21 protein-coding genes and 2 pseudogenes are annotated in these 42,042 nt (G+C 73.0%); 10 read left to right on the forward strand and 13 right to left on the reverse strand.

Annotated features, from left to right (window positions below; all coding sequences use genetic code 11):
• Positions 1 to 14,683 (reverse strand): amino acid adenylation domain-containing protein (locus ACFWVE_RS24885; protein WP_384017955.1); only part of this gene is annotated, 14,683 nt, incomplete at its 3' end.
• Between the two features lie 543 nt (positions 14,684 to 15,226).
• Between ACFWVE_RS24885 and ACFWVE_RS24890 the strand changes: the two genes are divergently transcribed.
• Together ACFWVE_RS24890 and ACFWVE_RS24895 are read left to right on the forward strand one after the other, a co-directional pair.
• Complete coding sequence (locus ACFWVE_RS24890; RefSeq protein WP_384017958.1) at positions 15,227 to 16,876, forward strand: MFS transporter; 1,650 nt, start codon at positions 15,227 to 15,229, stop codon at positions 16,874 to 16,876.
• Between the two features lie 134 nt (positions 16,877 to 17,010).
• On the forward strand, positions 17,011 to 17,433 hold the full coding sequence (locus ACFWVE_RS24895; RefSeq protein ID WP_384017961.1) for a transposase: 423 nt from the start codon (positions 17,011 to 17,013) through the stop codon (positions 17,431 to 17,433).
• 543 nt (positions 17,434 to 17,976) lie between these two features.
• Here the strand turns inward: ACFWVE_RS24895 and ACFWVE_RS24900 are convergent.
• Positions 17,977 to 18,858, reverse strand: coding sequence for a DUF6183 family protein (locus ACFWVE_RS24900; protein ID WP_384017964.1), 882 nt, complete (start codon positions 18,856 to 18,858; stop codon positions 17,977 to 17,979).
• 82 nt (positions 18,859 to 18,940) lie between these two features.
• Between ACFWVE_RS24900 and ACFWVE_RS24905 the strand changes: the two genes are divergently transcribed.
• Positions 18,941 to 23,497, forward strand: a complete 4,557-nt coding sequence (locus ACFWVE_RS24905) for a DUF6531 domain-containing protein (protein WP_384017967.1) — start codon at positions 18,941 to 18,943, stop codon at positions 23,495 to 23,497.
• Between the two features lie 23 nt (positions 23,498 to 23,520).
• Complete coding sequence (locus ACFWVE_RS24910; protein ID WP_384017969.1) at positions 23,521 to 23,994, forward strand: hypothetical protein; 474 nt, start codon at positions 23,521 to 23,523, stop codon at positions 23,992 to 23,994.
• A 99-nt stretch (positions 23,995 to 24,093) separates the two neighbouring features.
• On the opposite strand, the pseudogene ACFWVE_RS24915 reads toward ACFWVE_RS24910, so the two are convergent.
• The 4 genes and pseudogenes from ACFWVE_RS24915 to ACFWVE_RS24930 form a co-directional block, all read right to left on the reverse strand.
• Positions 24,094 to 24,455 (reverse strand): annotated as a pseudogene (locus tag ACFWVE_RS24915) (cupin domain-containing protein); the annotation flags it as partial.
• A 358-nt stretch (positions 24,456 to 24,813) separates the two neighbouring features.
• Positions 24,814 to 25,242 (reverse strand): hypothetical protein, encoded by a 429-nt coding sequence (locus ACFWVE_RS24920; RefSeq protein WP_384017972.1) that lies wholly within the window; start codon positions 25,240 to 25,242, stop codon positions 24,814 to 24,816.
• 51 nt (positions 25,243 to 25,293) lie between these two features.
• Positions 25,294 to 25,854, reverse strand: a complete 561-nt coding sequence (locus ACFWVE_RS24925; protein ID WP_384017975.1) for an ISAs1 family transposase — start codon at positions 25,852 to 25,854, stop codon at positions 25,294 to 25,296.
• Between the two features lie 197 nt (positions 25,855 to 26,051).
• Positions 26,052 to 26,180 (reverse strand): annotated as a pseudogene (locus ACFWVE_RS24930) (IS630 family transposase); the annotation flags it as partial.
• 392 nt (positions 26,181 to 26,572) lie between these two features.
• On the opposite strand from ACFWVE_RS24930, the gene ACFWVE_RS24935 reads away from it, so the two are divergent.
• On the forward strand, positions 26,573 to 27,979 hold the full coding sequence (locus ACFWVE_RS24935) for an MFS transporter (RefSeq protein ID WP_384017978.1): 1,407 nt from the start codon (positions 26,573 to 26,575) through the stop codon (positions 27,977 to 27,979).
• A gap of 96 nt (positions 27,980 to 28,075) precedes the next feature.
• Here the strand turns inward: ACFWVE_RS24935 and ACFWVE_RS24940 are convergent, their stop codons facing one another.
• The 4 genes from ACFWVE_RS24940 to lnt form a co-directional block, all read right to left on the reverse strand.
• A complete protein-coding gene (locus ACFWVE_RS24940; RefSeq protein ID WP_384017981.1) occupies positions 28,076 to 30,112 on the reverse strand; it encodes a helix-turn-helix domain-containing protein in 2,037 nt (678 codons plus the stop codon).
• 213 nt (positions 30,113 to 30,325) lie between these two features.
• Positions 30,326 to 31,126 carry a 3-hydroxybutyrate dehydrogenase gene (locus ACFWVE_RS24945; protein WP_384017984.1) on the reverse strand — a complete coding sequence of 267 codons (801 nt, stop codon included), beginning with the start codon at positions 31,124 to 31,126 and terminating at the stop codon, positions 30,326 to 30,328.
• A gap of 54 nt (positions 31,127 to 31,180) precedes the next feature.
• Positions 31,181 to 31,660 carry an NUDIX domain-containing protein gene (locus ACFWVE_RS24950; protein ID WP_384017987.1) on the reverse strand — a complete coding sequence of 160 codons (480 nt, stop codon included), beginning with the start codon at positions 31,658 to 31,660 and terminating at the stop codon, positions 31,181 to 31,183.
• 75 nt (positions 31,661 to 31,735) lie between these two features.
• Complete coding sequence (gene lnt / locus ACFWVE_RS24955) at positions 31,736 to 33,340, reverse strand: apolipoprotein N-acyltransferase (protein ID WP_384017990.1); 1,605 nt, start codon at positions 33,338 to 33,340, stop codon at positions 31,736 to 31,738.
• 367 nt (positions 33,341 to 33,707) lie between these two features.
• Here lnt and ACFWVE_RS24960 point away from each other — a divergent pair, with 367 nt between their 5' ends.
• A complete protein-coding gene (locus ACFWVE_RS24960) occupies positions 33,708 to 33,899 on the forward strand; it encodes a hypothetical protein (protein WP_384017993.1) in 192 nt (63 codons plus the stop codon).
• 19 nt (positions 33,900 to 33,918) lie between these two features.
• Here the strand turns inward: ACFWVE_RS24960 and ACFWVE_RS24965 are convergent, their stop codons facing one another.
• Positions 33,919 to 34,464 (reverse strand): hypothetical protein, encoded by a 546-nt coding sequence (locus ACFWVE_RS24965; protein WP_384017996.1) that lies wholly within the window; start codon positions 34,462 to 34,464, stop codon positions 33,919 to 33,921.
• Between the two features lie 101 nt (positions 34,465 to 34,565).
• Positions 34,566 to 35,351: a glutamate racemase gene (locus tag ACFWVE_RS24970; protein WP_384017999.1), complete on the reverse strand. Its 786-nt coding sequence runs from the start codon at positions 35,349 to 35,351 to the stop codon at positions 34,566 to 34,568.
• 57 nt (positions 35,352 to 35,408) lie between these two features.
• On the opposite strand from ACFWVE_RS24970, the gene ACFWVE_RS24975 reads away from it, so the two are divergent.
• Positions 35,409 to 36,590: a glycosyltransferase gene (locus ACFWVE_RS24975; RefSeq protein ID WP_384018002.1), complete on the forward strand. Its 1,182-nt coding sequence runs from the start codon at positions 35,409 to 35,411 to the stop codon at positions 36,588 to 36,590.
• Positions 36,591 to 36,679: 89 nt separating this feature from the next.
• Here ACFWVE_RS24975 and ACFWVE_RS24980 read toward each other — a convergent pair whose 3' ends face one another.
• Positions 36,680 to 37,933: a TerD family protein gene (locus ACFWVE_RS24980; protein WP_384018014.1), complete on the reverse strand. Its 1,254-nt coding sequence runs from the start codon at positions 37,931 to 37,933 to the stop codon at positions 36,680 to 36,682.
• A gap of 291 nt (positions 37,934 to 38,224) precedes the next feature.
• Here ACFWVE_RS24980 and ACFWVE_RS24985 point away from each other — a divergent pair, with 291 nt between their 5' ends.
• From ACFWVE_RS24985 to ACFWVE_RS24995, 3 genes are all read left to right on the forward strand, one after another.
• Entirely contained in the window at positions 38,225 to 38,656 is a 432-nt protein-coding gene (locus ACFWVE_RS24985; protein ID WP_384018005.1) for a DUF6643 family protein, read from the forward strand.
• Positions 38,657 to 38,781: 125 nt separating this feature from the next.
• Positions 38,782 to 39,612, forward strand: a complete 831-nt coding sequence (locus ACFWVE_RS24990) for an MOSC domain-containing protein (RefSeq protein WP_384018008.1) — start codon at positions 38,782 to 38,784, stop codon at positions 39,610 to 39,612.
• 773 nt (positions 39,613 to 40,385) lie between these two features.
• On the forward strand, positions 40,386 to 41,984 hold the full coding sequence (locus ACFWVE_RS24995; protein ID WP_384018011.1) for a right-handed parallel beta-helix repeat-containing protein: 1,599 nt from the start codon (positions 40,386 to 40,388) through the stop codon (positions 41,982 to 41,984).
• Positions 41,985 to 42,042 lie beyond the last annotated feature (58 nt).

The raw sequence follows: 42,042 nt of genomic DNA on the forward strand, positions 1-42,042 counted from the left end.
CCCCCACCACATCGGCACCGACGTCGGACGACGACACCCGGCGCACGCACCGGGCAGCATCCACCGAACCCCGCTCACCCACCTCCAACGCCCAGACCAGTCCGCCCGCCGTCCGGGTCAGCCGCAGCCGCAGGGCGTCGTGGTGGTCCAGCAGCGCCTGCACCGCCGATGTCAGCCGCTCCTGCCCCAGCCCGCCCGGGACCTGGAGCAGCACCGACTGGTGGAAGGCGTCGACGGGGCCGCGACGCTCGCGCAACCGGTGGACGATCGGGGTGAGTTCGACGGGTCCGGTCCCGTCGTCCTCGGCGCGGACGGCCGGCCGGTCGTCCGCGCGTCTGCTGACCCGCGCGAGTTCGGCCACCGTCTGGTGGGTGAAGACGTCGCGCGGGGTGAGAACGAGACCGGCCCGCCGCGCCCGGCTGACCAGCTGGATCGACATGATGCTGTCCCCGCCCAGCGCGAAGAACCCGTCGTCCACGCCCACGCTCCCGACACCGGCGCCGAGCAGTTCGGCGAAGATGCGGCAGAGGGTCTCCTCGGCCGGGGTGCGCGGGGCGCGTCCTTTGTCCGCCGTGCCGGTGGGGTCGGGCACGGGCAGGGCCGCGCGGTCCAGCTTGCCGTTGGGGGTGACGGGGAGGGCGTCGAGCACCATGATCTCGGCGGGGACCAGGTACTCGGGCAGGGTGTCGGCGACCCGGCGACGCACCTGTCCGCCGTCCAGGGTGCGGCCCCGCTCGGGCACGACGTAGCCGACCAGGCGCCGGCCGCCGGAGGGAGCCTCGTGGGCCACGACCACGGCGGCGCTCACGCCCTCCTGCTCGCCGAGCGCGGCTGCGGCCTCGCCCGGCTCGACGCGTACGCCACCGATCTTGACTTGGTCGTCGACGCGGCCCAGGTACTCCAGTTCGCCGTTCTCCGTCCAGCGGGCGAGGTCGCCGCTGCGGTACATCCGGGCGCCGGGCGGTCCGAAGGGGTCGGCGACGAAGCTCTCCGCCGTGGTGCCGGGGCGGCCCAGATAGCCGCGGGCCAGCTGGGCACCGGCGATCCACAGCTCGCCGGAGGCGCCCGGCGGTACCGGCTCCAGGGCCGCGTCGAGGACATACAGGCGGGTGTTGGCGACCGGGTGGCCGAGCGGCGGCGGGCCCTCGGGGTCGGCGGGGCAGCGCCACCAGGTGACGTCGATGGTGGCCTCGGTGGGACCGTACTGGTTGAACAGAGCCACACCTGAGGCGCCGAGCACGTCGTGGAAACGCCGTACGAGGTCGGCGGGCAGGGCCTCGCCGCCCGAGAACACCCGGCGCAGCCCGGTGCAGCCGGCGGCGGCCGACTGCTCCAGGAAGGCGCGCAGGACGGTCGGCACGAAGTGCGCGGTGGTGACGGACCGGTCCCTTATCAGCTCGGCGAGCCGGGCGGGGTCGCGGTGCGCCTCGGGCTCGGCGACGACCACGGCGGCACCGGCGAGCACCGGCCACAACAGCTCCCACACGGAGACGTCGAAGCCGGCGGAGGCCTTGTGCAGCACCCGGTCGTCGGACTGGAGACCGTACTGCTCCTGCATGCCCCACAGACGGTTGACGACGGCCCGGTGCGGGACGGCGACGCCCTTGGGGCGCCCCGTCGAGCCGGAGGTGTGGATGACGTAGGCGGTGCTGTCGCGGTGCGGCGCCGCGAACCCGGCGGTGGGCCCTGAGGCGTCCTGTGGTCCGGGCGTCCCGTCGAGCGGTAGGACCGGGGCCCGCACGGCGGAGGGCAGCAGGCGGCGCGCCTCCTCCGTGGTCACCACGCACACCGGGTCGGTGTCGGCGAGCAGCAGGGCGATGCGCTCGGCCGGGAGGTCGGGGTCCACGGGCACGTACGCGGCACCGGTCCGCAGGACCGCGTGCAGGGCCACGGGCAGGCCGGTCGAGCGCGGGACGAGCACCGCGACGCGGCGCTCCGATCGGGCCCCGAGCGCGCGCAGGCGGCGGGCGAGGGCGTCGACGCGGGTGTCCAGCTGTGCGTAGGTGAGCCGGTCGGCGCCGCAGACGACGGCCTCGGCGTGCGGGGTGCGCGCGACGCGGCCGGCGAGGAGTTCGGGCACGGTGGCGGACGGGACGTCCATGGCGGTGTCGTTCCAGTCGGTGAGTACCCGCCGGCGTTCGTCGTCGGCGGTGGTGGCGGCCCGGGACACGGTGAGGTCCGGGTCGTCGGCGAAGGACTCCAGGAGCCGGGTCCAGCGCCGGGTGAGAAGCCGTACCGCCGCGGAGGTGAAGCGGTCCGCGCGGTATTCGACACGGCCGTCGATCCCGTCCGGAGCGCCCTCGGGGGTGCGGTGTTCGGCCATGTTGAAGGAGAGGTCGAAGCGGGCGGTGGCGGCGCCGATGCGGATCGGCTCGGCGGTGAGGCCGGGGAGTTCGACGGTGTCGCGGGTGAGCTCGGGCTGGGCGGCCAGCATCACCTGGAACAGCGGGTTGCGGTCCAGGGAGCGGGGCACGCCCAGGTGGTCGACGAGACGCTCGAAGGGCACGTCCTGGTGGGCGTAGGCAGTGAGGTCGGTCTCCCGCACCCGCCGCAGCAGCTCGCGGAAGTCCGGGTCGCCGCTGGTGTCGGTGCGCAGGACGAGCGTGTTGACGAAACATCCGACGAGGTCCTCCAGCACCTCGTCACCGCGCCCGGCCACGGCCGTGCCGAGCGGGATGTCCGTACCGGAGCCGAGGCGGGTCAGCAGCGTGGCGAGGGCGGCCTGGAGCGTCATGAAGACGGTGGCGGAGTGCTCGCGGGCCAGTCCCGCCAGGCGGGCGTGGAGCGGTGCCGGGATGTGGAAGAGGTACGAGCCGCCGGGTGCGGTGCCGGTGGAGTCACCTGATGCGACGGTGGTGGTGTCACCGGACGCGGCGGCGGTGAGGTCCATGGGCAGGTCGATGCGGTCCGGCAGGTCCGCGAGCCGCTGCCGCCAGTGCGCGAGCTGACGGCCCGTCACCCCGTCCGCGCCGTCGTCGGCGAGCAGGTCGTGCTGCCACAGGCTGTAGTCGGCGTACTGGACCGGCAGCGGGGCCCAGTCGGGCGCCTGCCCCCGCGTACGGCTGCGGTAGGCGGTGGACAGGTCGGCCGCCAGCGGTCCGAACGACCAGCCGTCGGCGGCGATGTGGTGCAGCACCAGTGCCAGGACGTGGTCGTCCTCCCCCAGCTCGAACAGGGCCGCCCGCAGCGGGATCTCGGCAGCCAGGTCGAAGGGCCGGCGGACGGTCCGCTCCAGCTCGGTGGTCAGGTCCGTCTCCGCGACGTGGACCGCCTCCAGTTCCGGGCTGGCCCGCTCGGCATCGGCGTCCAGGATCTCCTGGCGGGGGCGGCCGTCGACGTCGGGGAAGACGGTGCGCAGCGCCTCGTGGCGGGTGGTCAGGTCGGCAAGCGCGACGCGCAGCGCGGGGAGGTCGAGGGGACCGCGCAGCCGCAGCACCACCCGCATGTGGTAGCCGTCCGTGGCGCCCTCGGCGAACTGGTGCAGGAACCACAGGCGGCGCTGGGCAAAGGACAGCGGGATGTCGTCGGGCCTGGTGCCGGCGGCGGGACGGGGACGGGGCGGGACGCCGGCAGCGGCGGCGACGCGTTCGGCGAGTTCCGCGATCGTGGGGGCCTCGAAGACGGCGCGGACCGGCAGGTCGGCGCCGAGCGCGTTGCGTATGTGGGTGACGAGGCGGGTGGCGAGCAGCGAGTGCCCGCCCAGGTCGAAGAAGCTGTCGTCGATGCCGATCCGGCCGACGCCGAGGAGCCGCGCGTACAGGCCGCACAGCACTTCCTCGAGCGGCGTGCGCGCCTCGCGGCCACCGTCCGCCGCGGAGCCGTCCGCGGCGCCGGGGTCGGGCAGGGCGCGGCGGTCGACCTTGCCGTTGGGGGTGAGCGGCAGCCGGTCCAGGACGACGAACGCGGAAGGCACCATGTAGCCGGGCAGGCCGGCCGCGGCGTGGCGGCGCAACTCGGCCGGAGCCGGGATGCTCCCGAGCCCGGCCCCGGTTCCAGTCTCCGGGACGACGTAGGCGACCAGTCGAAGGTCGCCCTCGGGCGTGTCCCGGCGTACGTCCGCGACGGCGCGGGCGACCGCCTCGTGGCTCTCCAGGACCGCCTCGATCTCGCCGAGTTCGACACGGTGGCCGCGCACCTTGACCTGATGGTCGGCGCGGCCGAGGTGGTCCAGGCGGCCGTCCGCGGTCCAGCGGGCCAGGTCGCCGGTGCGGTACATGCGGGTGCCGGGCCCGCCGTACGGGTCGGCGAGGAAGCGCTCGGCGGACGGACCGGGGCGGCCCGCGTAACCCCGGGTGACGCCGGGACCGGCCAGGTAGAGCTCGCCGGGCGTTCCGGCGGGGACCATGCGCAGCCGGTGGTCCAGGACGTAGGCACGGACGCCCGGGCGGGGACGGCCGATCAGGAAGCGCCCGTCGGACCGCCGTGCCCCGGGCTCGCCCACCGCCTGGAAGGTGCTGCTCATGGTCGCCTCGGTGGGCCCGTACTGGTTGACGACCAGCGGGTTCCCGAGGGCGGTCGTCTGCCGGAGATGGCTTTCGGTGAGCACTTCGCCGCAGGTCATCACCAACCGCGGGGAGGGGCGTTCGCCGACGGGCAGCTGTGCCGCCTCCTCGTTCAGGGCGGCCAGCAGGGACGGTACGACGGAGAGCAGCACGGTGACCCGGTGGTGGCGCATGACGCGGACGAGGGCGCGTGCGTCGTTGGCCTCGTCGGACGGCACCATGACGACACGCCCGCCGGCGGCCAGGGTGCCGAGGATGTCGCGCACCGAGGGGTCGAAGGAGACGGACGCCAGGTTGAGCACGACGTCGTCGGGGCCGAGCCGGGCGATCCCGGAAGTCAGGTACGAGAAGTAGGCGGCGACTCCCTGGTGCGGCACCACGACCGCCTTGGGCCGCCCGGTGGAACCCGAGGTGTGGATGACGTAGGCCGGGTGGCCTGGCGTCAGCGGTGCGGTGCGCTCGTCGTCGGTGGGGTCGCCGTCCGGCAGGGCGCGCAGCGCGCGTCCGGTGTCCGGATCGTCGAGCCGTACGGCGCCGGAGCGGACGTCCTCGGGGAGCGACGCGGCTGCCTCGGTGGTGGTCAGCACCGTCACCGGCCCGGCGTCGCCGAGCATGTACGCGATGCGGTCCGCCGGGTAACCGGGGTCCACCGGGAGATACGCCGCGCCGGCCTTGAGGACCGCCAGCAGGGCCACCACCAGTTCCGGGGAGCGGGGCACCGCGACGGCGACGGTTCGTTCGGGCCCGGCGCCCCGGGCGATGAGCAGGCGGGCGAGGCGGTTGGCGCGGGCGCGCAGTTCGCGGTGGGTGAGCCGCTCGTCCCCGAAGAGAACCGCTGGGGTGTCGGGGGTGGTGGCCGTCCGGTCCTCGGGGATGCCGGTGACGATGCCGGCTGCCGTGGTCCCGTCCTGTGCTCCCTGCCAGGCGGTCAGCAGGTGGCCGCGTTCGCGCGGGGTGAGGACTCCGGCGCGGCCGGCGGGCCGGTCCAGGCCGTCGCCGAGCTCCTCGAAGAGGCGCACCAGCCGGTCCATGAGTGCTTCGGCGGCGGCCCGGTCGTAGGCGGAGGTGTGGTAGCCGAGGGCGAGGTGCATCCGCTCGCCGGGGGTGGCGAGCAGCCGCAGCGGGTAGCTCGTGGCCACTCCACCGTCGACGGCGGAGACACGGATGCCGTCCGCCGGCCGGAACACGGCCGGGTCCAGCGGGAAGTTGAGGAACACCACCATCGTGTCGGCGAGCGCTCCGGCACTGGTCTGCCGCTGGATCTCCGGCAGTCCGAGGTGCTGGTGGGCGGCGAGACGGGACTGCTCGTCCTGCAGCCGGCGCAGAACGGCGGCCATCGGCCGCACCGGGTCGAGACGCACCCGCACCGGAACGGTGCTGATGAACAGACCGATGACGGACTCCACGTCCTCGACGTCGGCCGGGCGGCCCGCGTTCGGAGCGTCGAGGACGACGTCGTCGCGACCCGTCAGCGCGCCGATCAGGGTGGCCCACGCACCCTGCACCAGGGTGGCCGGTGTCAGGCCGTGGCGGCGGCAGTGCGCGGTCAGGCGGGACGTCAGGTCCGTGGGCAGCAGGCGCTCCACGACCCCGTGCCCGGGGTCGTACGCCGTACTGCCGGTGGCGTGGTCCGTCCGGCTGCCGGTCACCGGCACCACGAGGGTCGGTTCGGCGCCGTCGAGCGCCTGCCGCCACGCCTGCCGTGCCGCGTCCTTGTCCTGCCGGGCGAGCCAGGACAGGTACCGCTCGAACTGGGGCGCCGGGGAGAGGGAGTCCGGCTCGGCGTAGGCGGTCAGCAGTTCGTTCAGCAGCAGCGGCTGCGACCAGCCGTCGAGCAGGATGTGGTGGTAGGTCACGATCATCGTGTGCCGGTGCGGGGTCAGCCGTGCCAGCGCCACGCGCAGCAGCGGCGGCCGAGCCGGGTCGAACGGGGTCTCCCGCTCCGCGGTCCGCAGTTCGGCGAGCCGCGACTCCCGTTCCGGTTCGGAGGTCGTGGACAGGTTCGTCTCCCGCCAGGGCGGTTCCACCTCGCCGGAGACGATCTGCACCGGGCCCGCGTCCGCGTCGTGCACGAAGGCGGCCCGCAGGCTGCCGTGCCGGGCCAGCAGCCGGGCCCAGGCGGTGCGCAGCCGTGCCGGGTCGAGGGGGCCGTCCAGCGTGAGCGACAGCTGGACGGTGTAGTCGTCCACCCGGGCCCGGCCGTCCTCCCCGGCCTGCGCGGCGGCCAGGGACTCGAAGAGCAGACCCTCCTGCAACGGTGTCAGCGGGAGGATCGGCATGTCCGTCGGGCCCGGGTACGGGGCGGTCAGCCGCTCCCGCACCGGCGCCGGTACCGGCAGCGGGGGCTCCTCGCGTGCCGCTTCCGGCGATTCGGTGACGTCGGTGTCCTCGGCCTCCCGCGCCACGGAGGCGAGAACCGCGACGGTGGGGTGCGCGAAGACGTCACGGACGACCAGGCCGATCCCCGCCCGGCGCGCGGCGCCCACCAGCCGCATGGCCAGCACGCTGTCGCCGCCCAACGCGAAGAAACTGTCGTCGATCCCCACGTGCGGGATACCCAGCAACTGGGCGAAGATGGCGCACAAGGCCTGCTCGGTCGCGTCGCGCGGCGCCCGGCTGTCCGGTGCGGCCGCGAAGTCCGGTGCCGGAAGGGCAGCGCGGTCCAGCTTGCCGTTCGCGGTGAGCGGCAGCTCCGCCAGCACCACGAAGGCGGCGGGCACGAGGGCCTCCGGCAGGGTGCGTTCGGCAAGGGTCCGCAGTTCGGCCGGGAGCACGGCGAGCCTGCGGGCGAGGCCCGGCTCGTTGGTGCGCCGTGCCGGGGCCGGGACGGATTCCGTCGCGGACCGGTAGGCGCACAGCACTTCACCGGTCACGGCGTCCGGGGTGACCTCACCGGCCAGGGGGTCCGAGGTGTCCGTGCGCCGGAAGACGGCGTCCACCGCGCCGGGGCCGGTCACCGACGGCGCCACGGCTACGCGGTAGCCCAGTTCCTCGGCGAGGGCGTACAGGTCCTCGGGGTCCACCGCGCCGGGCACCGGGACGTCGTCCGCGAGGACGCGCGCGGCACGGGCGGGTTCGGCCCCCTCGTCCAGCCGCCCGGCCGCCAGAACCTGCCGCGCGGTGCGCTCGTCGGGGAGCCCCGACACGCGCAGTTGGGCCGGGCGAGTCGTGGACAGGGTGTGCCGCAGCCCGTCCAGGCGTGTTCCGTCGCCGGCGTCGTGGCTGTCGGCCGGCGACGCCGCCACGGCTGCCGGGGCCGTGTGCAGGACGACGTCATAGCGGTAGCGGCTCAGTTCGTTGCGGTACCTGCCCCGTTTCACCTGGACGTCCGCGGCGGTGAAGGGACTGCCGGGACCGGTCCGTCCGGTGAACCAGGCGGGGGCGACGAGGAGTTCGTTCTCGTTCAGCAGGGCCCGGCCTATGGACCGGCGCAGCGCCGCGGGGCCGGTGTGTCGGCCCGGAGGGAGGCGGACGAGGTGCTTCTCCGTCTCGAAGACGCGGGCGGCCCGCAGGTCCCGTACGTCACCGACGAAGATCCGCCCGCCGGGTGCCAGCAGCGGCGCGACGGCGCGGATCACCCGGTCCAGGTAGCCGGCGTCCGGGAAGTACTGGATCACCGAGTTCAGTACGACGGTGTCGAAGAACCCGGTGGGCAGGCCCTCGGTGTCGTCCGCCGTCTGGCACCGCAGGGTGACGCGGCCGGCGAGGCGGCCGGGCAGCCGGTCGCGCAGCGTGCCGATCACCGCGGCGGAGAAGTCGGTCGCCCAGTAGGTCTCGGTGTCCCCGGCGAGCCGCGACAGCAGCAGGCCCGCACCGACGCCGATCTCCAGCAGGCGTACGGGACGCAGGGCGCGGATCCGCTCCACGGTCGCGTCGCGCCAGCGGCTCATCTCCCGGTACGGGAGGGGCCGGCCGTCGTAGCTGCTGTCCCAGCTGGAGAAGTCGTCGCCGAAGGCGGGGAGTTCGCCGGCCGGAAGCTCTCCGGCGGCGCTCGGTGCGGACGGTGTCCGGGCGGCGGGCGCGTAGACCGACTCCCAGACGGCGTTCCACTCCTGTACCTGTACCTGTGCCTGTGCCTGCTCGGACCCGGACACGTCCGTGTCACGCCCGTGGAGGGCCGGCACCACGTAGGCGGTGAGCTGCCGTCGGCCCGGCTCGTCCTCCCGGACGATCACCGCGGCCCGGCTCACCGCCGGGTGCCCGGCGAGTGCGGCCTCGATCTCGGCGGGCTCGGCGCGCACCCCTCGGATCTTGATCTGGTGGTCGGTCCGGCCCAGGTACTCCAGTGTGCCGTCGCCGCGCCACCGCGCCAGGTCGCCGGTGCGGTACATGCGGCTCCCCGCAGGGCCGAAGGGGTCGGCCACAAAGCGGAGCGCGGTCGTCCCGGGCAGGGCCGGGTAACCGCGGGCGAGCTGGCGTCCCGCCAGGTACAACTCACCCGCGACGCCCGGGGCGACCGGCCGGAGCGCCGCGTCAAGCACGTACACCCGGGTGTTGTCCACCGGACCGCCGAGGGGGACCGTGCCCGTCCCGGCAGGCCCCGTGGTGCCCGTCCCGGCGGGGACGCAACTCCACCGGGTGACGTCGATGGCCGCCTCGGTCGGCCCGTACAGATTGAACAACGGAACGCCGAGGAGGCCGAGGCAGGTGTCGGCGAGTTCGGCCAAAAGCGCCTCGCCGCTGCAGATCACGCGCCGCAGCCCGGCCCTCGCCGCGGCTGCGGCGGGCTCGTCGAGGAAGTCGAGGAACATCCGGAGCATCGACGGGACGAAGTGCACCGTCGTCACCCGGTGGGTCTCGATGGCCGCCGCCAGGTACTCCGGGTCGCGGTGCCCGCCGGGGCGTGCTACGACCACCGTGGCGCCCGTGGTCAGCGGCCACAGCAGCTCCCACACGGACACGTCGAATCCGACGGGCGTCTTGTGCAGCACCCGGTCGTCGGCGGTCAGGGCGAACTCCCGCTGCATGCCCAGCACCCGGTTGACGATGGCCTCGTGGGAGACGACGACGCCCTTCGGGCGGCCGGTCGAGCCCGAGGTGAAGATCATGTAAGCGGCCGAGCCGGGCGCCACGGGGACCGGCGAGGACAGGGCTCCACCGTCACCGGCGGGCGCGCCGTCCCCGAGGAGGATCGTGTCCGGGCCGCTGAGGCGGGGGATCCGCTCGACGAGGCCGCGCGTGGTGAGGACGCAGGCCGGGGCCGCGTCGTCCAGCAGCAGCCCGATCCGCTCCGCCGGCAGGTCCGGGTCCACCGGCACGTACACCGCGCCCGCGCGCAGCACGGCGTGGACGGCGACGAGCAGGTTCGCCGAACGCGGCACGGCGACGGCCACGCGGGTCTCGGGCACGGCCCCACGCCCGCGCAGCAGCGCCGCGAGCGCCGCCACCCGGGCGTCGAACTCGGCGTACGTCAGCTCCTCGGTACCGCCCCCGCCGTCCCCGTACACCACGGCGGTCGCGTCGGGCGTGGCCGCCGCCCGTGCCGCGACCAGTCCGGGCACGGTGACGGGCGGCACCGGCACGGCGGTGTCGTTCCACTCCGCCAGCACCTGCCGCCGCTCCTTCGGGAGGAGCACGTCGACGGTGCCGACGGTCCGGGTGGGGTCGACGACCGGCCCCTCCAGCAACCGCACCAGCCGTTCACCGACGAGGGCGATGTCCTCCGGCGAGAAGACGCCGATCCGGTAGCCGAACCGCAGGCTGAGCCCGGCGGTTTCCGGCACCACCAGCAGGGTCAACGCATAGTGGGTACCCGCGTGGACGTGCGGATCGGTGATGCCGAGGCCGGGGCCCGGCCGGAAGGTGGCCGGGTCGACGGGAAAGTTTTCGAAGGTCAGGACGGTGTCGAAGAGCCGGTCGAGCCCGGTCGGGCGGGTGATGTCCGGCAGGCCCAGGTGCGCGGCGGCCGTGAGGCGCGACTGTTGGCGCTGCATCCCGCGCAGGACACCGGGCAGGTCGTCCGCCGGACGCAGCCGTACGCGCACGGGGACGGTGTCGACGAACAGCCCGACCATGGACTCGGCCCCGTCGATCTCGGCGGGACGGCTGGCGACCGTGGTGCCGAACACGACGTCGTCGCGCCCGGTCAGCCCGGCCAGGAGGAGGGCCCAGGCGCCCTGGACGACGGTGTTGAGGGTGAGGCCGTGCGCGGCGGCCAGGTCCCGCAGGGCGTCGGTGGTACGGGCCGGCAGGTCGACGGTGTACCGTCCCTGCGCCGGCTCCGCCGCTTCGGCGGCGTCCGGCACGAGGAGCGTCGGTGCGTCGAGCCCGCCGAGCGCGGCACTCCACTCGGCGCGGGCCGCGTCACGGTCCTGCCGTCCGAGCCAGGACAGGTACGCGCGTGGCGGGCTCGCCGGCGGCAGGGGCTCGTCGTGGTACAGCGCGAACAGCTCACGGCCCAGCAGGGGCAGCGACCAGCCGTCGAGCAGCATGTGGTGGTGGGTGAAGAGCACGGCGTGCCGCTCGGGGGCGAGCCGCACCAGGGCGATCCGCAGCAGCGGGGGGCGTGCCAGGTCGAAGCGTCCGGCCCGCTCCTCGGCGGCGATCTGCCGCAGTCGCCGGTCCCGCTCCTGGGCGTCGGTGTCCGTGGGCGGCTCCGTGAGGTCCACGTCGCGCCAGGGCAGCTCGACGTCGTCGAGCACCACCTGCGCCGGTACGTCGGCGGCGTCGGCGACGAACGCGGAGCGCAGGACGGGGTGCCGGCTCAGCAGGGCGTGCCAGGCCGCACGCAGCCGGTGCCCGTCCAGCGGGCCCTCGACCGTGAAGCCGAGCTGCACGGTGTAGTCGTCGTCCCCGGCGGCCTGCGCGTCGTGCAGGGACTGGAACAGCAGGCCCTGTTGTACGGGAGTCAGGGGCAGGGCGTCCGAGAGCCGCGGATAGCGGGCGCGCAGGCGCCGGATTTCTGTCTCGGCGAACAGGGCGGCGTCCGAGGGCTCCGGTACCGGGGAGGCGTCGTCCGTGGCGTCCTCCTGCGGGACCGCGCGGGCGGCGAGGTCCACCACGGTCGGGTGCTCGAACACGTCGCGCAGGGCGATGGTCAGTCCCTCGCGGCGTGCGGCGGCGACCATGCGCATCGCCGAGACGCTGTCGCCGCCGAGGGCGAAGAAGTCGTCGTCGATGCTCACACCCGGTGTGTCGAGCAGGTCGGCGCAGAGCCGGCAGAGGGTCTCCTCGACCGGGTTCCGTGGCGTCCGGCCGCCGCCGGGGACGGCCGCCGCCGGCGCGGGCAGCGCGGCCCGGTCGAGCTTGCCGTTCGCCGTCAGGGGCAGTTCCGGGAGGGTCATGAAGGCGGCGGGCACCATGTACGGGGGGAGGCGCCGCGCCAGCGCCGCGGCCAGCTCGTGTTCGCCTGCCACCGGCTCCGTGCCCGGGACGAGGTACGCCGTCAGCTGCCGCCGGCCCGGCGTGTCCTCGCGGAGCACGACCGCGGCACGGTCCACGCCCGGCTGCTGCACGAGCACGGCCTCGATCTCGCCCGGCTCGATACGGTGTCCGCGCACCTTGACCTGCTGGTCCGCCCGGCCCACGTAGGCGAGCCGGCCGTCCCGCGTCCACCGTACGAGGTCGCCGGTCCGGTACATGCGTGTGCCGGGGGCGCCGAAGGGGTCGGCCACGAAGCGCTCGGCCGTCAGGCCGGGCCGTCCCGCGTACCCGCGCGCCAGTCCGGCGCCGGCGATGTACAGCTCGCCCACCACGCCGGGCGGCACGGGGCGTGCCGCCCCGTCCAGCACGTACACCGCGGTACCGGCGATCGGCCGTCCGATGGTGACCGTCGCCGCTTCGGCGTCCTCGGCCGACAGGTCCGCCGCGGTCGACCAGACCGTCGTCTCCGTGGGTCCGTAGACGTTGGTCACCGACGCGGCGGACGCGACGAGTTCACGCGCGAGTGCGGCCGGCAGCGCCTCACCGCCGACGAGGACCCGGACGCCGCCGAGGACGGGGGCGACCTCCGCGGACACCGCCTGCCACAGGCTCGGCGTCGCCTGCATCACCGAGACATCCTCGGTCAGCAGCAGTCGCCGCAGCCGTGCCGGGTCGCGTGTCTCGTCAGGTCCGGCCACCACCACCGCGGCACCGGCCACCAGGGGCGCGAGCAGCTCCAGGTTGGCGATGTCGAAGCCCAGCGTGGTCACGGCGAGCAGGCGGTCGCCGCCGCCGAGGCCGGCCCGCCCGGCCATGTCCAGCAGCAGATTGGCGAGGCTCGACCGGGGGACGACCACGCCCTTGGGCCGTCCTGTCGACCCCGAGGTGAAGATGACGTACGCCGCGGCCGCACCGTGCACCGTGGCGGGCGGCGCTGCGACGCCGGCCTCCGCGGGGGCATGAGCATGGGTGTGGGCGTCGGCGGGGGCGACGTCCCACGGCCCGTCGGTCAGCACGCGTCGTGGGCCCCGCGGCACCCGCTCGGCCAGTTCGTCCGTCGTCAGGACCACGGCCGGCCGTGCCTCGGCCACCATGAGTTCCAGCCGCTCCGCCGGGTGCGACAGGTCCAGCGGCAGATAGGCGGCGCCGGAACGCAGGCAGGCCAGCACGCCGGCCACCAGGTCCACCGAGCGTGGCAGCGCCAGCGCCACGCGGTCCTCCGGCCCCACTCCGTGACCGGTCAGGACGCCGGCCAGCCGGGCCACCCGACCGACCAGTTCGCCGTACGTCAGGGACGCTCCCCCGGCGGTCACCGCGACGGCGTCCGGAGTCCGGGCCGCCTGCGCCGCGACCAGCCGCCACGGGTCGCTCTCCGAGGTCCTCCCCGGGGCGCTCCCCGGGGCGTTTTCCGCGTCGCTCTCCCCGGCGGGGGCGACATTGCCGGCGGCTCCGGCGCCACCGGACCAACCGCCCAGCACGCACCGGCGCTCGTCCTCGTCGAGCAGGTCGCCGTGGCCGATCGGCCGCGCGGCGGCGTCGTCCCCCGCGGTGAGCCTCTCCAGCATCCGCAGGAACCGCTCGTGGTGTCCGGCCAGTTCACCGGCCGAGTACAGCTCGGGGTTCCCGTCGACGACGGCCTTGATCGCGTCGCGCTGTCCCGGGCGCCCGCCGTAGCAGGCGACCGACAGGTCGGCCACCGGCCCCACGGCCAGACTGTGCAGGGTGCCGTGGAGGCCGCCGAAGGTGAAGTTCTGGCCGAACGGCATGACGTTGACGACCGGCCCGTAGAGCCGGCCCCCCGCGAAGAGACCGAGGTCGCGGGCGAGGTCCGCCTCCGGATAGCGCTGGTGCCGCACCGCGTTCTTCATCTCGGCCGCGACCCGGGCGGTCAGCTCGCCGTACGTCAGGCCGGGGTCCACCCTCAGCCGCAGCGGGACGACGTTGGACACCATGCCGGGGGCGGCCTCCGCGACGGAACCGACGCGCGCGGTGACCGGGAAGCCCAGCACCAGGTCGTCCGCCCCGGTCATCCGGTGCAGATAGGCGGTGACGCCCGCGACGAAGGCGGCCGGCCAGCTCGACCGGCCGCTCCGCGCGACCTTCCGCATCCCCGACTCGGTCTCGGGGCTCAGCCATGAGGTCCGCCGGTGCACCGGGGCGGAAGGCGGCGCGGCCTGCTCCACCAGCCCGGCCGGTGCGGGCCGGCCGGCCATCCGTTCCAGCCAGTACGCCCGGTCGGCGCGGAAGTCGTCCGAGGCCCGGTAGGCCGCCTGCTCGTCCAGCAGTTCCCGGACCGGCCGCAGGGCGCCCTCCGCCGGGTCGCGCCCCTCGGAGAGCGCGGTGTAGACGGCCGCCGCGCGCCGTACGGCGATCCCGGCGCCGAACCCGTCGCTGATCAGATGGTGGATGCCCGAGTACCACCAGTGGCGCTGCTCGGCGACGCGGATCACCACGCTCGTGAGGTTCGGCAGGTGCCCCAGGAGGCGCGGACGCGCCATGTCTGCCTTCATCCAGGCGTGTGCCGCGGCCTCGGGGTCGGCCTCGGCCGACACGTCGACGAAGAGCTGCTCCCACGCACCGGTCGGCTCGACCCACTGACGCAGTTCACCCTCGTGCTCCCCGATCCGGACGCGGAACCCGTCGGCCTCGTCGAGGAAGCGGCGCGTCGCCTCGGCCAGCAGCGCGAGGTCGAGCGGACCGGCGATGTCGACGTAGATGCCGAGGTTGTAGGCGCGGCTCTCCGGTGCCAGCTGCTGGCCGAACCAGATGCCCGACTGTCCCGGGGTCAGCGGCAGGCCACAAGGGTGGTCGTCTAGCACGTACGTAACTCCCAGGCATACGGATGAGCGGTGAGCGTGGCGCGGCCTCGGTACCGGACCGGAAAGCCCTGGTGACCACGGCACTCACCGCGTCGACCGACCTCGGTCCGTGATGATTGACTGTCACCTCGGTGTCTAGCACGGCGAGTTGACCGGCCGGGGTACCCGCTCGCAGAAAATGATCTTCAGGTGAACTGTCCCGCACCGCGCGGGGCCTCCGCGGCGGTCGGCACCGGGTCGGAAACCGCGTATTCCGCCTGTGGCGCACGCCCGGCATTCACCCCGGCATCACTTGCGGGGACCTCTTGTTCACCTGGTTGAATCTCCCCCCAACTGCGGCGATATGTACGGTCCGGGGCGGCATCCGCCGTCCGCGGCCGGATGCCATCATCGAGCCGTCACGGCGCCTCTTCGGTTCCGCGTCCCGGGCCCTCCGCCGGCACTCACCGCGCCCCGCCCCTCCCGACCCCTTTCCCATCCCTTCCCGATGCTTTCCCGACCCTTCCCGCCGCGCCGTGCGGCAACGACCCCCCGAGGACCCTCATGGCGCAGCTCGGCACCCCTCCGATGAGCCCCGCCGAAACCCGCCGCGCGTTCCGCGCCCTGCTGCTCGGCCTCTTTGCCGGCCTGCTGTCCAGCACCGTGGTCGTCTCCGCGCTGCCCCGCGTCGTCGCCGACCTGGGTGGCAGTCAGGCCGCCTTCACCTGGGTCGTCGCGGCCACGATGGTCTCCTCCACGCTGAGTCTGCCGCTCTGGGGGAAGCTCGCCGACCTCACGGACCGCAAGACGCTGATCCAGTGCTCGCTCGGCCTGTTCGCCCTCGGGTCGGCGTGGTGCGCGCTGGCCGGTGATGTCGGGCAGCTCATCGCGGGCCGGGCCGTGCAGGGGCTGGGAGTCGGCGGGGTGAACGCGCTGGCCCAGGTCATCATGGCCGCGCTGGTCCCGCCACGAGAGCGTGGCCGGTACAACGGCCGCATCACGCTGGTCATCACGGCCGGAACGGTCGCCGGCCCCCCGCTCGGCGGCCTCCTCACCGACACCCCCGGGGTGGGCTGGCACGGCTGCTTCCATCTGGGCGTGCTCCTCGCGGCCGGCGCCGGACTCATCCTCCACCGGACACTGCGGCTGCCCGCGCCCGGGGCCGGTTCCGGGCGTGCGACGCGCGGATCCCGCCCCGATCTCTGGGGCGCGGCCCTGCTCACCGCGGCGGTCGGTACGCTCCTCCTCGCCGTCACCCGGGCCGGTGACGGCGTCCCGTGGGTGTCCTGGCCGACCGCGGGAGCGGCCTGCGCCGTGCTCGTCCTGGTCGTGCTGTTCGTCCGTCGCGAGTCACGGGCCGCCGATCCGCTGGTGCCGCTGCGCCTGTTGCGCGACCGTACCGTCGCCCTGTCGGCGCTCGCCGGTTTCGCGGTCGGACCGGCGCTGTTCGCCGCTCCCGCCCTGCTGGGTCAGTACTTCCAGACCGCCCGGGCGCAGTCGCCGGCCGTGTCGGGCCTGCTGACCCTGCCGATGATCGCGGGTCTGCTGGTGGCCTCCAGCGTCGCCGGCCGTCTGATCGCCGCGCGAGGCCGCTGGAAACGCCTCCTGACCGTCGGAGGCCTGCTGCTCGTCCTCGGCTTCTCGCTCATGGGCACCGTGGGGGCGGACACCCCACTGCCGCTGGTGAGCGCCGCCCTGTTCGCGGGAGGCGCGGGCGTCGGCATCGTCTCGCAGAACCTCGTGCTGATCGCCCAGAACGCGGCGCCGCCGGACGGCCTGGGCGCCACCACCACTTTGGTGGTCCTTTCCCGCAGCCTCGGCGGTGCACTCGGGCTCGCCGCACTCGGCTCCCTGCTGACCGCCCGCGTGGACGCCCTGTCCTCCGCACACGCCGCGGCCGGGACCGGGCTCGACGGCGGCCTGCCGGACCTGGGCGTGCTGCCGCCCTCGGCCGCGGAGAGCGTCCGGGCGGTGTACGGGCAGGCTTTCGGCGACGTGTTCGCCACCGCCGTGCCCTTCGCCCTGCTCGCGCTGACCGCCGTCCTGCTGATGCGGGAGACGCCCCTGCGCACCGCGCACGGGGAATTTGACCAGGGGCCGGGCCCCGACCCGGAACAGGAACCGGACTCCGCCCGGTATCAGGATGCCAACCCGCGCAAGGACTTGGACCAGGACCAGGACCTGGATTCCGACCTGCGCCTGCCCCGGGCTTGACTCTGCCGGGGATCTTGGAGTTTCCCTGTGTGGCAGCCTGATCAGGAGACATGCCCGGGTCGTTTCGATGACCGATGCATCTGTCGAGGTGCCCGTTGTCTCTCTGCCCCCGTTCCGGTGAGCGAGTACCGTCTTTGACCGCGCAGATCGCACGGGCGAGCAATCCGGGCGGCACGACGGCGATGTGGGTGAGGGACCGGCTGGACAGGCTGTGGTGCGACGAGGACTTCGCCGACTGGTACCCGCGCGACGGCAGGCCCTGGCTCTCGCCCGCACAGCCGGCCACCGTCTGTGTTCCGCAGTTCCTGCCCGGCCTGTCGGACCGTCAGGCGGCCGAGGTGGTGCGCTGCCGCATCGACTTCACATACGCGCCGGCCATGGAGCTGGACGATTCCGGCTTCCACCACAGCGTGCTGGCCGACTTCCGCGACCGTCTCACCCGGGGTGACCGCGCCGACCGGGCTTCGCCCTGTTATGCAGACCTTGGCACCGCCTCCATGGTGGGCGCACGCACTCCCGCGCCCAGAACTATGGTGCCCCACCACATATGCCTCTGACCTGCTCGTTCCTACGGTGTGGCGACACGCAAACGTCCCCGTCACACCCCAGGAAGTGGTGCCGATGTCGTCGCCCGCAGCCGCTCCACCAGCCCCGTCGAACCTCAAGCGCATCGTCGCCGCGTCCCTCATCGGCACCACCATCGAGTGGTACGACAACTCATTCGATCAAAGCTAGGACCTGCTGTTTTCCCGCCACCAACCCACCGGAGTCAGCACCAAACCAGCACCGGAGATTCTCGTGCTGGATGAGAGAGCGGGAAAGTACGCTCAGGCCGGCTCGGGACTCGGCCACGGACCCCGAAGGATGTCACTCACCGTAACAAGCTCACCCGATCGGACGCCGAACCGTGCCTAGACGACAACATGGAGCAGGCTCCACTCAGCGGCCAGGCTCGGGCCCGCCGTCCATCCGTGGCCCACCTGCCCCGAGCCACGGAAGCGCATATGCCCTTGACATAATTCGCGCATGTCGAGCCGTGACACCATCCAGTACGCCCCTGACGTGTGACTCCTCATGATCCCCGGCGATCCGGCGAAGGACTACTCCCCGGGATTCGCGGTCTTCGACGACTCCGCCCCCACCCTGCGCGCGTTCATTCTGGATCGTGGCGATGGCGTCAGCCTCGTCAGCGGGAGCGGTGTGGTCGGACATACCGGCGCAGCCCAACGCGAGAGGAGCGACCTGCGGGCCACCGGTTCCAAGGGTTCGAGTGTGCATGGATCCAGTGCGGCCTCGCCCATGGGCTCGTCCGGGCCGACGGCCCCGCGGCCGGCGACCGCACCGCTGCCGGTCGGGGGAACCTCCGGAAGACGCGACCGAAGCTGCTGCGGGGTTCTGACCGGCCCCAACCCCCGCACGCGGACCACGAACCGGTGCTCGACGTCCAGTCGCGTCCTGGGCAGCCGGGCCAGCGGGTGTCCCAGCTCCCGCAGTCTTTCGGCGTACGCGTCCAGACACCTCCGGCCGGTCCCCGAGCCGATCAGCGCGAGTTCCCCGAGGAGACAGGCCCGCGTCTCGGCCGCCGGATCGTGAAGGTCGTCCGGCAGCTCCCCGAACAAGGGCTCGAGGTCCCGCAGACGTTGCGCCTTCACCAGTCTCGCGGCCACCGAACGCCTCAGTCGGTCGCCTTCCTCACGGGCCTCGGTCCCCAGGGGCAGAAGCCGGCCGACGACGTCCACGGCATACACGGCGCAGTCCCGCGAGCACGTGTCGGCGAGGGTCTCGGCGATCCGCCCGACGGCCCTCGCCGCCGAGGTTCCGCCGAATCGTCCGCCGGACGCCCCGCGGCACAACCGCTCCGCCGCTTCGTACAGCTCCTGCGGCCGCTGCTCGGCCAGCCGCGTCAGCTCCACCGGACCGAACTCCTCCCACCGTCGTCGATCGGAGGCGTCGTCACCAGGTGTCGCTCGGCCGTGACTCACCTCACGAGTCTACGGGCACGGGATCAAGTAATTTTGCCCAGGCACACGTTCCATGGGTGAAGCGTCACAACGGGGGAAGATCATGGGATACCGGCCGAGTGATTGGCATGTCCTTGACCTGGACAAGGACCCGACCCCCGGCGACCCGCAACGGGTGCGCACCCTGGCCAAGGTCCTGCACGGCTTCGCCGACGACGTCTCCGAGGCGCTGCGCCTGGTGAAGGGGATGGCCGGTGAGGGCACGCTGGCGGAGTGGGCGGGCAAGTCCGCCGACGTGTTCAAGGAGGAGTTCTCCGGCGTCCCGAAGAACCTGCGGAAGCTGGAGAAGTCGTACGGGATGTGCGGTGACGCGCTCGCGGACTACTGGCCGAAGCTGGAGCGCGCCCAGGCCCTGGCCGACAAGGCGCTGGCGAAGGCGCGCGAGGCGCGTGCCGATCTGTCCTCGGCGCAGTCGAAGCTCACTTCGGCGGAGTCCTGGGTCGGGCGGGCGACGAGGGAGGCCGACAAGTACAAAGACGATCCCACTGGATCGAGGTCGGACGCGGACAAGCCCGACGAGGCGAAGGTGCGGGCCGCGACCCGGGACGTGCGGAGCGCCAAATCCGCCCAGGACAAGGCGCAGTCGGACGTGTCCGCGGCGCAGGACGCGCTCGCGGCGGCGAAGAAGATGGCCGAGGACGCGCGGAAGATGCGCGAGGAGGCCGCGCGGGACGCCAAGTCGAAGATCGACGAGGCGTCGGACGCGGGGATCCAGAACCGGTCGTGGTGGGAGGAGGTCGGCGACTGGTTCCTCGACAACTGGGACACCATCATCGCCGCCTGCAAGATCGTCGTCGCGGTCGTCGGCATCGTCGCCATGATCATCGGCGGGCCGATCCTGGCCGCGATCGTGCTGGTCGCAGCGCTCGCCCTGCTCGCCGACACGCTCTACAAATACTCAAAGGGACAGGCGTCCCTGTGGGACGTGGGGTTCGCGGTGCTGGAATGCATCCCCGGCATGAAGGGCCTGACAACCCTCGGCGCCCTGGCCAAGGGCGCCAAAACCTTGGCCGCGGGAGGGTTGAAAGCCATGGCCAAGGGGCTCGGAAAGGGCCTGCGCCGAGAAGCCGACGACGCCGCGGCGAAGTCCAAGCCGTCCAAGGGCCGCTGCAAGAACGGCGATCCGATCGACATGGTCTCCGGCGAAATGCTCATGGAGGCGACCGATGTCGAACTTCCCGGCCTGCTCCCGCTGGTACTGCGCCGCACCCACCTGTCCACGTACCAGTGGGGCCGTTGCTTCGGTCCGTCCTGGGCCTCCACCCTGGACGAACGCCTCGAACTGGACGACGAGGGAGCCGTTTTCGCCACCGAGGACGGCATGCTGCTCTTCTACTCGGTGCCCCGGCCGGGCAGCTCCGTCATGCCACTGGAGGGCCCGCGTTGGCCACTGGACTGGGACGGCACACCGGGCACCCCTCTTCGCATCACCGACCCCACCACGGGGATCACTCGTCACTTCGCACCCCGGTCGAGCCCGGCCGCGGCGGACGAGGCCTTCACGCTGCCCCTGGCCGCGATCACCGACCGCAACGGGGCTCGTGTCGACTTCGATCGTGACGCCGACGGCACCCCTGTCGCGGTACGCGACTCGGGCGGCAGGCACCTGCACGTCGACACGACGGACGGACGTGTCACCCGGCTCCGCCTGCGCACCGTGGAGGACGGCCCCAAGAGCACGGTTCTCAGGAGCTTCGGCTACAGCCCCGAAGGAAACCTCACCGAGATCCACGACTCGAGCGGCCGGCCGCTGAAGCTCACGTACGACGAGCGTGCCCGCATCACGTCATGGACCGACCGCAACGACTACTGGTACCGCTTCACCTACGACGCCCTGGACCGCTGCATCGCCGGCGAGGGCGCCGACGGCAGCCTTTCCTGCACCATCGAGTACGACACCGAAGACCGCCGGACGTACTACACGGACGCGCTCGGCAACACGACGACGTACCAGTACGACGAGCTGTACCGGCTCGCCACCGTGACCGACCCCCTCGGCCACAGCGTGCACACCGAGTGGGACCGGTTCGGGCGGCTGCTCTCCCGTACCGATGAGCTGGGCAACACGACCCGCTTCACGCTGGACGCGCACGGTCAGCCGGTACGGATGGACAGGCCGGACGGGACCGGCGTCCAGGTGGAGTACGACGGCTTCCTGCCCGTCGCCGTCACGGAGTCCGACGGTGCGCGGTGGGAGTGCACCTACGACGACCGGGACAACCTCCTCACCAGTACCGATCCGCTGGGCGCGGTGAGTTCGTACACCTATGACGAGCGGGGACACCGGATCGCGCAGACCGACGCGCTCGGCAACACGTTCCGCTTCGAAACGGATGCCGCCGGGCTCCGGGTGAGGGCCGTGGACCCGCGTGGCAGCGTCGTCACCGTGCGACGGAACGCGTTCGGGCGTGTCGTGCGCATCGAGGACCCGGTCGGCGGAACCGTCCGGCAGGAGTGGGACCCGGACGGCCGGCTGCTGTGGCGGGAGCGGGCCGACGGCGGCCGCGAGACCTGGTCGTACGACGCCGAGGGCAACCTCACGTCGCACCGTGACGCCGGTGGCTTCGTCACCGCCTTCGAGTACGGCGCGTTCGACCTGCCGAGTGCCCGGACCGACCCGGACGGCACCCGCTACCGCTTCACCCACGACGCGGAGCTGCGGCTCGTCGGCGTGACCAACCCGCGCGGCGACGAATGGAGTTACCGGTACGACACGGCGGGCCGCCTGACCGGCGAAACGGACTTCAACGGCCGCAGGCTCGGGTACGTCCTCGACGCCGCCGGCCATCAGGTGGAGCGGACCGACGGCACCGGGCAGACGGTTCGCCTCACCCGCGACGCCGCCGGGCGGGTGGTGACGGCACGGACGGACGACGGTGACGTCACCACCCTGCGCTACGACACGGCCGGCCGGCTGATCGAGGCCGTGAGCCCCGGCAGCAGGGTCACCTACGGCTACGACGCCCTGGGCAGGATCCTCACCGAAACCGTCGACGGCCGTACGGTCACCAGCCAGTACGACCCGCTGGGCCGACGGACACGGCGCACCACACCGTCCGGAGCCACCTCGCACTGGTCGTACGACTCGGCGGGACTGCCCACGTCGCTCGTCACCGACGGCGGGGAGCTGACCTTCGCCCACGACGCGGCCGGCCGGGAAACCGCCCGCGGCCTGGCCGGTGCCGCGATGCTGACGCAGTCCTGGGACGCGGGTCACCGCCTCGTCGAACAAGTCGTCAGTGCCGGCACCCGGGGCGGCGCGCGGGTGCGCCAGGCCCGCTCGTACGCCTACCGCGGGGACGGCCAGGTCACCTCGATCACCGACCGACTGGGCGGAACCCGCAGGTTCGACCTGGATCAGGTGGGCCGCGTCACCCGGGTGTCGGCCGACGCCTGGACCGAGACCTACGCCTACGACGAACTGGGCAACCTCACCGACGCCGCTCACCCCGCCCCCGGCGGACAGGACGCGCAGGGCCCGCTGCGGCATACCGGCACGAAGGTCGCCTCGGCGGGCCGCACCACGTACGAACACGACGACCAGGGCCGCGTGGTCCGCGTGATCCGGCGCACGCTGTCCGGGCTGCGGCGGATCTGGACCTACGCCTGGGACGCCGACGACCGCCTCACCGAGGCCGTGACGCCCGACAGCGGTGTGTGGCGGTACCGCTACGACGTGCTCGGCCGGCGCACCGCCAAGTGGCGCGTGCACGAGGACGGCTCGGTCGGCGACGAGACCCTCTTCAGCTGGGACCGCGCCAACCTGGCGGAGCAGCAAAGGCTCCGCGACGGGCGGGTGGAGACCGACACCTGGGAGTGGGAACCGGGCACTCACCGGGCGGCGGCCCAGGTGCGGACCCGTCGGGGCACCGACGCCCCGGACGCGATCGACAGGCAGTTCTACGCGATCGTCACCGACCTGGCCGGAACCCCCAGCGAGCTGATCGACGAGGAAGGCACGGTCGCCTGGCGGGCCACCACCAGTCTGTGGGGACGCCCCCTGGCCGGTGACGACGAGGGCCTCTGCCCGCTGGCCTTCCCGGGCCAGTACCGCGACCCGGAGACGGGCCTGCACTACAACCTGGCCCGCTACTACGACCCGGACACGGCGAGCTACCTCACCCCCGACCCCCTCAGCCTGGTCCCCGCCCCGAACCACCACGCGTACGTCGACAACCCGCTGCGCTGGAGCGACCCGCTCGGCCTGGAGGGCGACGAGCCGGTCCGGATCTACGACGACTCGACCTACGACAAGCATGGTTCGAGCAGCGGTTCGTCGGCCAAGGGAGAGATCGGGCGCGCCCCCGCGAACGGCCAGGCCGCGCTGGACCGGTCCATCACACGGGGCGACGGCAGCAACCCGGACGACTTCCGGCGCATCGGCGTGGACCACGTCAACAACGAGATCGTGGTCCTCGACCGGCACGACTACGAAACCGACAAGAACGGCAAGATCGTCAAGGAGATCTACCATGGCCACGTGCAGGCCTCGTACCCGTCGGGCGCTGTCAAGGAGAAGGACCTGACCAAACTCGTCAGGGCCGGAATGATCAACAACAAGAAGAAACAGAAGGTGCTCCCGCCCAAGTGCGACGGGTGACGGGCGGAGGGGGAAGACCGGTCATGGCGTACGAATGGGACTGGGAAAGCGGCGAGGGTCTGCTGGGTATCGACGACCCCGCGGACTGGGATGCCGCGTTCGAGCGTGGTGAGCGGCGTCTGGGGACGGCGGCGATCGGGTTGGCCTTCAACTGTTCGCTGGAGGAGGCGTCGCCCCGGATCGTCCGGGCGACGCGGTTGCCGGACGTCGCTCAGCGGGGGTTCGCGTTCACCGCGGTGGGCACCGCGGCACGGCTCCACGGGGCATTGACGCCGGAGTTGTACGCCGTGCTGCGGGCGGCCGGCCCCGGCCGCAGGAGCATCGCCGTGAACGCCGTCGACGACACCCTGACCTTTGTGCCGTTCCGGGATCTGCCGCCGTGGCTCAAGCGGTGGAAGGCGTATACGGCGGTCCGGGACAAACTGGAGGGCTGGTGGCTGCGCGCCGAGGACGCGGTGGGGGACGCCTGGCGGGCCCTGCGCGGTCGGCGTTCATGAACCGGGCGAGTACGCACGGTGAGGCCGAGTGAGCGCAGTGTCCGACAAGTCGTACGTCAACGACCGGATCGACGTCGACGACGCCACCGGCACGGTCGGCAGCGACTCGAGCAACGGCGTCATCGCGATCGTCTTCGGTTCCCCGAACGCGAACGGCGTGCGGTCGGGGCGAAGAAGGCGTCGTGGAACTCCGCGCCCGCCGTCGCCCGGCCCCCGTGCACCACTCCGGCGGGCATCCCCAGTCCGTACCCCTCGGACACGGTGAAGACGCGGTCCTCCACCCGGAACGTCAGCGTGCCCCCGCGTACCCGGACGAGCTCGTGCAAGGGGTGCGAGTGCGGCGTCCACTCCGTGGGGACGCGGGGAATCCGGAACCCGGCGATGACGGCGGAAGGGTCCGCCTCCCGCTCCGGGAGCGTCACGACCCGGCGCACCACGGTGCCCGCCTCGCGCCGCCGCATCCCCGGGTTCTCCTCACCGCGGGACGATCGGACCATGCGGACGAGTCCATCCGGGGCCCGCACCGGCGCCGGGGCCCCTGCCCTGCGGCGAACCGGTGAGCGGCGCCGCGAGGCCGCGCCCGAAGGATGTGAGACCGCGCCCGGAAGACGCCTGGTCCTCCCCTCACCCCTGTCGCGGGCCTCCCGGGCGGATTGCGGTGATCGACGATTCACGCGCACCTGACGCACCGCCAGGAGAGGCGCCATCCGGGTTCGGCGCCTTCGTATGCCGTGGGTTCGCAGAACCGTGCCGGTTCTGACGCGTCAGGGACTTTGCGTGTTGCGGTTCTGTCCGGTTGAGCACGTGAGTCCCGGTTGATCATGTCCATCCGAGTGCGGCCAGAGGGCGGCCTGGGTGGCGGGCGTGGTGGCGGGTGGCGGCGGCGGCGATGTTGGTACGGCCGTCCTGTCGGAGGACGCTGATGGCGAGGTTGCGGAGGCCGGCCATCACGCGGGGCAGGCGGCCGGCGCGGATGGTGGAGGCGTCCTCGGCGAACGTGGTGTCACGGACGTGGTGGAGCTGGTTCTCGATCTTCCAGTGGCCGCGGATCCAGGCCGCGATCCGGGCTCCGGAGGCCGCGCCGGGTGGGAGGCTGGTGACGAAGTACAGCCGCTCGATCGTGATCTTGTTGCTGGTCAGGTCCTTGCGCCAGCGTATGACGCGCGGGGCCTGGCGGGCACCGGGACAGCTGAGGTGCTGGAGCGTGACCGTCTTCAGGTGTCGGACCTCGAGCCTGCCTCGGCCCATGGTTCGCTCCTTGGGGTCCAGGGCGACGTCGGCCCACGGCAGTGTTCACAACTACTCGAGCAGACCAGGGTGGTTGCCCTTGACGGCAGCGATGTAGTGGGCGCCACGGTCGCGCAGCCACCGGCCGTTCGCGTGCTGCGTGTGCGCCGCGTCGGCGGTGATCACGGTGTTGTCCAGGTCGAGGTCGTGCAGGAGCGAAACAAATGCGCGTGTCTCGTTGCTCTTCGCCTCAATCTGTTGCTGCCCGAGGGCCGTTCCGGTGTGGTCCATCGCGGCCAGCAGCCACACCGCCTTCCCACCCGCCGCTCGTGAGCCGCGCAATTGTTTCCCGTCGACGGCGACCGCCCGCCACCTCGCTTTCGCCGTGGTCCGGCCGACGGCTCTGGCCCGCAGGGATGCGCTCACCGCGGCGTCGAGGACGTCACCGACGAGGCGGGTGAGCAGCCGCATCACAGTGGCGGGGTGCGGCAGCGTGACGACCGTCTTGGCGAACGGGTCGACGGCGAAGCCCAGGGCCATGCTCGCCCAGACGGGCGCATCGCTGATCCACTCGGCGATCGCTGTCAGGGACCTCGCTCCGGCCAGCACTCCGGCCGCGGCAGCCGTCACCATCGCCACCAGAGGAAAACGTCGGCCACGGCGGTCGCGTGGATCAGACAGGCCGGCAAAAACCGGGCCAGGCACACCGCGTCCGACAGCGGTTGCGGGGAAAGGGTACGGGCCAGTTGCTCCAGGCCCGAGGGGATGGGAGAAGCTGAGACAACAGGCACGGTTTTCGGTTGTGGGCATGCGGATTCGCTACCTATCGATCAGAAACTCATGGAGTTCTCGTCCAGGACGTAGCGGACGGCGGGGCCGCCGAAGTAGCCGCGGACGATGTGCGGTTGCCGCTGGCGCCTGCGGAAGAAACGGCGGGTCTCGGCGGCGAGTTCGGCCTGGCCCAAGCCGGGTCGGCCTATCAGTCAGGTCGCCTACCGCGTAACGGCCCTGAGCCGATCAGCCCCAAGATGTCCGAGTTCAACGGAGTGCAGTCAGCACCAAGTCAGCACGGGAGGGGTGAGCACAGGTGATGACGTGGGCTTTTAGTCAGCACCAAACCAGCACGGGAGTCAGCACCGCACCGTCAAATCACCCTGAACTGCGCGTCCTCGACGGCACTCGTTTCGACCACCATCGCTCCCCTGAACCGCCTTTCCACGAGCCGGCATGGTGGCCGCACGCATAGCGAACCCTCGAACTATGTTGCCCCGCCACATGTGCGCCTGACCTGCGGATTCCTACGGTGTGGCGACACGCAAACGTCCCCGTCACACCCCAGGAAGTGGTGCCGATGTCGTCGCCCTCAGCCGCTCCACCAGCCCCCGCCAGCCTCAAGCGCATCGTCGCCGCGTCCCTCATCGGCACCACCATCGAGTGGTACGACTTCTTCCTCTACGGCTCCGCCGCCGCACTCGTCTTCAACAAGCTGTTCTTCCCGGGCTCCGACCCGCTCGTCGGCACGCTGCTGTCGTTTCTGACGTACGCGGTCGGGTTCGCCGCACGGCCGCTGGGTGCGTTGGTCTTCGGGCACTACGGGGACCGGCTCGGGCGCAAGAAGCTGCTGGTGCTGAGTCTGCTGCTGATGGGCGGGGCGACCTTCGCGATCGGGTTGCTGCCCACGCACGCGACGATCGGCAGCGCCGCGCCCGTGCTGCTCACCGTGCTCCGGCTGGTCCAGGGGTTCGCACTGGGCGGCGAGTGGGGAGGTGCCGTGCTGCTGGTGTCCGAGCACGGGGACGCGCGGCGGCGCGGGTTCTGGGCCTCGTGGCCGCAGACCGGTGCTCCGGCGGGCCAGTTGCTGGCGACCGGTGTGCTGTCCTTCCTGACCGCCGTGCTCTCGGACGCGGCCTTCGGCAGCTGGGGCTGGCGCATCCCGTTCCTGCTCTCGGGTGTGCTCGTGATCGTCGGTCTGTGGATTCGTCTCTCTGTCGATGAATCGCCGGTGTTCCAGCAGGCTCTGGCGCAGGCCGAGGCCCGGAAGGCGGACGCCGGCGCCGCTGTGGAAAAGACGCCGCTCGTGGCCGTGCTGCGGCACCACTGGCGGGATGTGCTGGTCGCGATGGGCGCGCGTATGGCGGAGAACATCAGCTACTACGTGATCACCGCGTTCATCCTCGTCTATGCCACCACCTCGGCCGGCGTCTCCAAGCAGACGGCACTGAACGCCGTACTGATCGCCTCCGCCATCCACTTCGTCACCATCCCGGCCTGGGGTGCGCTGTCGGACCGGATCGGGCGGCGGCCCGTGTATCTGATCGGCGCGGTCGGCGTCGGCCTGTGGATGTTCCCGTTCTTCGCGCTGATCGACACCGGCGGATTCGGCAACCTGCTCCTCGCGGTGACCGTGGGTCTGGTGATGCACGGCGCGATGTACGCGCCGCAGGCCGCCTTCTTCTCCGAGATGTTCGCGACGCGGATGCGCTACTCCGGGGCCTCGATCGGGGCCCAGTTCTCCTCCGTCGCCGCGGGCGCGCCCGCACCGCTGATCGCCACCGCGCTCCTCGCGGACTACGACAGCTCCACCCCGATCGCCCTGTATGTCATCGCCGCGAGCCTGCTGACGGTCGTCGCCGTGGTCGCGGCCAAGGAGACCCGCAACCGGGACCTGAACGAGATCGCCCCGGGAGGAAAGGCCCAGGGGCCGGCCCGGAATCCCGCCGGGACCCCGGCCACGACACAGGACGCGCGCACCGGCTGATCACTCCGGCCACCGGCTGTCGGACACCGGGCCGGCCCCCGTACGTCCGCAACGCACGTACGGGGGCCGGCCCCGTCCCGGCTCCGGACCTGGTGCCTACGCCCGTGCCGAAGCCGGTACCGAGAACCGGTACAGACGCAGGGCGAGTTGGATCTCCAGGGCGCGGGCCGGGCTCTGCCAGTCGTCACCGAGGAGGCGGCCGACGCGTTCCAGGCGCTGGGCGACCGTGTTCACGTGCACGTGCAGGTCGTCCTTGGTGCGGACCGGGCTCATGCCGCAGGCGAAGTACGTGTCGAGGGTGCGCAGCAGGTCGGTGCCGCGCCGTTCGTCGTACGCGACGACCGGGCCGAGGGTCCGGTCGACGAAGCCCGCGATGTCGCCCTCTGCGGCCAGGAGCAGCCCCAGGAAGCCGAAGTCCTCGGCGGCGGCACCGTCGCCGGGCCGGCCGAGCACGCGCAGGGCGTCGAGACAGCGCCGGGCCTCCGCGTAGGCGGCCGCCACGGTGTCGGGGCGGGCGGTGAGGTGCCCGAGCGGGGCGGAGGCACCGACGGTGACCGGTTCGTGGACGGCCGTACCGAGTTGGCGGGCGGTGCGACGGGCAAGGTCGGTGGTGGTGTCGCCGGGGCCCAGGGGCAGCAGCAGGACGGTGCCGCCGTCGCGTGCGGAGGCGAGGCCCTGGCGGGTCGCCGCGAGGTGGGACGCCGCGGCCCACAGGCGCCGACGGGCGTCCGCCTCCTCGTCGGCGTCTGCGGCTGAGCCCTCGAGACGGGCGGAGAGCACGGCGTGGGTCGCGTCGAGGTCGGCGTGCAAACGCGCCGCGCGCTCGCGCAGCAGGCGCGGATCGCGGTCGCGGGCGTCGAGCAGATCGTCGAGCAGTTCGCCCCGGACGCGCTGCTCGGCCTCGGCGGCGGAGCGGCGGGCGAGCAGCAGGAGCGAGGTGACCATGGCCGCGCGTTCCAGAGTGCGCTGGTCGACGGGGTCCAGGCCGGGGTGGCCGCGCAGCACGAGGGCGCCGAGGAGTTCGTCGCCCGCGGCCACGGCAGCGATCCAGTCGCGGCCGTGCCGCACCGCGTGTCCCTCCGCGCGGGACGCCTCGAGGGCCCGGGCGGGTGCGGTGGCGGCCTCGGTGAACTCGACCGTGCCGTCCAGGACCTCGGAGACGGCGGCGGCCACGTCGTGGACCCCGCCACCGCGCAGGACGAGTTCGGCGAGCCGGTCGTGGACGTCGGAGGCGCGCTCGATGACGCCGCTGCGGTCCTGGATGATCTCGTTGGCGCGTTCCAGGCCGGCGAGGGCCGAACGGGTCTCGGCGAGCAGGTTCGCGGTGTCGATGGCGGCCGCGGCGAGCGCGGCGAAGGAGCCGAGCAGGGCGATCTGTTCCCGCTCGAAGACCCGGGCCCGCCGGTCCGCGGCGAACAGCACGCCGATGACGGTGTGCCCGAGCATCAGAGGTACCCCGAGGATGGCCACGAGCCCTTCGTCCCGCACACCGGTGTCGATGGGGAGGGTGTGCTCGAAGCGGTCGTCGCGGAAGTAGTCGTCGGTGACATAGGGGCGGGCGGTCTGCGCGACCAGGCCGCCGAGCCCTTCGCCCATGCCGAGGCGCAGCTGCTGGAAGCGGGCCGCGACCGAGCCCTCGGTGACCCGCATGTAGGTGTCGCCCCGGGCCGGGTCGTTCAGGCTGAGGTAGGCGACGTCGGTACCGAGCAGTGAGCGGGCGCGCTGCACGATCGCCTGGAGCACGGCGTCCAGGTCGCGCAGTCCGGCGAGGTCGTGGGCGGTCTCGAAGAGCGCGGACAGCTCGGCCTCCCGGCGGCGCCGTCCCTCCAGGTCGGAGCGGACGCGCAGGGCGAGCCGCCGGGCCTGTTCGAGGGCGGTGATCCGCTCGGTGGGCAGTCCCTCGGCACGGGCCAGGAGCACCGGCTGCTCGTAGGCCTCGGCGGAGGCGCCCCGGGCCAGGAGCTCCAGGAACGGCGTCTCGGCGCTGCTCTGTGCGGGGCGGGCGGGTGCGGGAGCGTCGTGCGTGGGACCGTCGTGCGGCTCGTGCGCGGTACGGTCGTCGGGGCGCGTCCGGCCCGGCACCCCGGCACCGGGGCCCGGGCGCTCGGCGGACTGCACGTGATCGCGGGACATGGTCACAGGATTCCTCATCCCACGGCCGCCCCGTCAGGCCTGTGGACAACTCGGCGGGCGGGGGGCCGTGGGCCTGTGGACGACAGGGCCGAGCGGGCACCGGGTGACATCCGGCGTGGGTTCCGGGGTGAGGCGCCGGCGGTGGGCACCACGGCCGGCGCAGGGATCTCCCGTCACGTCACTCGCACTGCCGGTCGGTCGGTCGGTCGTGGCTCAGTGCGCGGTCCAGCCACCGTCCATGACGAATGAGGTTCCGGTCACGAAGGACGCCTGCGGGGTGCACAGGTACGCCACCGCCTCGGCGACCTCCTCCGGTTCGAGGAGCCGCTTGACCGCGCTGTCCCGCAGCATGACGGTGGCGACGACCTCCTCCTCGGGGATGCCGTGCGCCCGTGCCTGGTCGGCGATCTGCTTCTCGACCAGTGGGGTGCGCACATAGGCGGGGTTCACACAGTTCGAGGTGACACCGTGGGGTGCGCCTTCGAGAGCCGCGGTCTTGGACAGTCCCTCGAGACCATGTTTGGCGGACACATAGGCGGACTTATAGGCCGAAGCGCGCAGCCCATGGACCGAGGACACGTTGACGATGCGGCCCCATCCCTGTCCGTACATATGGGGCAGGGCGCCGCGGATGAGCCGGAACGGTGCCTCGAGCATCACGGTGAGCACTGTGTGGAAGACGTCGGGCGGGAAGCCCTCGATCGGGCGGACCAGCTGCAACCCGGCGTTGTTGACCAGGACGTCCGTGCCCGCGGCGGCGAGTTCGGCGGCGTCCAGGTCCATGAGGTCGAGCACGTGCGGCTCGACGCTGCCGCCGAGGTCCCCGGCCTGATCGGCCAGTGCCTCCAGGCCGACGGCATCCCGGTCGACGGCTCTCACCTTGGCGCCGGCGGCCGCGAGCCGCAGCGCGCAGGCGCGGCCGATGCCGCCGGCGGCGCCGGTGACGAGAGCGGTACGGCCACCGAGGTCGAGCAGGGGGGCCTGGGGGGCGGCGAGGGCGTGGGGCGCGGTCATGTCCCGACCCTAGGCAGCGCCCCTACTCCGCCCCATGTGGTTGCGCCCCACAGTTCAGCCAGAAGTAATGGGGTCGAACCATGTGGGTGCGTCAGTCATGGCTTGCTTGATCCGGAAGCGCCCGAACTCGTTCAGCTCCGGCAACGCGTCCACGGCGAACCAGGCGACATCCAGCGATTCGTCGTCGTTGACCCGGGCCTCACCGCCGACGGCACGGCAGCGGAAGGTGATGTCCATGTACTGGCAGACGTCGCCGTTGTCGTACGTCACCGGGTCCAGCGCCTGGACCATCACGACCCGCTCGACGACGCAGCGCACCGCGGTCTCCTCCTCGACCTCGCGCACCGCGCAGGCCGCGGGCTGCTCCCCCGGGTCGGGGATGCCCCCGATCACCGACCACTTACGGGTGTCGGACCGGCGGTTCAGCAGCACTCTGCCCTCGTCGTCGAAGACGAGGGCGGTGACCCCGGGAAGCCAGAGCAGCTGGTGACCGGCGGAGGCGCGCAGGGTGCTGATGAAATCAGGAGTAGCCATGCCTCAAACCCTAACGGGCAGGTAGGGCCGCTCCACGACGCTTCAGGGGGCGTGCGCCGGATGTACGACTGCGCGTCACCGGCGCGTCCGCCCGCGCGCACCGGCGCCGACGGCCCACGCCAGGCCGCCCGCGGCGACCAGGACGAGGGCGATCTCGGGGAGGGTACCGAGGCGGGTGGCGGGCGTCAGCGAGGAGCGCAGCGGCACCTCCTGCACCAGGGAATCGGCGACGAACATGCCGGTCCTCTGGCGGACCTTCCCGTCCGGCGTGATGATCGCGCTGACGCCGCTGGTCACCGGAACGGTGACGGTGCGGCTGTGCTCGACGGCGCGGACCCTGGACATGGCGAGCTGCTGGTAGGTCATCTCGCTGCGGCCGAAGGTCGCGTTGTTGCTGGGTACGGAGATCAGCTGGGCGCCGTCGGTGACCGTGTCGCGCACCGCCCAGTCGAAGGCCGCCTCGTAGCAGGTGACGAGTCCGACTCCGGTGCCGGCCATGGTGAACACTCCCGGTTCGGTGCCACGGCTGAAGTCCTGGCGGACCATCGACGTCCACTCGTCGTTGATCGCCCCGACCAGGGAGCGCAGCGGAAGGTACTCGCCGAAGGGCTGGATCTGCCGCTTGTCGTAGGTGTCGACGGGACCCTTGTCCGGGTCCCAGAGGACCTGCTCGTTGAGCAGCTCGCCGTCCTTGCCCACCACGGCGCCGACCGAGATCGGGGCGCCGATCGCCTGCGCCGCGCGGTCGATGACGGCACGCGCGTCGGCGTTGGCGAAGGGGTCGATGTCGGAGGAGTTCTCCGGCCACAGCACGATGTCGGGCCGCTCGGCCTCGCCCGCGTCGACGGCGGCGGCCAGGCGCTCCGTCTCGCGCGCGTGGTAGTCGAGGACGGCACGCCGCTGGGAGTTGAAGTCGAGCCCCAGACGCGGCACGTTGCCCTGGACCACCGCGACGGTCGCCGTGCCGTCCTCGGCCGTGTCGCTCACCAGTGGCCGGGCGGCGGCCGCGGCCACGAGGGGCACCGCCACGCTCAGCGCGCCGACGGCCGCCGCGACGCGGCGCACGGTTCCGCTGCGGCGGGCGTCCAGGGCCACGCGCACGATCTCGTACAGGCCGAAGCCGCACAGAACGACCGCGAAGCCGAGCACGGGGGTGCCGCCCAGCGCGGCGAGCGGCAGGAACACGCCGTCCGCCTGCCCGAACGCGACCTTGCCCCAGGGAAACCCGCTGAACGGCACACGCGCGCGTGCCGCCTCCCCGGCGGTCCAGAGCGCGGCGGCCCACACCGGCGTTCCGGGCAGCTTCGAGACCGCGGCGACACCGGCACCGACCAGCGCGACGAAGACCGCCTCGATCACGGCGAGGGCGAGCCACGGGCCCGGCCCGACCTCCACACCGGTCCACACCAGCAGGGGCAGCAGAAAGCCCAGGCCGAAGAGATAGCCGAGGCCGAGCCCCGCCTTCCAGCTCCGCCCGCGCAGCAGCAGGCCGAAGACGGCGAAGGCGGGCAGCGCCAGCCACCACAGAGTGCGCGGCGGGAAGCTGACGTAGAGGAGCAGCCCACAGAGTGCTGCCGTTGCGAACGGAACGAGGCGCACGAGCCACCGGCGCCACGCGCCGGGGGCGGTCTGCGCGGGCATCGGGTCCGACTCGCCGACGGAGGTTGCGGTGACGGTCACTCCGCGAGTCTACGGCGGCCGACCTGGGCACCGACCGTGCCGCCGCCGGGGTGACCGGACCGGCCTGGGCGGTCGCCGGGGACGCCGGGCCGGCCGACGCGCTGGAGGGCCGGCCGACCCCGCACCGGGTGGAACTGTGGCGGGACGCGCTCGGGATGGCGCGTCACGACGCGGGCCCGGGGGGGGCCGGGGCGCTTCGGGAAGCTGAGCACCACGGCCGGCCAGCCGGACCGTGCCGTCCGACGGCCGGCCCCGCTCGGCCCCACTCCGGCCGGCGGCCGAACCGGGCCTCGTCGGGGTGGCACTGCCTGCGTTGGCCTCCGGCCGGGTTCTGTGTGCGCCGTGGCGCGGTCCGCGTGCCACGCCCGTGGTGCTCCCGGCGGGTGCGGCACTGACGGCCGTCACGGCGGTCGCCGCCGTGGAAAGCGCGCTGAGCCTCACCGCGGTCCCGTTGGGGGCGGGCCTGCTCGCGGGACTCGCGACGGCCCGCCCGCTCTCCTCCGGTGCACCGGAGCGGCCGACGGACACTCCCGTACGCGGGGCCCGGCTCGCACCGTGACCGCCCCCGGCGCGGCGGCTCAGCCCGCAGGGTCCGGCCGGTGCGGGTGGAGACGGTCGCGGATGACGCTCACCGCCGCCTCCGCGTCGTCCACGGTGATCGTGAAGGTGTGTCCGTCCCACAGGCTCAGGGCGATGCCCTCGCCACGGCGCACGACGACCGCGGTGCCCTTCTCGGGCCGCCAGCGGTAGCCCCAGCCGCCCCAGTGCCGCGGGGTGACGTGCGGGACGAACTCGGCTCCGGCGACGTGCGACAGCGGGATGCGGCGGCGCGGCACTCCGATGTGGCCGCAGCGCACTTCCACGTTGTCCTCGTCGACGCGCAGCGCGACGTGCACGAAGGCGAGGGTGCCGAACAGGACCAGCAGTCCGGCCGCGATGCACCCGACGACGGCCATGGCCAGCGGCGCGGTGCCGTTCGACCAGGCCGAGTCGACGGCGAGCACGATGCCGAGCGCCATGCAGGCGACACCGATCAGTGCCAGCAGCCACTGCATCCGGTTGGTCGCGCGACCGGTCCAGACGTGGGGGTACGGGGCGTGGGCACCGTGGGGGTGGTCCCTCATACTTTCGAGGTTACTCACGTTTCGCTCCTCGGGTACCGCGTCGCCCGGCGTCACCGCGCCGGCCGGGCGTGCGAAGAGCCGGGGTGCCGGGTGGCCGGGGGTCACCCCGCGGGGGTGACCTGCTGGAGCAGCCTGCCTTCCGCGTAGGTGAGCGCGGGCCGGGGCAGCGCGCCCTCGCGTCCGCTCAGCAGCACGGTGAGGGTGCCGGTCGCCGGGGCCTCGGGGGCGGGCCGCTCACCGAGGCGGCGCATGGCCTGGGCGGCGACCGCTCCGGCGGAACCGTGCAGGACGAGCGGCGGCAGGCCGGGGCGCTGCACCGCGGCCCTGATGCGTTCGGCGACCAGTTCGTAATGGGTGCAGCCCAGGACGACGGTCGTCACCTCGTCCGGGGTGAGTTCGGCGGCGGCGGCGACGGCGGCGTCGATCGCGCTCTCGTCCGCGCGTTCCACGGCCTCCGCGAGCCCCCAGCACGGCACCTCGGTGACGTCGACGCCGCCGGCGAAGTCCTGGATCAGGTTCCGCTGGTACGGGCTGCCGGTCGTGGCCGGGGTCGCCCAGATCGCCAGCGGTCCGCCGCCGGCCGCGGCCGGCTTGATCGCCGGGACGGTGCCGACGACGGGCAGGGTGGGTTCGAGGCGGGCGCGCAGGGCGGTGAGCGCGTGCACGGTCGCGGTGTTGCAGCCGACGATCAGGGCGTCGGGCCGGCGCGCGGCGGCCGCCTCGGCGACGGCGAGGGCGCGGGCGGTGAGGTCCTGGGGGGTCCGGGGTCCCCAGGGCATGCCGTCGGGGTCGAGGGAGAGGACGAGATCGGCGTCGGGGCGGAGGCGCCGTACCGCTGCGGTGGCCGCCAGCAGGCCGATCCCGGAGTCCATGAGCGCGATCTTCACCCGGTCACGATAGACGATGGGCCGTGTCCGGCCGCTCGTCCGGGGCAGACTGCGCACGTGAGCACCCTTGTCTGGACCGCCGTGGTGTCCCTCGCCGCCTGGCTGTGGCTGCTGCTCGGGCAGGGCTTCTTCTGGCGTACGGACGTCCGGCTTCCGCCCCGGCGGGAGCCGGAGTCGTGGCCGTCGGTGTGCGTGGTCGTTCCCGCGCGGGACGAGGCGGCGGTACTGCCCCTGAGCCTGCCGTCGCTGCTCGCCCAGGACTATCCCGGGCGGGCGGAGGTCTTCCTCGTCGACGACGGCAGCACGGACGGCACCGGGCGGCTCGCGCGTGAGCTGGCGGACCGGCACGGCGGACTGCCGCTGACCGTGGGTTCGCCCGGCGAGCCGCCGGCCGGCTGGACCGGCAAGCTCTGGGCCGTGCGGCACGGGATCGGCCTGGCACGCGCGCGTGCGCCCGAATATCTGCTGCTCACGGACGCCGACATCGCGCACGCGCCCGACAGCCTGCGCCGGCTGGTCGCGGCGGCCCGCACCGGCGGGTTCGACGTCGTCTCACAGATGGCGCGACTGCGCGTGGAGAGCACCTGGGAGCGGATGATCGTACCGGCGTTCGTGTACTTCTTCGCCCAGTTGTATCCGTTCCGCCGGATCGGGCGGGACGGGTCGCGGACGGCCGCGGCGGCCGGGGGCTGTGTGCTGCTGCGTGCGGAGACGGCCGGGCGGGCGCGGATCCCGGACGCCATCCGGCAGGCCGTCATCGACGACGTGGCGCTCGCGCGGGCGGTCAAGGCCGCCGGCGGACGGGTCTGGCTGGGGCTGGCGGACGGGGTGGACAGTGTGCGCCCCTACCCGCGGCTGGACGATCTGTGGCGCATGGTGTCGCGGAGCGCGTACGCGCAGCTGCGGCACAGCCCGGTGCTGCTGGCGGGTACGGTCGCGGGTCTCGCGCTGGTGTACCTGGTGCCACCGGTGGCGGTGGTCGCGGGGCTGGTGGCGAAAAGTACGCCGGCCGTGGCCGCCGGTGCGGCGGCCTGGCTGGTGATGGCGGGGACGTACGTTCCGATGCTGCGCTACTGCCGGCAGCCGCTGTGGCTCGCTCCCCTGCTGCCGTTCACCGCGTTCCTGTACCTGCTGATGACGGTCGACTCGGCGGTGCGGCACTACCGCGGGCGGGGTGCGGCCTGGAAGGGCCGCACCTACACGCGTCCGGGCGCCGTGTCCGGCCCCGACGAGGGCTGAACCCGCGGCCCGTCAGGTGTCATGAGGCGTCAGGACGTCTCATGACCGGTCAAGGATCCCGTGCCGCCGGAGCCGCTGCCGGCCGGGGATCACTTGCGGCCGGGGGTCCAGTTCATGCCCCAGCCGTAGACGCGGTCGACGGTGCGCTGCGGACTGACGCCCCGCTCGGGCACCAGGTAGCGGGCCTCGCGCTGGACCACGAGGTCGCCGCCGGTGTTGGTGATCAGGGCCAGGGCGCACACCGTCGAGGGAACGGTGCACTCGTCGAGCGAGAAGTCGATCGGGGCGCCGTGCTGCGGCTGGAGGGTGACTGTGGCGTGCAGGTCGGCGAAGGAGCGGGCGCCTTCGTAGATGGTGACGAAGACGAGGATGCGGCGGAAGTACCGCTGGTGGTCGAGGCTGACGGTGAGGTTCTCGCCGGAGTCCGACGCGCCGGTGCGGTCGTCGCCGTCGAGGTGGATGAAGGGGGGCCGCTGCAGTGCCCCGTACGCGTTGCCGAGGGCCTGGACGACTCCCTTGCTGCCGTCGCCGAGTTCGAACAGGGCGCACAGGTCGAGGTCGAGGTCGGAGTGCATGGCGACCGGACGGCCCAGCTTGCCCGCCCAGCCGGAGAACTGTTTGCGCACCTGCCAGTTGAGGTTCACTCGCAGGGCGCCCGAGGTTCCGCCCTGCTTGGTCAGCGAGACGGAGGGGGCGGCCTTGGTGAGCGTCACCTTGGTGAGCCGGACCGGCGACGCGGCGGGAGGCGGGGGAGGCGCGGCCGGCGGCCGGGCCGGGGGCGGGGCGGTGACCGGGGAGGCAGGGGCGGCGGAGGCTACGTGCTGGGGCTCGTCGACGGTGATGCCGTAGTCGGTGGCCAGGCCCTCGAGTCCGCTGCTGTAGCCCTGTCCGACGGCGCGGAACTTCCAGGCGCCCTGGCGGCGGTAGAACTCGCCGAGCACGAGGGCGCTCTCGCTGGTGGCGCCCGTGCTGTCGAAGCGGGCGGCGACGGTGCCCCGTGCGGCGTCCTTGACCTCGATGTACAGGCCAGGGATCCGGCCGAAGGCGCCGCCGTCACAGGAGGCCGCGAGGATCACGGTCCCGATGCCGGGCTCCACGCGCGCGAGGTCGACGAGGACGGTGTCGGTGACCTGCCCGCCGTCGTTCCGCTTGCCCTCGTGCCGGACGGCTCCGGAGGGGTGGGCGGGCTGGTTGTAGAAGACGAAGTCGCTGTCGGAGCGGACCTTGCCGCCGACCAGCAGGAGCGCGGAGGCGTCCGCGTCGGGTACTCCGGGGCCGGCGCGCCACCCCAGTTCCACGCGGAGTGCCGTGGTCGGCACCGGCGTGTTCGCCCCCTTCGACATTGACATGTCCGCCCCCATCACGTGTCACCCCGCCAGGCGGTACCCGGCATGCGTCGTGTTCCGTGCGCACAACCTAATACCCGTGCGCGGGAACTCCCATGGGGCATGCGCGGGGAGGTAGGTCACCGCAGGTAACCCCGCCGGAACTCGGCTTTTACCAGATAGTCATCCGGACGTACAGACGTTTCATCCGACTTCGCCCGAATTAGCTATCCCAGGGTACGTCGGGCACGGAAAACAACCCTCTTATCGGTCTCCCCAACCAGCACATCGTGGGCTTAACTTATGGCCATGACCTCCCCCCGCTCCACTTATGGCGGCGGCTACCACTCCGCCTCCTTCCCGGACACTCCGATCTACGACTCACTCGTGGCCGAGCGGGGCACCCCGCAGATCGCCCCGATCCGGGTCCCCTCCGCCTATGACGCGCCGGGCAGCCATCTGCCCGCGCTCCCCCCGGCGTTGCCCGCGCTCCCGGCGGCCCCTTCCCAGCCCGCCTACGGGTACCCGCAGGCGCAGCAGCCGGCGCCGCTCCAGCAGGCGCACTCGCCGTACATCCCGCAGCAGGCCACCGCGCCGCGCGGTTACCCCGGCCACCAGCCGCAGCAGCCGCGTCCGGCCGCTCCCGGTGCGGGTTACGAGGCGATGCGCCCCGCGGCCCCGCGTCCGGCGCCGGCGCCGTACCAGGACCCGTACAACAACCAGCAGTACCGCGGGTACTGAGCGGTGTCCGGTGCTCGCCGAGTACCGGACACCGAGCCGTTCCAGGCGGTGAGCCACGGGCCCTGAGCCGTTCCGGGAGGGCCGCAGCCCCCGAAGTCGTCGTCACCGGCTGGCACGATGACCCCATGGGGAACACGCTGCTGCGCTCGATTCACATCCATCCGGTCAAGGGCTTCCGGAGCCTGCCTCTCGGGGAGGTCGTCGTGGAGCCCTGGGGGCCGGCCGGAGACCGGCGCTGGATGCTGATCGACGACGGGGGAAGGGTCGTCACGCAACGCAGGCATCCGCGCCTCGCGCTGGCCGCTGCCGAGCCGTTGCCCGGCGGCGGTCTGGAACTGTCCGCGCCCGGCAGGGCCCCGGTGACAGTGGCCGCGCCCCCGCCGGGAGGCCCCACCGAGCGGGTGGAGATCTTCCGCGACAGGATCGACGTGGCGCCGGCCGAGGACGACGCCGTGCACGCCTGGTGCAGTGCCTTCCTCGGCGCCGAGGTGCGTCTGGTGCACCTGGACGACCCCGCCACGCGCCGGCCGGTGGACCCGGAGTTCGCGCTGCCGGGCGAAACGGTCAGCCTCGCCGACGGCTATCCCCTGCTGCTCACCACGACCGCGTCCCTCGACGCCCTCAACGCCCTGGTCGCCGGGGGCGATCACGCGGGCGAAGGGCCCCTGCCCATGAACCGCTTCCGGCCGAACCTGGTCGTCGAGGGCACCACCGCCTGGGCCGAGGACACCTGGTCGCGCATCACGGTCGGCGAGGTCGCCTTCCGTGTCGCCAAGTCCAGTGGACGGTGCGTGGTCACGACCACCGACCAGCGCACCGCCGAGCGCGGCCGGGAACCCCTGCATTCGCTCGGCAGGCACCGCCGGTTCGGCGACAAGCTGGTGTTCGGGCAGAACCTGGTGCCCCTCGCGCCCGGTACGGTCCGGGTCGGCGATCCGGTCACGGTCCTCGCCTGACGAACGCCCGGACTCCGTAACGCCGTAATCCGCGCAGCCCTCGAGCATGCGCGGGAACCGCGTCGCGGGCCCGCCCGTCGGCCCTCTCCGAGGACTCGGCAGGAGAGCCCTGGGTGATGTCGGGTGACGCCCCCCTCTCTTCGGCGGAACCTCGCGGGGGACGACCCCGCCGGGGGTTGTCACGAAATGATCACGGGCGGGGAGGGGGGGGTGCGCCGGGGCGGGCGATCGGCGGGCTCCGGCACCGGCGGCACCAGGTGCGGGCCACGGTGGTACGGGTTCCCGGGCACGCCCGTGCGGACATCGGTCCGGAGGGTGCCTCCGGCCAGGCCCTGCGCACCCGGGTCACGGCCCGCCGGACCTCCCCGGACGGCACCGGGCACCACGGCCCGGTCCTGGTGCGCCAGAACGACCCGCGGCCGGGCGGGCACTTCCCCCCGTGGACCGGCGGCGGGGGCCGCACAACGGCCCGCCCGCCGGACACCGCGACGGCGACGACACACGCCGTGCCCGCCGGCTTCGGCGCGGCCCTGCTCACGGCTGCCCTGGTCGAGGGCGCGAGACGGCTGACCCTCCGGCGCACGATCAGGCACCGGTACACGGTCCTGGACCAGGCAGGGGACAAAGCGGGCCCCGACCGGGGCAGGACCGGCACCGGAAGCCGACGGCCTTCCGCCTCTGGTCAATCCGGCAGCCGTGCGCACGCTACGGTGGTCCGACCGAAGGAATCGACGACAAACCCGCGTACGACAAGGTGGGGGCACGGCTACGCCATGGCACAGGGCACGGTCCAGGTGACGCACACCGGCACATCGCGGTGGCGGCGCCGCACAGGTGAGTACGCGTCCCTCGCCGCCGCCCTGGAGGCCGCGGCCGAAGGCGACGTCCTCACCGTCGCTCCCGGCACCTACCGGGAGAATCTCGTCGTGGAGCGGGCGGTGACCCTTCGTGGTCCCGAGGGCTCGTCCGGATCGGTGCGCATCGCGCCCCTGGACGGGGTTCCGCTGACCGTACGCGCTTCGGCGGTGGTCCAGGACCTTCATGTGGAGGGGCAGGACGCGGCGGCGCCCGCCCTGCTGGTCGAGGACGGCACCCCGGAGCTGCGGGACATACGGGTGGTCACCCGGTCCGCGGCCGGCATCGAGGTGCGCGGCAGCGCCCGGCCGACGGTCCGCCGTTGCACGGTCGACAATCCGGCGGGGGTCGGCATAGCCGTGCTCGACGGCGGGGGCGGGGTGTTCGAGGAGTGCGAGGTGGTCGCCGCGGGGCAGGCGGGCGTCGCGGTGCGCGGGGGCGCCCGTCCCCGCCTCGAGCGCTGCCGCGTGCACCATGCGGCGGGCTCGGGCCTGACCGCGACCGGGGACAACTCGTCGCTCGAGGCGGTGGGCTGCGAGGTCTACGAGGTGCGGGGCAGCGGTGTCCAGGTCACCGGCCGGGCGACCGCGCACCTCACCGACTGCGATGTGCACCGCACCACCGGCGACGGGGTCACACTCGACACCGACGCGGTGCTGACACTGGCCGACTGCCGCATCCACGACATCCCGGAGAACGCGGTCGACCTGCGCTCCCGTTCCGTGCTCACCATGACCCGCACCACCGTGCGGCAGTTCGGCCGCAACGGCCTGTCGGTGTGGGACCCGGGCACCCGCGTGGACGCCAACCAGTGCGAGATCTTCGACAGCACCGGCGACTATCCGGCGGTGTGGGTGAGCGACGGCGCCACCGTCGTCCTGGACTCGTGCCGGGTGCACGACGTGCCGGACGCCCTGTTCGTCCTCGACCGCGGTTCGCGCGCGGACGTGGTGGACAGCGACCTGTCGCAGGTGCGCAACACCGCCGTGTCGGTGAGCGACGGCGCCACCGCCCAGCTCGACGACTGCCGGATCCGGGAGGCGGCCACGGGAGCCTGGTTCCGGGACCACGGCAGCGGCGGCACCCTCAACAACTGCACCCTGGACGGGATGCAGACCGGCGTGATCGTCACCAAGGGCGCCGACCCGACCGTCGAGCGCTGCACCATCGACTCCCCGGAGGAGGCCGGTGTCTACGTCTCGGCCGGCGGTCGCGGCAGCTTCCTCAACTGCCGGGTCACGGGCAGCGGCGGCTACGGCTTCCACGTGATAGACGGCAGCCGGACGACGCTGCGCAAGTGCCGCACGGAACGCTGCGCGCGCGGCGGGTACGAATTCGCCGAGAGCGGCGCGGCTCCCGGCGCGGGGGGTCCGCTGGTGGAGGACTGCACCAGCGACGAGAGCGGCAGCCTGACGCCGCCGGCGGCACCGGAGCCGGCCGTGCAGACCACCGGCCACTCCCCCGGCCTGCGCGGCGCCCAGGCCCGGGCGGGGGGCGCGCCGAGCCCCGCCGCGTAGGGGCGCCGGGCGGGCGTTGGGGGGGAGCCCCCCGCGTCGACCCTGGGCGGGGCACAGA

Source organism: Streptomyces sp. NPDC058632 (assembly GCF_042717095.1).
Taxonomy (GTDB): Bacteria; Actinomycetota; Actinomycetes; order Streptomycetales; family Streptomycetaceae; genus Streptomyces.

Bases quoted from the DNA above. Each gene is read 5' to 3' on its own strand.
- ACFWVE_RS24890 (WP_384017958.1), top strand. From the start codon at position 15,227: ATGGCGCAGCTCGGCACCCCTCCGATGAGCCCCGCCGAAACCCGCCGC.
- ACFWVE_RS24905 (WP_384017967.1), top strand. From the start codon at position 18,941: ATGGGATACCGGCCGAGTGATTGGCATGTCCTTGACCTGGACAAGGAC.
- ACFWVE_RS24910 (WP_384017969.1), top strand. From the start codon at position 23,521: ATGGCGTACGAATGGGACTGGGAAAGCGGCGAGGGTCTGCTGGGTATC.
- ACFWVE_RS24920 (WP_384017972.1), bottom strand. From the start codon at position 25,242: ATGGGCCGAGGCAGGCTCGAGGTCCGACACCTGAAGACGGTCACGCTC.
- ACFWVE_RS24925 (WP_384017975.1), bottom strand. From the start codon at position 25,854: ATGGTGACGGCTGCCGCGGCCGGAGTGCTGGCCGGAGCGAGGTCCCTG.
- ACFWVE_RS24935 (WP_384017978.1), top strand. From the start codon at position 26,573: ATGTCGTCGCCCTCAGCCGCTCCACCAGCCCCCGCCAGCCTCAAGCGC.
- ACFWVE_RS24940 (WP_384017981.1), bottom strand. From the start codon at position 30,112: ATGTCCCGCGATCACGTGCAGTCCGCCGAGCGCCCGGGCCCCGGTGCC.
- ACFWVE_RS24945 (WP_384017984.1), bottom strand. From the start codon at position 31,126: ATGACCGCGCCCCACGCCCTCGCCGCCCCCCAGGCCCCCCTGCTCGAC.
- ACFWVE_RS24950 (WP_384017987.1), bottom strand. From the start codon at position 31,660: ATGGCTACTCCTGATTTCATCAGCACCCTGCGCGCCTCCGCCGGTCAC.
- ACFWVE_RS24965 (WP_384017996.1), bottom strand. From the start codon at position 34,464: ATGAGGGACCACCCCCACGGTGCCCACGCCCCGTACCCCCACGTCTGG.
- ACFWVE_RS24980 (WP_384018014.1), bottom strand. From the start codon at position 37,933: ATGTCGAAGGGGGCGAACACGCCGGTGCCGACCACGGCACTCCGCGTG.
- ACFWVE_RS24985 (WP_384018005.1), top strand. From the start codon at position 38,225: ATGACCTCCCCCCGCTCCACTTATGGCGGCGGCTACCACTCCGCCTCC.
- ACFWVE_RS24990 (WP_384018008.1), top strand. From the start codon at position 38,782: ATGGGGAACACGCTGCTGCGCTCGATTCACATCCATCCGGTCAAGGGC.
- ACFWVE_RS24995 (WP_384018011.1), top strand. From the start codon at position 40,386: ATGGCACAGGGCACGGTCCAGGTGACGCACACCGGCACATCGCGGTGG.